Origin of the sequence: Streptococcus sp. NLN76 (genome assembly GCF_015686645.1) — a bacterium.
Lineage (GTDB): Bacteria > Bacillota > Bacilli > Lactobacillales > Streptococcaceae > Streptococcus.
In genome coordinates this window covers 1-57,671 of record NZ_JADPMS010000003.1, presented here as the reverse complement: position 1 = coordinate 57,671, position 57,671 = coordinate 1, and the positions used below count along the sequence as shown (strand labels likewise).

The window sequence follows — 57,671 nt, the reverse complement described above, 5'->3', positions numbered from 1 at the left end:
GCTGACTTTCTGCAACCGAGGCTAAACTTTGGAGAACATCGATACTGGCCAGGGCTCCAGCCAGACTTTGCAGCCGGGGCATATACTTGGCCACCTCTTCCCGAATCCGCATAAAGAGGTCATACTCTAACTGAGACGACTGATCTCGAGCCTCTAGGAGCTGGCCTTCAATTTGGGCCAATTCCTGACTTCCAAAACGCTCCGAGTTTTTCAAGGTTGCCTTGCGGTAAAAATGGTCAGGCACATGGCTAAGTTGGGACTGAGTGACATGGAAATAATAGCCATCCTTCCGATTGTAATCAATCTTGAGATTATTGATGCCCGTCGCCTGACGTTCCCGGCTTTCCAAATCCGCCAACCAAGAAGTTCCTTCCCGCAAGGCCTTGCGGTACTGATCCAAAACTGGATCAAATCCTGTCTTAATAAGGCCTCCATCCATGAGTTGATTTGGGGCCTGCGGATCGATAGCCGCATCAATCAAGGCATACAATTCCTCCAAGGGATCCAAACCTTGAATCAGAGGCTCTAAGGCTGACTGCTGCAAACTGGTCAGCAGGTGCCGAATCTGTGGCACCTGCCCCAAGGTCGCAGATAGCTGCAAGAGATCCTTGGGCAAGACCTTACCGAAGGAAACCCGGCTAACCAAGCGTTCAATATCGTAGACCCCTTTCAGACTCTCTACCAAGTCCTGGCGCTCAAAAAAGGCCTCTAACAAAATCGTCACCTGATTTTGCCGCTGCTCAATCTGCTTTCGATCCAGGAGTGGCTGTTGGATCCATCGGCGTAAGAGCCGCAAGCCCATGGCCGTCCGTGTTTGATCCAAGACCCCTAATAAGGAGCCCTGCTTCTTGCCACTCCGAGCATTCTCGGTTAGATCTAAGCTTTGTTTGGTCGCAAAATCCATCCGGAGAGAATCCGCAATTTGATAGACTTCAACCGGCTTCAAATGGTCCAGATCCCGCATCTGGGTCTGGTAAATATAAGCCAGCAAGCTCGCAGCAGCCGTAAATTCCAGCTCCTTTAAGCTAATCGGTAAGAGAGGACTGGCATCCAAGGGCTTGTCTACCCAGGAGACTAGGAGTTGCAGCTGCTGATTTAGAACCGCCTCTTGTTCCTCTGACACCTGGCCTGCCAGAACCACTTCTTTAGCCTGGAGATTTCGGATCTCACTCAAAACCAACTCCCAGCGATCCAACTGGGTCACCGCAAATTCCCCCGTAGCCAAATCCAAGTGGGCCAAGCCATAGGCCTGCCCCCGGGTATAAAGGCCAACCAAGAAATTGTTCTGGCCATCACGACTAGGGCCGTCCAAGCTAGTTCCTGGAGTCACTACTTGAACGACCTCACGTTTCACCACGCCCTTGGCCTGTTTGGGATCCTCCATTTGCTCAGCTATGGCTACCTTGTAGCCCTGTTCTATCAAAGTGTCAATGTACTGCTGGGCTGAGTGATAGGGAACCCCCGCCATGGGAATGGGGTCCTCCGCATTTTTATTTCGCGACGTAATGGAAATCTCAAGAATCTGCGCCGCTCTGGTCGCATCTTCATAAAAGAGCTCATAAAAATCCCCCATGCGGAAGAACAGAAAGGCATCGGGGTAATCTTTTTTCATATCGACATACTGCTGCATGCCAGGTGATAATTTAGCTTGACTCATAAGGCCTCCTCGACATAAGAGCGAATATCTTCTTCTAAACTGGCACCATCTTGACTGGAACGTGTCACCACCAAAAGGGTGTCAGCCCCTGCAATCGTGCCCAAAATTCGGCAATCGCCACTGGCATCTAGGCTATTGGCCAAAACGGAAGCCTCCCCCAATCCAGTATGCAAAACCAGGCTGAACTCAACCCGGTCCACTCTCTTCACATAGAGGGCAACATCTCCCAAACTCGTCTCAGGTCCCGTCCGCGGCAGGCGGTAAAAAGACGGACCTTGAGCTGGCATGTGGCGCTCCACCCCCAGCTCCTTCATATCCCTGGACAAGGTTGCCTGGGTCACCTCAATACCAGCTTCCTTGAGAGCAGCTTGTAGCTCCTGCTGCCGATGAAACCGCCGCTCGCTCAAAAGTTGTCCAATCAAATCCTGTCTATCTGCTTTTTTCATAGCTTTTCCTCATGCATTCTGTTTCAATTATAACAAATTTTTTATCAGCCTGTCCTTGTTGGATTTAAGTCCAGCCTTATGATAAAATAAAGAGAAAAAAGGAGAAATTATGAACCAAAAATCATTAGTGGCCCAACGGCTAGCGGCTCAAATTGAAAGCCTTGATGAAGCAGCCATTCTGGACCTTTTAGAAACCCCAAAATCTTCTGATTTGGGAGATATCGCCTTCCCTGCCTTCAGCTTGGCCAAGGTTCTTCGCAAGGCACCTGCTGTGATTGCCCAAGAAATCGCTGACGCCATTGACGCAACTGGTTTTGAAAAAGTGGTCGCAACTGGACCTTATGTCAACTTTTTCCTAGACAAGGTCAGCATGGGAGACCAAATTCTCCGTTCTGTCATTGAAGAAAAAGACACTTATGGATCTCAAACGATCGGTCAGGGACAAAATATCACCATTGACATGTCTAGTCCCAACATCGCAAAACCCTTTTCAGTCGGACACTTACGTTCAACCGTTATCGGAGATTCTCTAGCGAACCTCTTTTCTAAATTAGGCTACAAAGCTATCCGGATTAACCACCTTGGAGACTGGGGAAAACAATTCGGGCTTTTGATTGTGGCTTACAAACTTTGGGGGGATAAGGCAGCTGTTGAAGCCAACCCGATTGACGAGTTGCTTAAACTCTATGTCCGCATCAACGAGGAAATGGAAACCAAACCAGAATTGGACGAACAAGGACGGGAATGGTTCCTCAAATTGGAACAGGGCGACCAGGAAGCATGGGAACTCTGGGAATGGTTCCGTTCTGAAAGCTTGGTTGAATTCAACCGCATTTATGAACTTCTCAATGTCTCCTTTGATAGCTACAACGGTGAAGCTTTCTACAATGACAAAATGGATGAAGTCATTGAAATTTTGGAAGAAAAAGGCCTCCTTCAGGAATCACAAGGAGCTTCTATTGTTGATTTGGAGGAATTCAACCTCAACCCAGCTTTGATTAAAAAGTCTGACGGGGCTACCCTCTACATCACTCGTGACCTAGCAACTGCCCTCTACCGGAAACGGACTTACGATTTCGCCAAAAACATCTACATTACTGGGCACGAACAATCTGGCCACTTTGCTCAACTCAATGCCGTTTTGGAGAAAATGGGCTATGACTGGGTCCAAGACATGTCCCATATTCCTTTTGGCTTGGTAACGAAAAATAAGAAAAAATTGTCCACTCGGAAGGGCAACATTATCTTGCTCGAGCCAACCATCGTTGAAGCGATTGCACGGGCAGAAAAGCAAATTGCTGAGAAAAATCCAGATCTTCCAAACAAGGAGCAAGTGGCCCGTCAAGTTGGCGTAGGAGCCATCAAGTTCTACGATTTGAAAACCGATCGTATGAACGGTTATGACTTCGATTTGGAAGCCATGTTATCCTTCGAAGGTGAAACTGGTCCTTATGTGCAGTACGCCTATGCACGTATTCAGTCTATTCTACGTAAGGCAGACTATCAACCAGATCCAGCTGCTCACTATCACTTAGAAGACAGCGAAAGCTGGGAAATCTTGAAAATTCTTCAAGACTTCAGCCGCGTTATCGAACGGGCAGCTAACCAGTTCGAACCATCGATCATCGCAAAATATGCCATCAACCTGGCACAACACTTCAACAAATACTATGCCCACACCCGCATCCTGGAAGACAGCCCCGAACGTGAAAGCCGCCTAGCCCTCAGCTACGCAACCGGTATCGTTCTTAAAGAAGCCCTTCGTTTATTGGGAGTGGAAGCACCTGAACAAATGTAAAATCTGTAAAAGATGATTAAAAAGCACTTGAACTTTGAAAAATTCAAGTGCTTTTTTAGACTCCTTCTCAAGAGTGGATAATCAGCGGAATTAGTACCGCTAAGAGAGCTATGGTGGTCCCTATAGACCACAAGATGAACTCTCGTTTGATCTTGCGTTCACGCTCTAATTCATCAATTCGCGCAAGAGACTGTTCTTCTCTAAAGTTGGAAAACATGAGTTGGGTTTTGGTAGCCATATCATCGATCCGATCATTGACTCTTTCAAATCGTTCATTGATTTTTTCAAAGCCCAAATGGGTGAGTTCACGATTGTAGCGCAACTCATTTTGAATCGCATCAAATTTTAAGTCGATTTCAGCCTTGGTGTAGTAGTTGTTCTCCATATTCTTGCCCCCTTCTCTATCAAGAGCGGATAATCAGCGGAATTAGTACCGCTAAGAGAGCTATGGTGGTCCCTATAGACCACAAGATGAACTCTCGTTTGATCTTGCGTTCACGCTCTAATTCATCAACCCTTGCAAGAGACTGTTCTTCTCTAAAGTTGGAGAACATGAGTTGGGTTTTGGTCAATAGATCATCCATTCGGTCATTAACTCTTTCAAAACGATCATTTATTCTTTCGAATCGTTCATCAACTCTTTCAAATCGTTCATTGATTTTCTCAAAACCCAGCTGAGTCAGTTCGCGATTGTAGCGCAACTCATTTTGAATCGCATCAAATTTTAAGTCGATTTCAGTCTTGGTGTAGTAGTTGTTCTCCATGTTCTTCCCCCCTTCTCTATCAAGAACGGATAATCAGCGGAATTAGTACCGCTAAGAGAGCTATGGTGGTCCCTATAGACCACAAGATGAACTCTCGTTTGATCTTGCGTTCACGCTCTAATTCATCAATCCTTGCAAGAGACTGTTCTTCTCTAAAGTTGGAGAACATGAGTTGGGTTTTGGTAGCCATATCATCGATCCGATCATTGACTCTTTCAAATCGTTCATTGATTTTTTCAAAGCCCAATTGGGTGAGTTCACGATTGTAGCGCAACTCATTTTGAATCGCATCAAATTTTAAGTCGATTTCAGTCTTGGTGTAGTAGTTGTTCTCCATACTTTATCCTCCTCAAAAAACAAATTCATCCACTGATGACGGTCGACAAGGACTCTGACTACGATTTTCCTCCCCATAGGTAGGGAGTCTAAACTTCCTAGTTTTGTAGGTGGAACAGCATTTGGATTAGCTTTCAGAATGAGTCCGGTGACACCTTAATTGATTCAAGCTATTCCCGACAATTCGTACCCCCAGTATAATCCTCCATGTGACAAGAGTCAAGTATTAAGAGAGCATCTCTTACAATTCAAAAATCCAAATTCCAACTAAGGCTAACATCAATTGAACCAGTCCAATGACCAGAATATAGGAGCCATAGATTGGAGCATTTTTCATAAAAGTTCGCAAATCTAGTCGGAGACCAATGGCTGCCAGAGCCAACCATTCCAACCAAGTCATCAAACTTTGAAGGTTAGACGTTAAGGCCTCTGGTAACTCCAATAAGGTGTTTAGCAGACTCGCCAAGATAAACCCGTAGAGGTAATAAGGAACTTTTTTCAAGAGACAAGCCTTCTTGACTGCTCCCGCTTCTTTTTCTTTTTTCCAAAATTCAAGGAAAAAAAGGACAGGAACCAGATAAAGAATGCGGGTCAGTTTAAAGAGCATAGCCAAGGGAAGCACGGCCGGGGAAAGAAGGGTGGCCGCTGCAGCAACTTGCCCAACAGATTGCAGGGTACCGCCAATGAGAGCAGCTTGCTGTAGTTCTTGAAAATGGAGCAGAACAGCGGCTAGAGGGAAGAGAAACATGAGCAAGGTTCCCAAGAGATTCACTAGAACAATGGCTGTCCCCTTCTCCTGCTCGGAAACCTTGGTCATAGGTGCTAAAGCCCCAATCGCTGATGATCCACAGATGGCCGTTCCACCAGCCAACAATATCGACGCATCCTGCGAGAAACCTAGCCTCTGAGCCAGTTTATAACTAACTCCTAAAGATAGGATAAACACGAAGCTCACAAAAGCCACAGAGGGAATCCCCGTCTGGCTAAAATTTTTGGTATCCATGGTAAAGGCTAGAAGAATAATGGCATATTCCAAGAATCGACGTTCCGCCAATTTCGTTCCCAAGTTTAATTGGGGAGACCGAAGGAGCGTATTCCCCAGGATCATCCCCAGTACAAGGGTCAAGGGAGCAACTCCAACCAAGGGAATAAACTGAGCCAAAATAACGGCTAAGATTGTTACAAAAAGAGCGGCCACAAGGCCAGGCAGGTGATGGCGTGTCATACAATCCTTTCTAAAAACTCCCTCACCCCTAGCTTCCAGAGGAGGGAGAAAATAGTGCAACAGGTCTGGGAGACCTGTTGAATTTTATCCATTAAGCATGCAAGGCATGCAATCAATAAGTTTATCAAAGAGGCTTGACAAAGTCAGATTTTGAAATCCAATGAGTATAATAGACTATGAACTTACAAAAACTTGTTCATCACCACTCTCATCATTCACAAAATGGGGAAACGAACAAGTTTTGGAATTCCTTAATCCTGAAATCCATTGGGGTTCAAGCGCTGCCACTTCCAGGCATGACGACACATCTCTTCCAGTCCGAGTTGGGTCTCCCAGCCCAACTCTTCTCGAGCCTTAGTGGGGTCTGCGTAACAGGCAGCGATATCGCCGGGTCTCCGAGAATAAATCTGATAAGGTATTTCCTGACCAGCTGTTTGGCTAAGACCTCTAATCATTTCCAAAACGGAATAGCCTTGACCAGTCCCTAAATTGTAAACAGATAGGCCTGATCCTGTTGCCCATCGTTTCATTGCTGCCACGTGCCCCCGGCTAAGGTCTTGGATATGGATATAATCCCTCACACCTGTTCCATCAGGAGTGGCATAATTATCCCCAAAGACCCGAACATGGTCACGTAATCCACAGGCAACCTGAGTGATGTAGGGAACTAGGTTATTGGGAATTCCTTGGGGATGCTCTCCTAAACGTCCACTAGGATGGGCACCAATGGGATTAAAGTAACGGAGAATGACCAGATTCCAGCTTCCATCAGCAGCAAATAGATCTCGAAGAATCTCTTCACCCATAAGCTTGGTTCGGCCATAGGGATTGGTAACAGATAGAGGGGCTGTTTCTGTCAAGGGCAGTTCTTGGGGATCCCCGTAAACGGTGGCAGAGGAGGAAAAAATGAGGTTTCGGCAGCCAACACTTTGCATGACTTCCAGCAAATGAAGCAGGCCTACAAGATTATTGTCATAGTAAGCCAGGGGTATCTGTGAAGATTCCCCAACTGCCTTAAAGCCAGCAAAGTGAATAACCCCTGTCACCTCTTCTTTTTGGAATATCTGCTCTAGCAGACCCTTATCCCGCACATCTCCTACATAAACAGGGAAAGCCTGGCCGGTCAATTCCTTGACCACTTCCAGGCTTTTGGGATGCGAATTGCTGAAGTTGTCTAAGACCACCACTCGATGGCTGGTCTCCAACAACTCTAAAACGGTATGAGAACCGATATAACCGGCCCCACCTGTCACCAAGATTGTTTCTGCCATCCGCTCTTCCCCTTCCCTTATTTCTTCTTATCGCGGTTTCGACGTGAATTGCTTCGTTTTTCTTTATTTCTCTTGGATTTTTTCTTTTCTTTTTGAGTTTTTTTTCCGTAATTTCCGTAATCACCGTAGGAACCGTAAGCACCATAGCGCTCCATATTGGTGTCCACCTTGTTGAGGATCACACCAAGGAAAGGTGTTCCGGTTTGCTCCAATTGCTCCACCGCTTTTTCAACAGCACGGCGTTTATTAGAACCCGACTCCACCACCAAGATAGTCGCGTCTCCTTGTTGAGTGATGATCGCCGCATCAATAACCATCCCAATCGGTGGAGTATCAATGATGATATAGTCATAGTACTTGCGTAAAATACCAATCATCTTGTTAAAGTTCAGGCTTTGCAAGAGTCCAGTCGGGTTTGGAGAAACCGGACCAGATTGAATGACATAGAGATTCTCAATGTCTGTATCACAGAGCCCTTCCGATAAATCGGTTTTTCCTGTCAGATAGTCTGTCAAACCTGTGATTTTATCCCGCGTTGAAAACACACCAGACATCACACTGTTCCGAATATCCGCATCCACCAGAAGAGTTTGGTAACCAGACCGAGCAAAAGCAATGGCCAAGTTCACGGAGGTCGTTGACTTCCCCTCTCCAGGCTGTACGGAACTAATGGAGATGACATCGATGCTGTCACCACTCAACTGAATATTGGTTCGTAGGGCGTTATAGTATTCTTCGGTTTTTTCCGCATCCTCTCGACGCGTCCGATTTAGTTTTAATGTTGGCATACAGCTAGCTCCCTTACTTTAGTTTGGCAAAATCTGGCACTACACCCAAAAGGGTCAAGCCCATCATCTCTTCCACATCTTCTGGCTTCTTCACGCGGTCATCCACGATTTCTGCAACCAAAATAATCACAACCATCAAGGCTCCTCCGGCTACAAAACCAAGGAGAACATTGCGGCGAATGTTTGGTGAAACGGGCTGGCTGTTAACTTGTCCTTCTTCCAAGGTCGTTACATCAGACACGCGAGTAACTTCAATGATCTTATCCGCCGCTGCTTGACGGACGCCATTAACAATCCGCGCGGCTTCTTCAGCTGATTCATCTTGTACACTGATCGATACAATCCGCGTATCTGCCGGCACCGTTACGTTGATTTTAGAGGCCAACTGAGAGGTTCCCATGTCCAAACCGAGTTCAGATACAACCCGGCTCATCACATCTTGGGAGAGAATGATTTCTTTGTAGTCCTTAACCAGGTAACTACCGGCCTGAAGGTCTTGGTTGGTCAAACCCGGATTGTCTTGTTGCTGGCGGTTCACCACGTAAATCCGAGTTGTACTTTGGTACATGGGAGTGGCTACATAGAGGCTATAACCCAAGGCCATAATCGCCACGAGCAAGGAGAAGAAGAGGACCAAAAACTTGCGTTTCCAGACGGTACGTATCAAACTAAGCACGTCCACTTCCACTTGGTTATTTTGCTTTTTCATGAGTTCTCCTATATAATTTCATCTTCTAGTAACAATTCTTGATTGGTGATAAAGAGCCGATGCGCTCGCTCCAAGCCATAATTTTTCCGAATCAGTTTATAAGCCTGATCCATGTATGGAGGCCGTTTATCCAAATTGTGCATATCGCTTGCGACAAAATGGACCAAATCTTGGTCCAAAAAGAAACGAGCCCTTTTCTTCATGAATTTGTACTTATCCCCAAAGAGCTTGGGAGGAAGTACGGACGAGGAATTAATCTGCATGTAGCAGCCCATATTAATGAGTTCCTTGACCTTGTCAGCATCCATATCCAAGGCATGGTAGCGTTCAATGTGGGCCACCACAGGAGTAATCCCTAATTGCAGAATAGCTGAAAGGGCCTTATGAATGTCCCGGTAGGGCGTGTCCATGCTAAATTCGATTAGGGCATATCCAGTCCCACCTAGAGTAGGAATGGTCCGCTCTTCTAATTTTTTCAAAGCATCTGAATTGAAATAAATCTCGGCACCATAAAGAATGGTGAATCCAGGGCCAATTTCAGATTCTAAGGCTTTGATCTGCTGAAAATTTGTCTCAAACTTATCTTCCGGGGTATCAAAGAGAGCCCTACGACGATGCGAGGTCGCAATGACGGTTCGAACACCTTGGCGATAGGATTCTTCCAAAAGATCCCTGGTATCTTCGAGTGTCTGAGCCCCATCATCCACATCAAAAATAATGTGTGAGTGAATATCAATCATCTTATTGTCCCTCCAAAACTGCTTGGATTTTGGATTTGGCATTTGCTAGGCTATCGGGGTTAATCTCCATGACATAGAGCTGGGAACCTGGCATGGCATAAGATGGTTTGTCCATGGTTCCGGTTCCTTCAATTGCCTGTGACTCAATCTGGTATTGACCACCTGATTCCAGCTGGCTGTTCATCAAGGTCATCATGGTTTCCAAACTCATGTCGGTTTGGATAGAATCCTGCAGACCTTGAATGATTTGTGGGTAGTTTCGTAAAGCCTCGGTGGACATCAGTTTGCGCAAGACAGCTGCAATAACCTTTTCTTGGTTCTTACCACGATCGTTGTCTCCACCATCAAGGCCATAGCGCTCCCGCACAAAAGCCAGAGCTTTATCTGAATCCAGATGAACAGTGCCAACTGGAAATTCATAGTTCCCATGAAGACTGGTAAAGGCTTGATCGTTCTCCACATCGACCCCTCCAACCAAGTCAATCAATTTGAGGAAGGATGTGAAATTGAGGCGGACATAGTAATTGATTGGTATCTCATAAAGATTTTCCAGCGTGTGGATAGAGGCATCCACACCGTAAATACCTGCATGGGTTAATTTATCTGGCTGGTTGTTTCCCCCATCTGCAATGGGAACATAGGAGTCCCGAGGAGTAGTCGTCAAGAGAATCTTCTGGGTCTCACGGTTAACGGTCATCAAAATATTGACATCTGAGCGAGATACAGAAGTGATGGGCCCATAAGTATCAATCCCACTGACATAGATGGTGAAGGCTTGAGCATTCGGGTCTTGACGACCTGTCTCCAACTTCCGTCTTACCTTCATGGTGTAAAGAGGAGTCAAATTGTCCTGGAAGTTTGGATACTCACTTTCGATGGTATCGGCAAAAATACTATTGACGACAATGGCCTGTGCTTGACCTTCTTGCAATTGCTTATAAGCATCTACGTAAGAGGATGAGGTATCGAAATTTGGAGTCACCTGCTTTTTCGCACTTAAGTCTTCCTGCAATTTCGTCACGTTATCCCGGTCGGTATCCATTGGTGCTAAAATTTTCTCCACCTGACTAATGTCCTTACGGTCACTGTCTTTAGGAACATAGACGGTCAATTCATACTCTGTGTAGTTGGCCTGATGATTGAGGCGCGTGGAAAGACCTACCAACTGTTGGACCCCAATCGAAGCCAATCCAGTTGACACCAATCCGACTACCAAAACTAGCGTTACCCAAACACGCCCAGGGAAACGCAAAAGCACCCAGAATAGAATTCCTAGAACTACTATGGCCAGGAAGGACAACATCAAATTAACATGGTAGACCGCTAAAATGTTATAGCGAATCACACTGTAAATCAGATAAGCGGATAGCAGAAAGACCAAGCCCCATAGGAACCAGTTGACGATTTGCAAAACAGGGTTGGACCTAACCCGATTTCTTCTACTTCTTGACATCTTTTCCTTTCGGAAACCCAATGGGCTCCATCCTTACTTTTTTCAAAATTCTTACACTCCCGCCCAGATTTCATACCCGGTAGCGGTCGTAACCAATCCAAAAATGGATTCCGTTCGAAGGTGGTCACTCCCATCCTCACTTATCTTGCAAGAAAATCTGACCACTCTTCAATCTCTCCTATTATACCACAAATCCTGATTTGTCAAGCTTTCTAAACCAAAAAAGAGGCCAGCGGCCTCTCACAGTTATCCCTCTTTTTGCTGGGACTGCAATTTTTTCATTTTTTCAAGCAAGGCTGCCTTTGAAGTTGGTTTTGCTTCCTGTTTTCGTGCTTGTTTTTCATGGAAGCGACGAACCTGAGCCTTGCCCTTATCATCTAATTGATATTTACCCATCGATATCACTTTCTTTCGTAAAGTTTGAATTGATTCAAATCTGTCTCAATCTCAGAGTAGTTGGTCGACAGCTCTCGCTCCACCTCATCCAAGAGCGGTTGAGACTGATTAACCACCACGTAGCGCGGCCGGCCGCCTTCCAAATCATTAGTCAGGCGGATTTGATTTTCCGGTAAAGCCAAATAATAATCCGGACTCAAAAGTGAGGACGCCGACCACATCTCCACCTCCTGGTACCAATTAGCCCGGCTATCCCAAGCATAGAGAGTATCAGAGCGATCCGCCTCCGCTTGGATATAGGATCGCAATTCTTGACGTTCCTCTTGCACCTCGGCTTCTCCAATAGTTCGAATGCCTAAAGGAAGAAGAACTAAAACAGTTCCCAAGAGTAGGGGAAGGTAGAAAAGGGTGGCGACATACTTCCGGAATAGGGGACGTTCTGTCTGAGCTTTTTGGTGCCGTCCATGTTGGACACCTGCCTGCAAGCGATCAAAGAGAAAAATTTGGATCAGCCAGAAATAGACTAAACCTGGCAATAACTGGTGGAAACCAAATTCAGCCTGACTGCTGGCCACAAGCCAGGTAGCCAAAGACCCCAGGACACCAAGAGGGAGGAAAAAGAGCCCTTCTCGGGTCCGGGGCGCCTGCCGCAGACCCCACAAACCAATTGGAAGACCTAAGCCCAATAAAACCAAGAAATAGAAAAGAGCTGGTTGCCAGAAACTAGCCATATGGAAATTCATGGTCTGCCAGATATAAGAACCTTGATTCAAAGCCAACCCAAAGGTTCCATTAAAAACTGTCACATAGCCTAAAGGATAAAAGACCAGCGAAAAACCAATCAAGCCGGATAGGAGCTGGGAAACGCCCACACCAATCTGACGCTGTCGAAGATTGTGATAGGTTAGGTAGAGGAAGTTGATTCCAAAAAAGAAAGTCCCTACAAACGGATCTATCATCACTACAATAGACGCCAAAGCACCATATCTAAGAAAAATCTTATTCCCTACTTCTCCTTGGGAAATCTGCAGTAAAGTCTCTAGTGCTACCAATAAGAGTGGAAGGGTAAAAAGAGGAGCATAGAGACCGCCAAATCCCAAAATCAATGTCAAGAAATAAAAGAAATGGGTGGAGGCCCCAGCAACGTGTTGATTCCCTGTTAGGTTATAAGCGAACCGATAAGCCTTACGTCCACTGATATAAAAGAATACAAACTGAAAGAGACTTAGGAGAGCTGCTCCCTGGTAAAAGGAACCTAGCCATATCAAGAGGTAAAATAAAATACCTGCAGTTCCATAAAAGTTCTCATAGACCATCTGCCCTTGCTGAAGGGCCCAGCCCCCATACAGGATTTGCTCTTGCAAATTCGTCGCTAGTTGAGTCAGGAAAGGATTGGCCACACTAAAAAAGGCCAGAAGGAAGCTCCAAATTAAGGGAGTTACAAAAGGAAGTTGAACATTCTCTTTTGATTCCCGGTTGGATCGCTGATAAGACCGCCGGTCTCCTCTAGATTCCATGATTTGTTCCGTCATCGTATTCTCCTTTTTCATTCCTCTCTAGTATACCAAAAAAGAAGGGAGGCGGGCACCTTCAACTGAAAATCCCTCCCTTCTTTATCACTTTTTTTACAACATAGGAGCAAAAATCTGCACTATTTCCTTGATCAAACGTTGGTACCAAACCGGCTTGATAGTATGATCCGTAACTTCAATAGATTCATCAAAAATACTTTGAAAATCCTGACGCATAGCCTCTAGACTATTGGTCTGGTACATGAGCACCGCATTTTCATAATGATGTACTAGGCTACGGTAGTCAAAGTTAATGGTTCCCACTACTCCTAGATGACCGTCCACTAAGACATTTTTCGAATGAACAAATCCAGGTTCATACTCAAAAATCCGGACTCCCGCACTCCGCAAGTCAGGATAAGCTCCCCTCGTTACGAGTTGAATAACCTTTTTATCTGGAATATATGGTGTCACGATGCGGACATCTACACCCCTGAGGGCTGCATTTTTGATATCCTCAGTCAAGTCGTAGTCCATAATCAGATAGGGAGTGGTGATGTAGACATAGTCCTGGGCCTGGGTAATTAAGTTTTGGTAAACTTTTTTTCCTACCTGCTCCTTATACATAGGCTTTGGTCCAGAACCATACGGAATGTAATAGCCCTGCCCCTCTTCTTTTTCTTCTAGGAAATGATAGCGATCAATGTCTTCCAGCTCACCTCGGTTAATGTACCAGTTCGTGAGGAAGAGGCGAACCATAGCTTGAACTGCGTCACCTTGAAGTCGAATTCCGCCATCCTTCCAATGGCCAAAGCGAAGGCGCTCATTGATATACTCATCCGCTAGGTTGACTCCGCCGGTATAGGCAATGTGGCCATCAATGACCAGAATTTTACGATGGTCTCGATTGTTGTAGGCCACGGTCATGCGGGGAATGACCTTATTAAACTGGTAAGCCTCAATACCTTGATCACGCAACTGGCGGGCATAGTTACCTGGAAGGGTAGCCATACAGCCAATGTCATCATAGAGGAACTTGATCTCCACCCCCTGGGCTGCCTTTCGCTTGAGAATATCCAAAATCTGGTCCCACATAATCCCTGGTTCCACGATGTAGTACTCCAAGAAAATAAACTTCTCTGCAGCTTCCAAATCCTGTAAGAGGGCCTGAAAATAGTCCTCACCTAATGCAAAGTAATCAGACTGAGTCCCTTTGTAAATGGCCGAGCTAGGGTCAATCTTCAAAAGGGCTTGCATAATCCCCGCCACTGATTGATTTTGCTCTCGCACCTCATCCAGGCTTTCCTGTGATGCGGGTACAAAGAAATCATACTGTCCAATCGTTTCTAATTGCTGAATCTCCTTGCGAGACAGACGGCGCTCCCCGAACATGATATAGAGCAGGGGACCAAGTACTGGCAAAAGGGCTACTAAGAGCCAAGTAGCTTTGCTATCAGGGGCCATATTACGGTTAAAAATGGAAATAATCGTGGCTATTGTGATTAAGAAAATCAAACCCAGCCAAATATAGGGAAACATACGGCCGAAATAAAAGAAGGCGGCTAAAACCAAGGTTAATTCCGCCAACATGATTGCAACACTAAAACCATATTTCCACATGATTAATCGTAATTTACGCACACTTCTTCCTCTTTATCACTTATCCTGTTCGCTTAAAGACCTTCTCAGCCTCCAGCTCCCCATCATAATCATATTCAATATCTTGGATGTAAAGTTGATGGTTCTCCACACGATAGAGCATGTACTCTTCGTCCACCATCATGCCTTCAGGATCAACCACCTGGACCTGACGTACAATTTTATTCCCAGCACCATCGTCCGAGATCAAGGTCCCTTGACCATCTTTCATGGTCAAATGGTAGTTTTCATCTTCCGTTGAAGCTGCATAGGTTCCATCCAGGTTTTCCGGAATTGCCAATACCGTCTCTTCTTCAACCGGTTGCTCTTGACTGGATCGTGCCGAGCAGGCTGTCAATCCTAGGGCAACCAACAACGTCAACCCTACGGTCAGCCATTTCTTGGACATTCTGCTACTCCTAATCTATTTTCTCCCATCTAGTATACACCATTTTTACCAAAATGTTAGCTAATTTACTCACTTATCCAACCTTTACGCACCTGACCGACAAAATGTAAAGAACCTGTAATAAAGATTGGCCGCCTTTCCTCTTCCCGGATAAAGGTCGCTATCCCTTTTTCAAGCCGGTCCAGCCCTAGGAAAGATCCATCCTCTAACCCTCCATCAAAAGGAACAAGATAGTAGCTTGCATGTGGTAAGTGCTGCCGTAAATAAGCGACCATCTCCTGGTAATTTTTTCTTGGTAAAAAACCTAAAAGGAAGATCGGCGTGTCCCAGGCCTGGGCCTTTATAAACTCGACCAGGCGCTCCAAGGCTGGCACATTGTGGGCCCCATCAAGGTAAACTCCCGATGCCAACAGTTCCAAACGGCCCGGCCACTGCACACGCTCCAGCGACCGTCGCATCTGAGCCAGGTCAAGGTCTTGTCCCCTGATTCGAGCCCAGCGAAGGGCAGCCATCAAGGCTAGGGCTGCATTCTCTCTCTGATAAGCCCCCGGCAGACTCAACTTGAGTTCTTCCAAGGTCAACCCACTCGTCCAGAAAGTCTGGTCCTGCCACACAAAATCCTGACCAAAGCGGAAAATAGGATTCCCAAAACGAGCCACTTCTTCTTCAAAAACTAGCAGCAAGTCTGCGGACAGCGGGCCCAAGAGCAACTCCTGCTCTGCATTCACAATCCCTGCTTTCTCACACGCAATCGCAGTCAAGCTAGACCCCAGGAGTTCCTGATGATCCAAGCCAATAGAAGTGATGAGAGCCAATTCACTTTCCACCACATTAGTCGCGTCATGGCGACCGCCAATCCCAACCTCTAAAAGTGCCACATCCACGGCCTCCTCCGCAAAATAGAGAAAGGCCACACAAGTCCACAGCTCAAAATAGGACAGAGGCCCCAACTGCATCTGAGCCTCCACCTCCTGCAGACGCAGGGCCAACTGAGACAAACGCTCCAACGGAAGTACGTGTCCATTCAAGCGCACCCGTTCCCGCATATCTTCTAAGTGCGGAGAGGTAAAAGCGCCCACCTTATAACCCTGGTCCAGCAACAGTTGACCTAAAATCGCCTGGGTTGACCCCTTGCCATTTGTCCCCGCAATCTGGATACTCGCAAACTGTCGCTCAGGATGGTCCAGAAGTTCTAAAGCTTCCAACAACCGCTCCTGACCCTTATGAAAATTCAGTCCAATCCGACTATCAAACCAAGACTCTAACGCCTCCAGATTCATGATTAGAACCCCCTTTTCTAAAACACTCCTGAAACAAATTAGCTGATCGGTCCATCAATATACAAACCCGCTGGCCGAAACTGGAATAGCTACTCCCTCCAGCATCCATCCGATCCTCGTTATTCGAATACAGAAAAAGCCGAGGCAAGTACCTGCCTCGACCCCTACAAATCGTTTTTCTCTTCAGTTTAATTGCTTTACCTAGCTTCTTTCAAGCTGGCTGGTATACTCTTTTAGTTTATCTTTTATTACTGTGTTAGCTCGTCTTGCCGTACTTTAGTACTGCCTGCGACTCGCTGCCTTGTACTAAAAGCAAACTAAAAGACTATAAAAAGAGATTGGGGTGAGTCTCAATTTCATGTCAACCCCTGAAAATGTCCGCAGGACCTGAGCCAAGCCTTCATTTCCGGTCGGCTGGTGAAACAGTCACTTCAATGACTGTTTCACTCCTCTGTCATGAAGCTGTTGAAGACTTCTTCAATCATGTCCCATTCGGCGTTGGAATCTTCAGGGATCGGTTGGAGGTCGCCTTCGGTGCCGTCTTCGTTTTCTGTGTAGGAATAGGCTTGAATTTCGATTTGGCCATCTTCGTCTTCTTCAGCGCTGACGGGCATCAGGAGAACATAGTTCTTACCAAATTCTTCTCGCCCATCGATGGTTAAGATGATTTCAAATAAGCTTTCATTCCCGGCCTCATCTACCAGAGTGATAACATCGCGTTCGTGTTCTTCGTGTGAATGTGACATGGTTTCCTCCTAAAAATGGCGGTCTAAATAATTTTGTAAAATCAATTGAGCCGCTAATTTATCAATCACTTTTTTGCGTTTAGAACGACTGATATCCGCTTGTTCAATCAGCATTCTCTCAGCGGCCACAGTGGTCAAGCGCTCGTCTTGGTAGGATACTGGCTTGCCAAACTCCTTGGTCAGTAATTCTCCATAGGCCTGACTAGCTTCAACCCGAGGACCGCTGGTATTGTTCATATTCTTAGGCAGACCAATTACGAATTGATCTACTGTGTATTCTTGGACAAGTTGAGAAAGGCGATCCAAGCCAAATTCACCCTTCTCTTCATCAATGGGAATAATCTCCAAGCCTTGGGCAGTAAATCCCAAGGGATCGGAGATTGCGACTCCAACTGTTTTAGAGCCCACATCCAACCCCATAATTCTCATTAAAAATCGACTCCTTGTCCTTTCAAGTAATAGCGGACCAGTTCTTCAACAATCTCATCGCGTTCGTATTTACGGATTTGATTCCGAGCATCGTTGTAACGAGGCACGTAAGCTGGATCCCCGCTCAAAACATACCCGACAATCTGGTTGATTGGGTTATAACCTTTTTCGCTTAGGGACGTGTAAACATGGGTCAAAGTCTCGCTGATTTCCTTTTTATTGGAATCATCAAGATTAAAACGAACTGTTTCATCTGTAAAACTCACTATTACACCTTCTTTCTCATATAGTATTTCCCCATTATACCACACTCCAGAGGGGAAAACAATTGGGGGTTACGGAGCATCAGTCACAACGGCACCGTTCGTCTGCCGAACTTCCAAGAATTTACTTGGAGTAACTTCGCTCATCTCTACAATACCACTGCCTTGGAAGTAGGCGATTGATCGGATGGCATCTAAATCCAAGTCTTGAAAGTTGTAAGTCGAAACATTTTTAAGCCGCTGATCCTCTAAGACCTCGACATTATTGGTAAAACCTCGAACGGCTGTCGCTGCCTTATAGTTCTCATCCTCTTCAAGGCCAGCTCGTAAACGGTTGTTGGTTTCCGCTACTCCTACTTCATCAACGGATTGTTTCAATTCATCGGTCAAAGGACTAATGAGCTCTATTTCAAACGTCAGATAGTTGTCTCCTTGATAAGTCAGAGTTTGAACAGTGGTCGTTCCATCTGCAGCTGTTGGAAACTCCAGGCGTTTTTTCTGCACAGCATTTTCATCGACCTTTTCCGTCAAAATTGGAAGAGTCGAAGTAATTTCAATCTCCTTTTGAGCTTCCTTGTTTTCTTTTCTAGCTTGACCACACCCTGCTAGCACAAGGAGGCTTAGCGTGGCTGTTATGAGTATTTTTTTCATGATTCGAGTCTCCTCTCAGCCTCTATTTTATCATACTGTCTTTCTACTGACAAAAAAGCTGGCGCAAATAAGGCCAGCTTTTTTGGAGTTAGAGAGCCGCGCGTAAGCGAGCCTCTGCATTTTCAACATTGCGAACAGATCGTGGGAGAAAGGCTCGAATATCATCTTCTTTGTAACCTACTTGTAGACGTTTCTCATCTACCATAATCGGGCTCTTAAGGATTCGTGGGTTCTCAAGGATAATATCCACTACCTCACTAAGCGGTAGATCTTCTAAATCAATCCCTAGGCTCTTGGCATAGCGATTTTTAGAAGAAACAATGCTAGCAACGCCATTATCGGTCTTAGAGAGGATTGCCATTAGTTCTTCTCTTGTAATACCATCTTTTCCAATGTTTTTTTCTTTATAACTTAATTGATGCTGAGTTAACCAGGTTTTTGCTTTTTTACAGCTTGTGCAACTTGAAACTGTGTAAATTTTGATCATACAAAATCCTCCTTTCGCTACACTACTGTTAGTTTAGCGGATTTTGAAAAAAAGGCCATCGGTCCCCAGACCGACTTTTGCATTTATTCTTCGATTTCAATCTCTTCCAAATCCAAAGGAAGATCTTGGACCATGTCCGCAGCTTCTTCCAAAACCTTCTCATCGACTTGAGGCTGTTCCGAGCTATCTGCAGCCTCACCTTCTGGAAGATCAGCTACTGGTAAGCCAAAATGTTGACGGACCTTGCGATCAATTTCTTCAAAAATAACTGGATTTTCCTTAAGGAACTTCTTAGCATTCTCAGAACCTTGACCAATCTTATCGTCTCCGTAAGAATACCAAGCTCCCGATTTTTTAATGATTTCCAAATCACTAGCAATCTTGACCAGTTCCCCGGCCGCAGAAATTCCCTCACCGTAGATAATCTCAACGACTGCTTCTTTAAATGGCGGCGCAACCTTGTTTTTGACAACCTTAATCTTGGTTTCTTTACCAATATTCTCATCCTTCTGGTCTCCAGTTCCCTTAATTTGAGAATTGCCACGAACGTCTAAGCGGACAGAAGCATAGAATTTAAGGGCACGGCCACCCGGTGTGGTTTCAGGGTTTCCGAACATAACTCCAACTTTTTCCCGAAGCTGGTTGATAAAGATCGCAACGGTCTTGGTTTTATTGATGGAAGACCCTAATTTTCGCATCGCCTGGCTCATCATCCGGGCCTGCAACCCAACGTGACTGTCTCCGATGTCTCCATCGATTTCAGCTCGCGGAACCAAGGCTGCTACCGAGTCGATCACCACTAAGTCAATCGCTCCAGAATCAATCAGCTTTCCAGCAATTTCTAAACCTTGCTCCCCAGAGTCTGGTTGAGAGAGCAGAAGCTCATCAATATTCACTCCAAGAGCCTGGGCATAAGCTGGATCCAATGCATGCTCAGCATCAATAAAAGCAGCAATGCCCCCTTCCTTCTGCGCTTGGGCTACCGCATGTAGGGCAACCGTCGTCTTACCAGAACTTTCTGGTCCATAAATCTCGATAATCCGACCTTTAGGATAACCACCGGCACCCAGAGCAATGTCCAAAGCCAGGCTTCCTGAACTCATGACCTGAACCTTCTGATCCATCCGTTCACCTAGACGCATGATCGACCCTTTACCGAAATCCTTTTCGATGACTTTCATCGCATCTTCAAGGGCTTTTTTCCGTTCATCACCAAATTTTTTGGTAATTTCAGGTAATTTTTTTTGTTTTTTTGCCATTTTTTCTCCTTATTTCAAATACAAGACACTTCTTCCATTATAGCAAACTCTCTTACTTGATTAAAGTTTTCCGTATTAAATTAAAAGCCTCTAGAACAGCCATCTGGCGAATGGTGTTGCGGTCTCGACCTCCTAAATAAAGACGGTGGCTGCTGGTCCCTTGGGGACCAGCCAAACCTAGCCAGACCGTCCCCACTTCTTGTCCCTCCAACTGATCAGGGCCCGCAACCCCTGTCAGGCTAAGGGCTAGGTCCGCTCCCGTGCGGGCTCGGGCACCTGCAGCCATCTGTTCAGCAGTCCAGGCGGAGACGACACCAGCCGACTGCAATTTCTCTAGAGGAATCCCTAGCATCTGGCTTTTCTGCTCTAGACTGTAGGTCACAAAACCACCAGGAAAGACTGCAGAAGCCCCTGGTAATTGGGCTAATTCAGCCTGTAACAATCCAGCCGTTAAACTTTCCGCTGCTGTCAAGGTCAACTCCTTCTCCTTCAGCAAATCGAGGACTGTCTGAGCTAAACTCTGATGATCACCATAGGCATAGAGATAATCTTGCAAATCCCCTTCTTGCAGAATGGCCGTTTCCAATTGGTCTAACAAAGACTCTCCTTCCTCTGGGCTGGCGGCCTGAGCGGTCAATCGTAGAGTCACTTCGCCTACCTTAGCATATGGAGCTAGAGTAGGGTTGGTTTGATTGGCAATTAGGTCAGCGAGGCGAGTCACCAACTGACTTTCACCAATCCCAAAGAAACGAAGCACGCGCGAATAGAGAGCTTGCTCTTGTTTCAAAAGTGGAGCCACCTGTTCTAAAAACATGGGCTTGAGTTCACTTGGTGGACCAGGAAGAAGGACATAGGTAACCCCCTGATTCTCAATAAGACTCCCCACGGCTAAACCTGTTCGATTGGGGAGGGCACGCGCCCCTTCGATAGTATCTGCCTGACGGTCATTATTTGCCGTCCGGATTCGCTTAGGATTGCTGGCAAAAAAGGCATCGATCTTGGCCATGGCTTCTGGGTCTGGCACCAAGTCCCGACCTAAAAAAGTAGCCAAGGTTTGTTTGGTCAAATCATCTTCTGTCGGACCTAGACCCCCGGATAAAATCACCCAATCCGCTCGTTCTTTTGCCAGACTTAGCACCTCTGTCAGCCGTTCGACATTATCCCCAACAACCGTGTGGTAATAAACCCCAATCCCCAAACCTGCCAATTCTTGAGACAGGAATTGAGCATTGGTATTGGCAATTTGCCCCATCAAAAGCTCCGTCCCTACTGCAATGATCTCTGCCTTCATGGCCGTCTCCTTTATTTCACCAACATTTTCAAGGCTGATTTCATATAATTTTCAGCCGTATCCGAAGTTCCATCAAAGAACTTCCGAATTTTCTTCAATTCCGTAGCTTTGTAACCCAAAGCTTGCAAGGCTTCCATAGCTTCATCCAAAGCCTGATTATCGGCTGTCACAGCAGTCTTAAGCGGCTGAACCTCACCCGCCTGTAGTTTGCCTTCCAAATCTAAAATCATTTGTTGGGCAGTTTTTTTCCCAATTTTAGGGAATTTGGTTAAATAGGTACTATTTTTCTCGCTAATGGCTTGAACCAAACCTTCATGATCATCCGCAGCAATAATGGCTAAGGCTGAAGTAGGCCCAATCCCAGATACTGAAATTAGGTGTAAAAAGAGCTCCTTCTCTGCCTCATCTCGGAAACCATAAAGGGTCTGGGCATCTTCCCGTACCGCTTGATAGAGGTAAACCGTCAATTCTTGGTTGACATGACCGCTGTAGGCGTAAGGGTTGGCCACATGGATTAAGTAGCCAATCCCCCCAACCTCCAAAACAAGGGCATTGGTGCGAATCTTGGTCAGCTGACCTTTCATATATTCAAACATGACTTTCTTACTTTCTATTCGTATTTACCAAATTCTCGAAGACTCTTATGATTCTCCTGGATGCGCCGGAACATCTTCTCCATATCTCTATTCGTAAAATGAACTAAAACTGGCCGCCCATGAGGACAATTATAAGGATTTTGACAGAGTCTTAATTGATAGAGAAGATGGCGAGCGGAATGTTCATCCAAGGCATGGTTGGCCTTAATTGATCGTTTACAGCTCATCATAATCGCTAATTCAGCTCGATACTTATGGATAGAGACTTCCTTGGTCATCAAGAGCATATCACACATCTCATAAACACCGGCTTCAATTTCCTCTTCCTTGAACCAAATCGGGTGCTCCCGCAAAATAAACTGATTGTTTCCGTAATCAGATAAATGAACACCAACTTCCGCGAGGACCGGTAGCTGCTCCTTAATACGAAGGGCATCTCCCGCTGAAAATTCAAAAATATAAGGTACCAGCAATTGTTGTTGATCACCAGAAACCTCTCCGATGGATTGGCGATATTCTTCGTATTTAACCCTTTCCTGGGCTGCGTGTTGGTCCACAATATAGAGACCTTCTTTCCCCTGGGCAAACAAATAAGTCCCATGCATTTGGCCAAAGTATTCTAGTTGGGGAAAGGTTGCTGTCTCCTCCCCTTCTAGTTTCCCATATGCCTTTTCTAGACTGGCTAAATCCAATTCAGGGTGGTCTAAATCACCATAATCAGCTTCCTGTCTTCGGGCAAAGTGAACAGAGTTAGATGTCGAAGGTGCTTCCTCCACTACTACTTCAGGGGTTGAACCTTGAGCCTCTTCTTGGGAAGGAACTTGGAAATAGATTGGATTTTCTTCCAAAACCAGGCTGGTTTGTACCGGTTTATCTACTTTCTGAACCGCTGATTTGGCTAAATTTTCCAAGGCATCGGGAATCAGATCCTGCTCTTTTAGGGCCTCTTGAATAGCCTGGCGAATCAAATCCATCACTTCTTTTTCTTTTGACAAACGCAATTCTTGCTTGGTCGGATGGACATTCACATCGGCAAGGAAGGGATCCAATTCAATATCCAAAACAACGAGAGGGAAACGGCCAACCATGAGCTTACTGCCGTAACCTTCAAGTATAGCCCGATTCAGCAGGAAGTTCTTGATATAACGGCCATTAACGAGCAGGGTGATGTAAGAACGGTTGGCACGGGTCAATTCCGGTAAACTCACATAACCATGAACGGAAATATCCAAGTCGTAAGCCTCCACTTCAACCATCTTCCGTGCAGTTGTCAAGCCATAAATAGCTGCTAAAACCTGACGCAAATCTCCTTGTCCACTTGTTTGAAGCAGCTGCTTATCTTCGTGAATGAGCGTAAATGAGATGCTTGGATGGGCTAGACTTAGACGGTTGACCACATCCACAACATGAGAAAGCTCCGACTGGGGACTGCGCATATACTTGAGACGAGCTGGGGTGTTGTAAAACAGATCCGCCACTCGAACGGTCGTCCCTTGAGCACGGCTAATGGTCTCTTCTTCCAAAATCTCACCAGCCTGTGTCACCAATCGTTGCCCCTTATGAGCACCAGCCTCCTGGCTTTCCAGGGTCAAGCGACTGACGGAAGCGATAGAAGGTAGAGCCTCCCCACGGAAACCTAAAGTCCGAATCCGAAATAAATCAGCCTGACGTTTAATTTTACTGGTTGCATGACGTTTAAGGGCCAAAGATAATTCTCCGAAAGCAATTCCTCGACCATCATCACGAATCTCAATGAGTTTAAGTCCAGCCTCCTGTAAGCGGATTTCAATAGACTGGCTGCCAGCATCAATGGCATTTTCTAAGAGTTCCTTGACCACACTGCTGGGGCGCTCAACCACTTCTCCGGCAGCAATTTGGTTAGCCAGGACTTCTGGTAATTCAAGAATTTCTGTCACAATAAATCCTCTTTCTAGATAGCAAGAAAGAGGCGGGATTGTGGGATCCAGCCTCTTTAACCATAGGAAAAATTAGTGTGCTCGCGTAAAGGCATGCTTGGCTGCCTCCGCGCTTGTTCCAATAACCAGACTGTCGACAGTAGCGACTTGGTCATGAAAGGGCAGTTTTTGCCCTGCTGGAACAATGGTGAGGGCAGAGGAGGCCCCACCAATCTTATAGTGGTCAGATACCAGGGTACCCTCGTTCTCCTCTAGTCCATTAAAAATAGAGGCATCGAAGCGATCGCTACTGCCATCCGGCTCGATACGAAGAGCCTCCCCCTTATCATTGACCCAAGTACCGACTAATGTGGAATAGTCCCCAGCTAAAATCCCCTGAGTATCAATTGTGGACTCTTGGATTTGAGTTGAGCTGGTTGTTTCGCTTGAAGAGGAAGCCTTCGAACTACTGGAGACCTCTTGTTTTACACTGGTAGAAGAACTCTCTTTCGACTCCGATGCAGGCTTGGTCCCACAAGCGGCTAAAATAATAGTGAAACTGGTAAACAGTAGAAACAATCGTGTTCGCATGTGGGACCTCCTGGTAGACTTTCTATTACTATTTTAACCCTTGCCCTGCTATTTGTAAAGGCAGAGTCCTGTTTTGAAAAAGGTTTGAAAACGTAGTTTCAAACCTTTTGCTTTTTCAGTTATTTAGTTGGCTCCAAATGCCATACTTGCTCATTGTATTGAGCGATAGTACGGTCAGATGAGAAGAATCCTGCCATGGCAATGTTAACTAAGACTTTATCCAACCAGCTATCACGGTCTTCGTAAGCTGCCAAGGTTGCTTCCTTCACTTGGATGTATTCTTCCAAATCAAGAAGGGTCATGAACCAGTCTTTGTTCATCAACTCATTATGGAGGCGTTCCAAGCGTTCTGGATGTCCAGTTGCACGCATTTGATCGCTAACAATGAAGTCTACCAATGGGCGGATAGCTTCTTTTTCGTAGTAGTGGTAAGAATCGTAGCCGTGTGTTTCGTATAGATTGATAACAGTTTGGCTATCTTGTCCAAAGATGAAGATGTTGTCGTCGCCAACCAATTCATGGATTTCCACATTCGCTCCGTCTGATGTTCCCAAGGTAAGGGCACCGTTCAACATGAATTTCATGTTACCAGTTCCGGATGCCTCTTTCGAAGCAAGGGAGATTTGTTCTGAGATATCAGTCGCAGGAATCAAATAACTTGCTTCTGTAACGTTGTAGTTCTCAACCATAACCACTTGCAAGTGTGGTGCCACTTCTGGATCATTTTTAATAATTTCAGAAAGGGTCATGATCATATGAATGATGTCTTGGGCAATCGTATAGGCAGGAGCTGCTTTACCACCGAAGAGCATCGTTACTGGGCGAGCAGGAATATTTCCAGCCTTAATGTCCAAGTACTTGTACACGACATAAAGAGCATTCATTTGTTGACGTTTGTACTCATGAAGGCGTTTAATTTGGGTATCAAAGATGGCGTTGGTATTCAATTCAACCCCTTGTTTTTCCCTCAAGTGTTTTGCCAATTTCTCTTTGTTTTCACGTTTGATCACTTCCAAACGTTCTTTAACGGCAGCACGGTTTTCAACATCCAAAAGACCTTGCAAGAGCTCTGCATTATGGTGCCAGTCACGACCAATTTCTTGGTCAATCAATTTAGTCAATTCTGGGTTAACGTGCATCAACCAACGACGGAAAGTAATACCGTTTGTTTTGTTGTTGAATTTTTCTGGGTACAACTTGTAGAAGTTATTCAACTCAGTATCTTTCAAGATATTTGTATGAAGAGCTGCTACCCCGTTAACAGAGTATCCGTAATGGATGTCCATATGAGCCATGTGCACACGATTATTTTCATCAATGATGGCTACAGATGCATCTTTGTAGTTCGCTTTTACATCTGCATCCAATTGTTTGATGATTGGAACAAGGTGTGGAACTACTTCTTCAAGGAACTCCAACGGCCATTTTTCCAAAGCTTCTGCAAGAATCGTGTGGTTTGTATAAGCAGTCATGCGTTTCACAATGGCTACAGCATCTGTGAAGCTAAGTCCACGTTCTTGCAAAAGGCGAATCATTTCTGGGATTACCAAGGATGGGTGAGTATCATTGATTTGAATCACAGCATAGTCTGGAAGATCATACAAGTTGCTTCCTTTTTCAACCGCTTCATCCAAAATCAACTGAGCTGCATTGCTAACCATGAAGTATTGTTGGAAAATACGGAGTAATTCACCTTGGCGGTTCGAATCATCTGGATACAAGAAGAGGGTCAAGTTTTTCAAGATATCCGTCTTATCAAACTGGATGCCATCATGAATGATAGCGCCGTCAACTGTATCTAAATCGAAGAGACGCAAACGGTTTTTCTTACCAGTTTTATATCCTGGCACATCGATATCGTACAGCGTTGAACGAAGACTGAAGTGAGCAAATGGCACATCATAGGTACGTTCTGAACGGATTAACCAGTTTTGCTCTTCCAACCAGTGGTTTGGAATCGTTGTTTGCTCATTGTTTTTCAAGACTTGTTGGAAAAGACCGTAATGGTAGTTCAAACCAACACCGTCTCCGTTCAAGTTAAGAGTAGCAATTGAATCTAGGAAGCAGGCTGCCAAACGTCCTAATCCTCCGTTACCCAAAGATGGCTCCAATTCAACATCTTCCACCTCTGCTAAACTCTTACCTACAGCAGCTAAGTCTTCCTTCACTGACTCATACAAGCCAAGGTTGATCAAGTTATTGGACAAGAGTTTTCCGATAAGGAATTCTGCAGAGATGTAATAGAGTTTTTTCTTTGCATCGTTATAGGGCAACTCAGCACTGTATTCTTTGGTATAGTTCAACAAGGCTACATAAATCTCTTCATTTGAACAATCCGCCAAGTTTTTCTGCTGAACTTGACTCATATAGTCTCTAAAATTAAGCATGATGATTTCTATCTCCTAAAAAATATAATTTCTATTTATGAATGTAAAATATTTTCTTCACTTTCCCGGTCAAAGAAATGGGCCCGGTTCATATCAAAGGCCAAGGTCATTTCTTGCCCCATGTGCACATCTTGTCGACTGTGAACAATAGCCTTGAGAGTAGTCTCACCCAGATGTGTGTGGACAATGTACTCCGCTCCCAAAAGCTCCGCAAAATCAACCTCTGCCTTGTATTGGGATTGAGGATAAGTTTCCAACACCAGTGGGTCATTGGAAATATTTTCCGGACGAATTCCCAAAGTTACTTCTTTTCCGTCATACCCTTTGGTTCTCAACTGTGCATACTGCCCTTGCGCCAATTTGAAATCAGTCCCATCCTCGGAAATAAAATGGTCTCCCTGAATCCGCCCCTGGATGAAGTTCATGGTCGGAGCTCCAACGAAACCAGCCACGAACAAGTTGCGTGGATTTTCATAAATTTCTTTTGGAGTTCCAATTTGTTGAACCTCACCAATGTTCATCACGACAATCCGATCTGCCATGGTCATGGCTTCGGTTTGGTCGTGCGTTACGTAGATGGTTGTCGCACCTAAGCGTTGTGTGATGCGGATAATTTCTGCTCGCATGTCTCCGCGCAATTTGGCATCCAAGTTAGACAAGGGCTCATCCATCAAGAAGACTTTGGGAGCGCGGACGATAGCCCGTCCCAAAGCAACCCGTTGCCGTTGCCCACCAGACAAAGCTTTAGGTAAACGGTCTAGCAGATGACTGAGTCCTAAAATTTCCGCAGCCTCTTCCACCTTTTTCTTGATTTCCTCTTTTGATTCTTTGCGCAAATTCAAAGCAAAGGCCATATTTTCAAAAACAGTCATGTGTGGATAAAGGGCATAGGATTGGAAAACCATAGCGATATCACGATCTTTAGGTTCCACATCGTTTACCAGTTCTTGATCGATGTAAAATTCACCTTGGGTAATATCTTCTAGACCTGCAATCATCCGCAAGGTCGTTGATTTTCCACACCCAGATGGACCAACTAGAGCGATAAACTCTTTGTCAGCCACCTCCAGGTTAAAATCCTTCACGGCTTCATATCCATTATCATAACGTTTGTAAATGTTTTTAAGGGATAAAGTTGCCATAGGAATTGTCCCTACCTTTCTTACTTAGACAGGTTCTCGTTAGAACGACGATAAGTCACAGTGAGGTAGGTCAACAAATCTTCTACCTCTTGGTTTAGTTGTTCTTCTGTCATCCGCCATACCCAGTTTCCACCAAGTGTGGATGGGGTATTCATTCGGGCATCGCTACCTAAGCCAAGAAGATCTTGCATAGTCGCAATAGCCATAAAGCTGACAGATGCATAGACGGTCCGCAACATCGCTGCCGGTACAGACTCATCAGGACGTTTATTGGTGTAGAGTTCCATAAAACGACGAGTGGCTTCGTCCGCCTCATTTTCATACCAGCCAAGAACTGTCTCATTGTCATGGGTACCTGTATACATAACAGAGTTATTCTTAGCATGGTGCGGCATATCTTGGCTATCACCGTCTGGATCAAAGGCAAATTCCAAAATCTTCATTCCTGGGAAGCCAGTTTTCTCGCGGAAGTCATAGACTTCTTGGGTCATATAGCCAAGATCTTCGGCGATGATATTTAAATCACCCAATTCTTCTTTGACTGTCTTGAAGAGGTCATAGTCTGGACCTTTGACCCAACGACCACCGATAGCATTTTCTGCACCAGCAGGCACTTCCCAGTAGGACTCAAATCCACGGAAATGGTCAATCCGGACAACGTCATAGACCTTAAAGCTTTCTTCCAAACGTTTGATCCACCATGCATAGTTATCAGCTTTCATAGCATCCCAATCATAGATTGGATTACCCCAGAGCTGACCTTCAGCCGTAAAGGCATCAGGTGGAACTCCGGCAACCCATGATGGACGGCCTTCTTCATCTGTTTTGAAGTAATGAGGTTGAGACCACATTTCAGAAGAGTCAGCTGCCACATAAATTGGCATATCTCCAACAATCTCAACGTGATTCTCATTGGCATAGCCTTTAAGAGCTAACCATTGTTTAAAGAAGAAGTATTGAGTGACACGGTGGTAATTCAAAGCAGGAGCAAGTTTTTCCCGATACTCTGCAATTGCACGTGGTTCGCGACTTTTAGCAGCTTCATCTGGCCAATCCAACCATGATTTTTGCTGGAAGTGTTCTTTAATAGCCATGTATTCCGCAAACGTATCCAACCAACTAGCGGAGTCCACTAAGAAATGTTGATACTCTGGGTTATAACCCCGGGCCATAAAGTTCGCCACTGCCTTCTCTAGCAATGGCCGACGGTTATAGAATAATTTCTCGTAATCCACTGTAGAAGGATCATCACCGAAGTCCACTCCCTCCAAGTCGGCTTCCATCAGCAAACCTTCCTTGATGAGGATATCAAAATCAATAAAATGAGTATTTCCAGCGAATGCTGAAAATGATTGGTAAGGAGAATCTCCGTAACTAGTTGTTCCTAATGGAAGAATCTGCCAGTAGCGCTGTTTTGTACGGACCAAGAAGTCCACAAAGTCATAAGCTGCTTGGCCAAAGGATCCAATCCCGTACTTCCCTGGAAGGGAAGAAATGTGCATCAAGACACCACTTTGACGTTGCTTCATAAGTATACCTCGCCTGTTTTTTTCAATCACGTTACGCAAGCACTTTGCGAAAACGTTTGCATCGCCATTATATCCCTTTTGACTCACAAAAGCAAGATGAATTTGGATAATTTTTCCACTTTCATTTTTTCTTGAAAATTTCTTGAAAAAATCACTTGGGTTTTGCTCGGAAATCCCTTTATATAAAGAAGATTTCCCTTGTTTTATTTTATCATAAAAATTTTTTCTACACCGCTTGCAACCGCTTGCAATTTTTGATATAATTTTTTTGTCAAGAGAAAACGTTTGCTCTAATGAGCTAGATAAAGGAGACACTCATCATGAAGAAGAGAATTCTTAAAACGACCGCCCTTCTTTCAACGATTGCTTTTGCAGGGGTTTTGGTAGCCTGCAGTAATGGTTCACAAAATTCTGACTCCGGTAGTAAAGAACTAACGGTTTATGTTGAAGAACAATACAAACCTTACATCGAAGAAGCTGCTCAGGCTTTTGAAAAAGAAAGCGGAACAAAAATCAACATCAAGACTGGAGATCAATTGACTGGCTTGGATAATCTTTCCTTGGATAACCAATCTGGTGATGTTGTGGATGTTATGATGGCGCCATACGACCGTGTCGGAAGCCTTGGTAACGATGGCCAACTAGCAGAAGTTGAATTGGCTGAAGAAAGCATGACTGACGACACAACCAAAAAATTGGTAACAGCTGCCGATGGTCATGTTTATGGAGCTCCTGCTGTTATCGAAACGTTGGTCCTCTACTATAACAAGGATTTAATCCAAGAAGCTCCTAAGACTTTCGAAGAAGTTGAAAAATTAGCCGAAGATCCAGCCTACAACTTTGAAGGAGAAGAAGGTAAAAACACGGCCTTCCTTGCTGACTGGGTAAACTTCTACTATGCATACGGACTTCTAGGTGGTAACGGTGGTTATGTCTTTGGTAAGGATGGTACAGATGCCAAAGATATCGGTCTTGCTAACGACGGTTCTATCAAAGGTCTAGAATATGCGAAAACTTGGTATGAAAAATGGCCTAAAGGGATGCAAGACCAAAAAGGTGCTGCCAACTTGATTGAGTCTCAATTCCAAGAAAAGAAAACAGCTACTGTGATTGATGGGCCTTGGAAGGCTGCTGCTTATAAGGATGCAGGCATCAACTACGGTGTAGCAACAATCCCAACTCTTCCAGGTGGAGCCAACTACGAAGCATTTGCAGGCGGTAAAGCTTGGGTTATCCCTGTAGCTTCTAAGAACATCGATGGCGCTCAAGAATTCCTAAACTTCTTGACTTCAACCGATCAACAAAAAGCTTTCTATGACAAGAACCACGAAGTTCCTGCAAATACTGAAGCTCGTAAATATGCTGTAGATAGCAAAGATGAGTTGGCAAATGCCGTTGTGAAACAGTTCGACTCTGCTCAACCAATGCCAAGTATTTCTGAAATGTCTACTGTTTGGGATCCAGCAGCAACAATGCTTTTTGAAGCTGTAAGTGGTAAAAAAGCCCCTAAAGCTGCTGCTGACGATGCTGTAAAACTCATCAAAGATAGCATTGATCAAAAATTCGGAGAGTAGCCCATCTCTCTATACCGGGTGATAAGAGACAAATTTCTCAGAACCCTTAACTGTTAGTGAGAGCAGGCTGGGACTCTAAAGTCTTGGCCTCTCTATTATTTTAGAACTTACTTCTATAGGGTTCAGTCAAAGTATGTTCACGAACTAAAATAGGGAAAGTTGAGATATAGTCTTTTAGTTTGCTTTTAGTACAAGGCAGCGAGTCGCAGGCAGTACTAAAGTACGGCAAGACGAGCTAACACAGTAATAAAAGATAAACTAAAAGAGTATAACAATCCCAACACTACTCTTTATCCCCAGACAATCCTATCTCTACGAGGACTGATTTATGGAACAACAAAACGCAAAAAAAGCACTTCTTTTATCCCTTATTCCTGGACTGGGGCAGATTTACAATCGCCAGAAAGTTAAGGGAGGAATTTTCTTAGGGATAACACTCTTATTCTTAATTTATTTCTTTACAACAGCGCTATTCCAATTGCAAGGCTTGGTGACACTTGGATCCATGAGGGGCCGAGATAATTCCCTCTTCCTCTTAATTCAGGGAACCTTCCACTTGATTTTTGTCATTGCCTATCTGGTCTTTTATGGCTTTAATCTATGGGATGCTCACAAGACTGCCAATCGCTGGAATCAAGGACTACCTGTCGCTACAAGCTGGCAGGAAATGAGTCACTCCATTTATGAGAATGGATTCCCTTATTTACTAATTGTCCCTTCTTATGTGGCTATGATTTTCGCCATTGTTTTCCCGGTTTTGGTAACCATTTTGATTGCCTTTACCAATTATGATTTCAAGCATTTGCCTCCGGCTAAACTATTGGAATGGGTCGGCTTGACTAACTTCATGAACATTTGGCAACTGTCTACCTTCCGCTCAGCATTTGGTTCTGTTTTAAGCTGGACCATTATCTGGGCCTTGGCAGCTACTACCCTGCAAATCATCATTGGGATCTTTACTGCTATTATCTCTAATCAACCTTTTATCAAAGGGAAACGAATTTTTGGGGTTATTTTCCTCCTTCCTTGGGCAGTTCCAGCCTTCATTACAATCATGACCTTCTCCAACATGTTTAATGATTCCATTGGAGCAATCAATACCCAAGTTATCCCTGCCATTTCCAAGGTCATCCCCTTCTTAGACGGCGTCCTTATTCCTTGGAAGACGGATCCTTTCTGGAGCAAGGTAGCTCTCATTATGATGCAAGGTTGGCTAGGTTTCCCTTATATTTATGTCCTTACTCTAGGTATCCTACAATCCATTCCAAATGACTTATATGAGGCAGCCTACATTGATGGGGCGAATAGCTGGCAAAAATTCACCAAGATTACTTTCCCAATGATTTTGGCAGTTGCTGCTCCAACCTTGATTAGTCAATACACCTTCAACTTCAATAACTTCTCCATTATCTACCTCTTCAATGAAGGAGGTCCCGGAAGTGTTGGGGGAGGTGCTGGTTCTACTGACATCTTGATTTCCTGGATTTACCGACTTACCACTGGTACTGCTCCGCAATATTCCATGGCGGCGGCGGTGACCCTTATTATCTCCATCATCGTCATCGGTATCTCCATGATTGCCTTCAAGAAACTTCACGCTTTTGATATGGAGGATGTATAATGCAACGTTCCATCACCTTTAAAAGACGCCTCAATCAAGGGTTGACCTACCTTTACTTGGGCCTCCTATCATTGATTATTTTGTACCCTTTGGCTATCACCATCTCCTCAGCCTTCAAATCTGGGAACGTGGTTGCCTTTAAATTGGACAGCAACATTCAGCTTTCCTTAGATAACTTTAGCGGTCTCTTTACCGACACCCTCTTTGGAACTTGGTACACCAATACTTTAATCATTGCTGTCTTGACAATGTTGATTCAAACCTCTATTGTTGTATTAGCTGGTTATGCGTATAGCCGTTACAACTTTATTGCCCGTAAACAAAGTTTGGTCTTCTTCCTCATCATTCAAATGGTACCGACCATTGCAGCCCTCACAGCCTTCTTTGTTATGGCCTTGATGCTCAATGCTCTAAACCAAAGCTGGTTCCTCATCTTCCTCTATGTTGGTGGTGGCATCCCAATGAATGCTTGGTTGATGAAAGGCTACTTTGATACAGTCCCTATTTCTTTGGATGAGTCCGCCAAGATTGATGGTGCTGGACACTTCCGCCGTTTCTGGCAGATTGTCCTCCCCCTTGTTCGTCCTATGGTTGCAGTTCAAGCACTTTGGGCCTTTATGGGACCTTTTGGAGACTACATTCTCTCCAGTTTCCTTTTACGGGAAAAAGAATATTATACAGTGGCTGTTGGTCTCCGTACCTTCGTCAGCGATCCTAAGAATCTAAAAATCTCCTTCTTCGCTGCCGGGGCCGTGTTAACGGCGTTGCCAATCTGTATCCTCTTCTTCTTCCTACAAAAGAACTTTGTTTCTGGTTTAACTAGCGGTGGTGACAAGGGATAAGCTTGTCCCACCTTTTTCGCCACTTAGAAAGGACACAACCTTGCCCTACCCCTTTAGCTATTTCCAAAATCTCTTCCCTTTTCGCCGAGCCTTTGAGCAACGGAGACTCCTCAGCTGGCCTCAGCTGCTCTTTACCTGGATCTTCCTATTAGCTCTTACCTGTATTCCTGTCTGTTGGACAAGTTTGCAACGGACTTCCTATCCCTTGGAGCAGCTGGTCCCTCAAGCCTATCGTGTCTTTGACCAAGAACAGGTGGAGAAAATAGCTGCTACTGGAATCACGTTTAACCAGGGACGAGCTCAAATTTCTCAGAAAACCTCCTGGCAGGTTGGAGAAGATTGGATTGTCATTGGGGAAGAGGCTCCACAGAGTCCAGATTTTGTCTGGGAATTCCGGGAAGACGATGTACGATTGTTCCAATCCAATCAGGAGATTGCTCGCCTTTCTTATGATAAACTAGAAACCAAAGATTTAAGCAGCCCGAATACTTGGACACAGGCCCTAAATCAATCTTGGTTTGAGAGCAATCGCTTGGTCATCAGTCTTTTTGTCCTAGCACTTTCTTGGGGACTGCTTAGTCTAAACTTCTTACTGCTAACCTTAGGGAGTGCTGCACTCCTATACTTGGTCAGCAAATCGCGTTTTAACTCGCTTCAGGGCTTTAAAGAAGCCTTTCACATCATTCTCTATTCCCTAGGAATTCCAACGCTGGTGACCTGCTTACTAGGCTTACTTGGCCTAGATCTGGCCACCTCCGTTTTGGTTCAAAACAGTCTCTTCTTACTTACCCTCGCTTTGGTTTTTTACCAAACACAATTCCGTGATCATCAAGGAGAATAATTATGCGCGTCACCATTAAAGATGTTGCGGAACGGGCTGGGGTTTCCCCTTCAACCGTCACGCGCGTCATTCAGGATAAAACAACAATCAGTCAGGCGACCAAGGAACGGGTGCGCCGAATCATGAAAGAATTGGACTACCATCCCAACCTCAATGCTCGGAGCTTGGTTAGTAGTGAAACCAAGGTACTTGGCTTAGTCCTACCGGACGATTCAGATGCTTTCTACCAAAACTCCTTTTTCCCAACTGTACTGCGGGGAATTAGCCAAATTAGTTCCGAATACCAATATGCCATCTTATTGTCTACAGGCAGAACGGAAACCGAGCGCCTAGAATCCATTTCCCAAATGGTTCGAGGGCGACGAGTTGATGGGTTGATCTTTCTGTATGCGAAGCCTCAAGATCCCTTGGTTCAATTCGTTCGCGAACAGCATTTTCCCTTCCTCATTTTAGGAAAATCGACAGATCCCTTTACTTCCCTGGTGGACAATGACAACCGACAAGCAGGGGCTGATGCCACTCACTTCCTTCTGAGCAAAGGCTACAAACGCATTGCCTTTTTAGCGGGAAGTATGGATTATTTTGTTAACCAAGATCGCTTTCAAGGTTATCAAGATGCTTTGGAAGAAAAGGGGGTGGAGATGGATAAGAAGCTCCTCTACTTCGCCAAAGATCTCCTCTTTCACGAGGGCTACCAGGTGATGGAAGATATGCTGGAAAAACAAATTCCCTTAGACGCCATCATTGTGACCGATAGCCTCTTGGCAGAAGGGGTGGCCAGCTATCTACAAGACCATCAGCTCCACCTTCCTTGCCTCAGCTTCACTTCTCTAGCTCCTACCTACGATGTGACAGCCTATATCGATATCCAAGCCTTGGAACTAGGTCAAGAGTGTGTGGAAACCCTGCTCCAAATTATTCAAGACCATAAAAAAGACCAACAAACAGCCTATCAAAAAATTGTTGACCACAACCTACTCGAAAAATAAGGTCAAACCAAAAATTTTTCACAAAGAAAATAGCATAGAATCACATAACAGAAACGTTGATTCTATGCTATTTTTATGTATTCTAATTGTAATACTCATTGGATTTCAAAATCTGACTTTGTCAAGCCTCTTTGATGAACTTTACTTCATCAGCTTTCCTCATCATTTTTTTGAAATCCCGCTAGTATTCCGATTTTGAAATTAGTTAAGTATAAGTAGTTGACTTGTCTCCCAGTCCCTGAACTTTACTCCTGCTTGTCAGGTCTGTAAATCAAATACCCGACAAGAATAGAGAGTCCCAAGGTCATGCTGAGGAAGGCTACTTGACTTCCAATTTGACCAGTCATCGAAATCGTCTCTCGAAGGGCAGAGACGGAGTAAGACATAGGTAACCAAGGATGAAGGGTCTCAAAAAAGGAATTAGAGAGTTGAATTGGGTAGGTTCCTGCGCTGGCTCCCAATTGTAGCAGTAATAGAATCAGGGCCAAGAAGGCTCCAACCTTATTGTCCAAGGTCACCAATGTCGTAACTAAGGCCATAAAGGCTGCACTGGTGAGTAAGATAACACCTAGCGTTGCCATTTCATGATTAGCCGTTAGGCCAATTAAGTGAATTCCGGCATAAACCAGCAGCCCCGCTACTAGAGCAATAATTCCATTCACTTCCAAGCGAGCTTTCAACCAAGACCAACGAGTGGAAGGTTGTCTACCAGAAGGGAGTGTTTGGAAAATGGTGTTGGTCGCAATAGCTGCAACGAAGAGAGCGACAGAAACCATGTAAGGGGCCATCCCAACTCCGTTTACCTCCACTTGATCCTGTTCCGTTTTCTCCAAAGCAATTGGTTCAGATAAGGTATTCGCATTGCTTTCTTCTACATTAGCCTTTTGTAGTTGTTGATTGGCATTGTCCAAGCCAATTTGAAGACTAACCAAGCCATCAACTAGAGATGTCATCCCTGTTCCAAGTTGACCGCCCCCTTGAGCAAGTGCTTGAGAGCCATCTTGTAATTGACTAGCTCCTGAAGCCAACTGTCCGGCACCATCTAGGAGAGCTCCAGAATTAGCATCCAATTGACTAGCGCCATCTTGCAATTGGGCAACACCTGACTGCAATTGACCGGAATTTTCATTCAAGGTACGAGCTCCTTGGGCCAATTCTGAAACACCGGAGGTATAGGCGGAAACTCCACCGACCAGACCATCCGCTCCCGTTTCAAGCTGTCCTTGTAGTTGGCCCAAACCGGCTGCTACAGCGGAAGAACCCTGTGCCAAGGTCTGTGTTGCAGCTTGTAATTGACCGAATTGGCCAATACCTGTCTGAAGTGTTTGAAGGTCTGTCAAGGCTTGATCAACTAATGGAGCTAGGTCTTGCCCCAGAGCTGCACCATTTTGATCAAGTACAGCGGAGAGAGCTTGCACAGCTCCCAATAAAGCCTGTAATTGGCTCGTATCTGTTATTGAAGTTGATCCACCAGCTGGCAAAGCGGCTAGAATTTCAGCCTGATCTGCCGCATCTAATTTTTGGAAGGCTGCTGTTGCCGACACAGCACCCGCAGCATCGATACTCGTTGACGTTCCAGACCCTCCTGCCGCAATCAAGGCCGACAGATCCGCTTCTAGTTGACTCAACCCTGCTTTAAGCCCAGCCGTCGGATCTTGTCCTTGACCTAATTTACTTTGAAGGTTGGTTAAAAGAGAAACAGCTTGGTTGATGGTCTCGGTCTGTTCTGGAGAAATGGTAATCCCAGCCAATTGGTCAGCTAATTGCCCCATTCCAGTGGCTACCTGGTTTGACCCGTCAACCAGAGCAGTCAGATCACCACCACGCGCCGCATCCTGAAGGGCCTGCACACCAGCTTGCAATTCCGCAGAGGCCGCATCCAATTGGTCAGCTCCAGCAGAAAGCTGAGCGACACCACCTGTATACTGATTCACACCCGTTGCTAGCTGACCAACACCACCAGCTAATTGACTGACCCCAGTTGTATATTGTCCCAAACCTGCGGCCAACTGATTAGCGCCATCTGAAAAAAGAAGGGTAGAGCTTGCCAAGCGTTGCAAACCAGCATTGAGTTGGTCTGTTCCGGCCTGGAGTTGTTTTCCTCCATCTGCCAACTGACCACTTCCAGCACTAGCCGTTCCCATTCCTGATTGGAGTTCTTTCATACTACTGAAGAGGGTAGAAGTATAGTTATTAATAATATTTTTTTGAACCGATTGCTTGAGCACACTCATTGCTGAATCACTCATTTTTCCTGCAACAAATCCATGTCCACTAGAGGTTTTATACTGGATTTTCATTTGCTGAGGGTCTGTAGTCATGATGGAAGCAGCCTTTTGGGAAAGATCCTCTGGCAGTTCCACGACCATGTAATAATCCCCATTTTCCAAGCCCTTATCAGCTACTTGTTGATCGACGACATGGAAATCTAGAGCTTTCCCCTTCTCCATATTTTCAACCATCTGATCCCCAATAGCTAAGGTTTTACCGTTCAGAACCGTTGATTGATCCTTATTGACAACCGCCACCGGCAGATCAGACAATTTTCCATAAGGATCCCACATGGAACTAAGAAAGATGACATTATATAAGAAAGGAATCAGAGAGACTCCTAACATCACAACAATAAATTTAGGTCGTTTAAAAATGGCTTTCCATTCTTTAAACATGACTCAACCTCCATTTTTGCACACAGTGTCTATTTTTGATATACTAGATTATACCACTTCAAATTTTAAATGCAAGGAAAGAAATCCATGGAAAGCAATAAAAGACAAAAAACAAAAAAGGTCCTAGAAAATGCGATGGTAAGGCTCCTTTCAGAACAACCTTTTGACCAAATTACGACGGTCAAACTGACCCAGGAAGCGGACATTAGCCGGTCTAGTTTCTATACCCACTATAAAGACAAATTCGATATGATTGACCATTATCAAGATCGTCTCTTCCATACCTTAGACTATATTTTTGATAAACACGTTGGGCATCTGGAGGCTACCATTACAGAAATATTTGATTTTCTTAAAAGAGAACCCCTTCTCGCTGCCCTTCTCTCAGAGAATGGAACACAAGAAATTCAACAATTCATCCGGAAACGTCTCCAAGTACTCTTAGAAAATGAATGGCAGGGCCGCTACAGTCGCAAACTTTTTCAGGATAAGGAAAAGAAATATGCAGCCATCTACCTTTCTAACGCCTTCCTAGGTGTTTACCAGCTTTGGATCGCCCAAGGGAAGAAGGAAAGCCCTCAAACCATGGCACGATTTTTAATGAAAATGTTGAAATTCAGTGGAATCGAGGAATAAGATCTCTATAAAAGGACTAGTAGCTACAACTACTAGTCCTTTTATAGTCTTCTACTCAAGAATGCCCATGTTTACGGGAATACTCGTCTGCTGCTCCTGCGATAGCCCCAAACACAAAGGGAATCGTAATCAGAGCTGCACCCACTACTAAGGGATTTACAACTCCACCTTCCAAGGCCTGTAAGTCGGTTTGATTTAGTTGTCTCTTCATGGGGACCTCCTATGGAATCATTGCATTAACAAGGCTACGACCAAAATCACGTCCCGTTTTGTAAATCATCGCCCATGTTTTGCCAATTGCACTACCTGCTTCACTAATATAACCAGCTCCCCCAGTAATGGATTGCAAATCCACTACATCAATGACCTGACCACCAGCACAAGTCGGAACTGGTCCCAAAGGTCCGCTTGGGTATGGGTAAGGAAAACCTGGAACCAGAACCTTACCTGGACACCAGCTTTGACTACCTCCCTGGATAGTCGTTGTCTCTACCTGTTGAATCGTTGCCATCTTTTTATCCTCACTTTCTTTCTTTTTTGGGGCCCTCATCTTTTAATTCGAAAGAAAGAAAAAAAATTAACGATTCCGATACATACGATGGCTCAATTCTAAAAGGTCGGCAATCAACTCATCATGGTCTTGAATAAGATTGTAAAGACGATCTTGACTCAGAACACCGCATTTATAGTCAGCAGGCAATTCTTCCTGAAGCTGCCACCAGTCTTCGCTAGCATAATACTCTCGGAGTAGGATGTAGTCTTGATAGACCTTCTGAAAAGCCTCTAACTCCTCGTTAAAGGCTTCAAAACGAGGAAGAAGACGTTCATAACGTTCCTCCATTTCCTGCAGCTGTGTGAGCTTTAAATCTTCCATAGACGACCTTTCTTATGTGAACTTTGTCTTGTAGTAGAGTTAGATCTGAAGAGAGACTTTTCTAAATTTAAAACAGGGTTAGTTTGTCACCTCTCACTTCATTATACCACCTCGCTGGCTTTTGATAGGTATAAAAAAGATAAGCGTCCGCACACCTATGGGTGACTCGAAGGCTTATCGTCTTCATTCAGTATATCCGATTCTAGCAGAACACACAAACACTTAATGCTAACCTAAAAACACCCCATCACCTCCAGAGAAAACCTGCTTCATGGGCGTTAGTCCGCTTCCGCTTTCAGCATATATAATTTATCAGAGTAATCAAACTCCTAAAAACAGGAAATCTGTGGAACAAGTTCTCAAAAGAGGCAATACATTCCCTTCATTCTATTTTTAATAAAAGAAAAAGCCCGTAAAATCGGACTTTCTCCATAGTAAGCTTAAAATTAAAGCATTTTGTTGTACTGACCTTATTTTTTTAGTTTAAGAACTCTATACAAAACCTACTAGGTACGGCATTTCTAACAATCTCCTTTTAAGTACAGATATAGAATTGCGAACCTGTGGGGTAGTAAAAGGGGTAGTAAATTTTTACGAGTTCAGTAGGCAAGAATGGCGTGGCGATCAGCTACGCTTTTTTATTGCCTAAATCAAGTATAACACAATCATTTTAGGGTCAAAACTGACAAAATCCAACCTGTTTTTGAGTCTTTTCGGCTAAGTGAGTCCCAGCAATCCAATTCAACCAAATCCCAGCAAACACGCGCCCGACTGTGTTTATAGAAACACGGTCATTTTAAAATACTGTGGAAAATCCATAGGGGGGGAGGGTTGTGCGCGTGGGATTCAGATATTTCCGTAATCGACCCCACCACCGGTGGCGAAACAAAATTTCAACTCAATTTTTTTTCAGGGTGGGGGTATTCTGTTACCTACTGCGTTCTACTGTGACCGTAATGTACTAGCTTGGTTCGTCAAGTTATCGGTGAGTCCGTATTTCACGGAGTCATCTTCATAAATATGTCTGATTGACCTGCCGTAACAATTTGTGACGTCAGCTTATCATAATTTAGATACTCTAACGGCGTGCTTACTTAGTTCACCCACCTTCTACAATCCCCCTTATTCGTCCTGTGTGGCGTTCTAGTGTTCTTCGGGATAATCTTACCAGCTAAGCTCTAACGCTTTAAAATGGCATGGTCTCGTTCGTCTAGTGCGATTCTGTGACGCGTGAGTTGGCAACGCGATACCATTGTTCACCATATCCTAACAAGCGTACTTGAAACTACTCTTGTCAGTTCTATAAACTCACCCACCCAGCAACTCCGCCAACTCCTCAATGGCTCTAGTCCTAGACCTCTGTAACGTGGCTTTGCTGACCCGTAAAGACTTCGCTACTTCGTCCCAGCTATGGCCGTTGATGTAGAACAATCTCATAACCATATTATCCAGCGGATCAGTCAGCAACTCAAAAGCTTCCCTCAATTCCCAAGATTCATCCAAGCACGCGCCATACTCGTTTCTTAATTCGTCCAGCCTGTCAATGGTATTGATGGTTCTATCCTCGGCGGTGTTCCTGTTGCTTTTGCCTTTGGGTTGATTCTCAAACTGCTGGGAAGCTATGGGGTTACTCTCCAAGTATTCAATCTCCCTTTTGATTTCTAGCAACCGTTCAGGCATTTTTTTGAGTCTGTTCAATCTAGCTTTGATGTCAGTCATAGGATTCCTCTCTTTACACTATTCTACCACTGTCATCGTCCAAGTCCTCCAAGCCATAATGCCATGCCTTTATTCATGTACTTATGGAACTTTCTCCAGCGATTCAGATAGTCGGGCCATCTCATCCACTTGGGGCGTTTTGGAAAATCGTCATAATCAACGTATCCTTTTGGCGGTTTAAAATTCGGCTCTAGCTTTCTGATTTCCTTTAGTGCCATATCCCACCAATATTGGCAATCTGTTTTAGTTCTGTTCCGTGTCTGTCTATAGATCCCTCGGCATTCACCGCAAGCCATTGATCCTACAACCCCATACAGTACCCGTCTACGCGTATCACAATCGGGACAAACAAAATACCATCGCTTACCACCATAGTTTGCTGGTCTTGACTCCAGCGGTATGTACTGACTACCCAAAAACAAGGATCCAGCTTCTAAATCGATTTCAAACAGTTCACCATCAACATAGCCTTGGGCGCGTGGATTCTCCATCATATTGGTAAATTGTTCTATGGTTAGCTTCATCATCACTATATACCTCCAAATGCCCAACTATGTAGGCAAAAAGGTAACCCATTTTTTGGCTACCCTGCTTTGCTATTGGTTAGGCCTCACCGTCTGCGTACTGATGTAAGCCATCATATTCCTGCTCTGTATCAACGGACAACAATGTCAGCAATGCCCCTTCCTCCATGTTTGATAGTGAGTTGTAGGCTGTATCATGATCCAATGGGATTGGGTTATCTGATAAGAGTCGGTCAATATAATCTAGTAAATCAATTTCATATAAGGCGACCAATTCCATCAGGTCATCTTTTTCTAACTGATACAGTTGGCCAATCCGTTCTTTTACGAAACGGGCTTCAATATCACCCAAGGCGTTGTTATTTCTAAATGTTGTTAGTGTCATGTTGTTACTCTCCTTTATCTTGCATGTTTAAACTTTTCTTCTGGCTTGGTCTTTGACGACCATTTGACTAGGGTAGTTCCATAGGGGTTTTCATCCTCTGGGGAAACCACGCTATAACCTACCACTTCATGAAACCATTCTGGATTTCCGTAGATGTCGTTGTTTAAATCGTTTGTGCGTTTGTATTCTTTGTAAAAAATCATGTTCTATTTTCTCCTTTGCTGATTTTAGAACACTTCGGAACATTTTAGAACACTTAAAAAATCAAGTGTTCCATTTTTGTTCCTTGCCCTATCTATCTTTAGAACACTTATACCACTTAGAACAGTAAATATATAAAGTAAACAGAAAGAATATAGAAAAGAACGAAAAGACAAGAAAATCAAAAGATAAAAATTTTAAATGTAAATTTTTTAAAAAAAGTGTTCTTTTCGTTCTAAGCGTTCTAAACCCTTGATATATCAACGTTCCTAAGAATACCGCAAGTGTACCCTAGTGTTCTAAGTGTTCTATTTTTTATTTTTCGGGATATGATACCCTCTTATTTTTGCGCCTTTTTCCCTCTGTTCAGGTCTATCTCTTTGAGAGTTGTAAGTTTTTTTGGCAAAAAATGGCCTATCTTCTCTAGGGGAAAATCCTTTTGGCAATTGGTGTCCTGCTGGAATGTTCATCACCCCAACCCTCACCCCTTCAGGTAGGTTCTGTTTTAATTTCTTATGAAAGCCCATTTCTGTACTATATTCATTGATTTCGTTGTACTCCAGATACTCTTTGAAACAGTAATACACAAAATCATTGGGGAGAAAATAGCTGACCAATCCATCCGTAAAGAACACACTTGAAAAACCAATCACTGGGTTTATTTCCTTATGGTGTTCTGACAGAATTTCTTGGGATTTCGCTGGGTTGATGTCCTCGGTCGGTGTTTCTAGTGCCAACTTGGCTAGATACTCCAAAACTTCGGGTCTGTTGATGTAATCATCCTTGATAGCTTTGTTTGGGTTGTCTTTAAAAACCTTGGTAAAGGCCAAAATCCTAAACCGTCTATCAATAGCAGAACGATCTCCCTTCATAATCGGCAAACCATTTGACGACTGTACTACGGTCACATTAAGGCGTAAGCTATAAGGTTTCAATCCTTTTTCCTCAATGGTCATGATGTCGCCCGTAACCAAGCTAAACATTTCGGAAGTATCTTTGATAGTTGCGTCCTGCTGGATGTCATCACCGATAACCAAGGACTTACCCAATAGAATTGATTTGGCAAAACGGCTATCCTCCAGCCCTGTGATTTTCAAACTCGCAACGTTATCCATCCCGACTAAGTTCATAAGTAACTGTTGGAAAGTCCCTTTACCTGTACCACCTTCACCATATAACCAAAAGATTTTCCGCAAGGATTGACCTGTAAGAGTTGCCCGAATGATTTGGATAGCAAGCCTGTACAATTCTTGATCACCGTCAAACAGTTCCAAAAGCCAAGCTGTGGGCTTCCAACCGTTGATAGTTGGTTCTTGTGCTTCTCGGTTGTAACGTGTGTCAATTCTACGGGTGACTGCGATTTTGTGGGTTGGTTGGGAAAATGCTCCTGTCACACTGTCAAAAAGCTGGTCGCCAATAACCGTGTAATCGTGAGCAATCGGCTTCATGGGTGACTGCCTAGCGATTTTGTAAAGTACGTCCTTGGCCTGTGCTTCGGTTAGTTTTGGCGTAATGATGGCCATGATGTCCTGTAAAAACTCATTATCTTCCTCCCAAACTCCCCTATCAGGGTGATAGTAATACAAGGGAGACCGTTGCCCTTTGGCTTCGGGCTTGACCCGCATAAATCGAATATACTTGCGTAACATGATGGCAATCCCCAGCGGTTGCGTTGGTAAGGCTTCTTTCCCTGCTTTCTCTCCAGCTATCTCCGCTTTTGCTTCAATTTCCTTACGCCTTAATTCTTCGTGTGGATCTTGTTTAGTCTCTCCTGCTAAAAATGCTTTGATGTCATCCTCTAGTTCCGACAACTTCAATTTGACTTCAGGGGATTCCATGTACTCCTTATAGGCTTCATCATAAGCCTGTTCACGGATTTCCTGACAAATATCAAACATAACCCCACGGATATTTTTAAACGTTTCAAAAAATAGCGGTTCTTCATTCTCACGCGCTTCAATGATTTCGTTTTCTAGTTCTTTCAAGTCCAACCCTGTGTACTCTTCGGGTTCAGTACCTGCGGTCTGTTCAGTTGATTCAGTCCCTGCGGTCGGCTCTGTTTCTCTCTCTTGGGCTGTGTTTTTGATTTCTTCAAGTTCAAATTTCATTTCTTCAGCGATATTGGCCACCTCTCTTTCTGTATTCTTTCTTTGCGATACTTTCAAAAGTACGGTCTAACTCTTTTAGGGGTAAAGGGTCATCAGTCACATTGTTAGCAATCTTGGCCAACTCATAGGCTTCTTCAAGGGTTGCATCCACACCTCTACTAAATAGCAAACCTACAAATCTTGTCAGTGCTATATTTCGCCCACCTTCACCACCATAGCCATTGAAAAGCGTGTAGACTAACTTCATAGCTGCCGTTCTTTGTCCTGTTGCTCTCGGTCTGTAATCGGTTCTAAAATCTTGACCCGTTGCGCGTGATCCGTTTCCTGCTGGCGTGACTGGATAATCAAGTCCCCTTTCCACAATTCTAGGAAAATCCTTGGGGTGACCTCTCACCACTGGGAGACCTTGCAACTGTGACCATACTAAACTAGCTGGGTCATACGGGAGACCAATCTTTTCAGCGATTTCACCCACGGCCTTTTTATAACTGGCTTCATCCATATTGTGTGACGGCTTCACTACAAGCCTGTACCTTGGTTTTTCAGGGGTATGGCTGATAGTTGGGTAAATGATATAGCTATAACCAAATAGCGCCTTTCTCGCCAATTCTGGGAAGTCTGTGCCTGCTTCTAGGTCGTCATAGTCTAAGAAAATCAAATCCCTATAGATAAGATTGTCATTATTTCGCTTATAGCTTCCGTTTTTCTCCGCTTTGACCGTACCACTGATACAGTAAGGCGCTTTGGTTCGTTTCCACTCCTCAAGGTCTACGCCATCAGGGACTTGGATAATGGGAAAGTTTGCGATATATTCAAACACTCCCAATTCTTCGGATTTCTTTGACGGGTATAGTAAAGGGGAATATCCCCTTGCTTCGTAAATAGTCATATCCCACCTCACTTCACCGCCAAAAAGTTATATACGTCCGATTTTCGGTAGTAGATTTTCTTACTAGATTCAAATGGGGGCTGGTATTGCTTTAGCCCCTTTTTCTCCCATTCCAACATGGTTACTGGTGATATATTCAGTTTTTCCATCAGAACTTTTCTAGGGATCAAATCCCAATTGTCTAACTCCTGCCGTTCCAACTCAAGGCGCTTGTCAAGGTAGTTCTCAATAGTCTGTAATATGTCGCGTTCTAGTTCTTCGCTAAATACTTTCATTTCCGTACTCCTCCAGCAATTCATCACGGCGATTCAGGTCAGCCATGATAAGTGTATCTAGGCGTTTGCCTTCCGCTTGGTGTTGCGCCTGTAACTCTCTGATACCTTCCAGCCGTTCTAAGTTGTCCCGTGGAATGTAATAACCGCTATTGATTCCACGTTTTGCGACAATCGGGACACCGTACTTGGTAATTAAACGGCTGACCATATCCCTGACACCTCTTTCGGTCATTTCTAAGATTCTAGTTACTTCCTGCGTACTGATAGGCCTGTCACTTCCTACGGGGATCAATCGCAACAATCTGATTTCGATGTCTGTCATTCAGTACCTCCCTTTGACAAATCCGCCAACTCTTTTGGTAAGACTTGGAACAGTCGCATAATCAAGGCAAGATTTCCCTGTGCTTCTTCCAACAAGAATTTTAGTTTTTCACTTTCTGCTTTGCCATCAAATTCAACCCAACCGATATGTCCATTTGGTAAACTGAAAGCCTCTTGTGTCCCCTCTGCTTCACCAACAACGGCGATACTTTCATCAAGTTGCTTATAAATCTTTTGTAATAACTCTTCAAGGGTATACCGTTCGTTTTCATTTGTTTCTTGATTTGAGTAATTGATTTCGATACCTTTAATAGTTCCGAATGTGATTTTTTCATCTTCAAAATTTTTCATCATTTTTAAACTCCTATAAATCTTCTTTCTACCATTCCGCCCGTTGGATTCCTAGACGGATATAATGGCCATAATCGGGGTTTAAATCCATTGGGGTAGATTCTTCCACGGTTTCGGGTTTCGGCTCGTCTAGGCTGATTCTAGTCGGTCTGTGTTTGAGTACCAGCCATAGCAAAACCAGCAGAACCAAAATGGCTACCGCTTGCCCTGCTGGTGATAAGTTTAGTTCTGTGATCACGCGCCTACTCCTTTTCTTTTCTAGCTAGTTCCTTGGCTCTTTCGAATTCACCAAGCGCCAAATCCAAGTACCAAATGGGGTTATTGATGTCTACTTTATCGGTGTGACCCTGATTCAATAACATATACTTGGCTTTTTCAATCCGCCCTACTGTATTGTTAAGATTGATTTCAACCGCTGATAAGTCCCCAAGGTTCACCCTGATAATTTCTTCATGAAAATGCTCCATCATGATTCTTATAAGTCGGCTAAGGGAATGCCCTAACTCTTTATCTAGTCCGCTGACTTGGGTGATAATTGATTTTAATTCATCATGGATAGCGTTTTTTACTGGGGTATATTCCTTTTGATCATTCTCAAATTCAATTAGTGTTTTTCGGTTTTTTGCTTTCATAGCTTTCGCTCCTTTTAAGATGGCCGGAAAGGCCGATTTTTGTGCTATAATTAAATAAATCCAATAACCTAAGTCCCTTACAATAACCTTGCCTACGTTATTTGTGATTTTGGTTTTGATTTTACTTTTTGTGTTGACTCATTGGCTGATTCCCAATGGGTCTTTTTTATTTTGGGTTTTACTATACGATCAGATTTTTTTTACTTATTCCGCTCTAGTTAGTTTTGGCGATAGTTGCGGAATAGTATTCTTTGGTTATAATCTTGTGTTCGTCCAAGATAGCCCGTAAGGCATAAGCTGGGACGGCCACGGTTTGTGGTGACTTAAATTCATCAAACTGCTCTAAAACTTCCAAGACTTGACCAACGCTATTTATTAGCCCGTCATAGTCTGTCAGAATGTCATAGGGTTGGGGTGTTCTTTTGTCTGTCATTGCTTTCCTCCTCATAGCCCACTTACAAAATTATTCAAACGCCCAATCAGTTCCACCTTTTCGGCGCGTGTGCTGGATTCTTGGATAGCTTTGGCCAAGGTGTCAATGTAGTTGTTTTCTGCTTGTTCTAAGGTTGGGAGCGATTCAATAGATGGTTCTGCTCCAGCAGGTTCATTGATAGCTTGCTCCATAGCGTGGAAGTATTCGATATAGTGGGCGGTGAATTTGATTCCTTTTTGTCCTGTCATCTTGTTAGCGATCAACTCGCAACCCTTACGGCTGACCCAATACAATTTATAAGCTCGTCCGCCATCTTCTGCTTGGTATGTGTCTTCTCTAAAATACTCTTCAACCCGCATGGTTAAGCCATAACGCAATTTTGCGTTTTGCTCATCACTCTCTAAAGCACTGATATAGTTTTCAATATCTCGCAATAGATCCGCATGTCGTTTTTCCACCCACTCCGCTACCGAACGGCTAGAAAGGTAAACAGTTCCATCATCTAGGGTCATGCTCATGTCGGCTTTTGCGACTTGTTCAGTAAACAGATTTTCAAAAAGGTTTGTCTGAGTCTCGCGACCATTCAGGAAGTTCATAACGTGATAGGCATTCATGGCGGTTGGCTTGCTAAATCCTTGAAACCAACTTGATAAATTATGCTCATGGATTCCGATAATTTCCGCCATCTCTGGAATGGTGTAACCATGGTCATCTTTGGCTTGCCGTAACTGCTTAATCAAATCAATAGCCGTCTGATCGCTGATTCGTGCTGTCGGGGTTGTCATGTTGCGACTAGCTAAAAAGATCTTTAGGCGGTCGGTTGCTTCTTCCGTTGGTAAATAGGTTTTGTCAAACCATTTGTAAATAGTTGGTGTTGCTACTCCGATTTCGTTTGCGATTTCTTGCATTGTTTCCTTTGATGTCTCACGGTATCGTGATAACAGCTTAATCAATGCCCGTTTAGTGTCTTTGCTACTTGTCATGTTTCGATTCTCCTTTTTGTGTTTGTCCAATAGATCTAGGCTTTCATTTCAAATGCAACCTTCCCTAAGACCGTTTGTTCCTGTTGTAAATTGCCTTTGAAACGCTGATAGGTAGGCCATACCGTTCTTTGACCGTCATAAGTTCTACAGTATCATCAAGAATTTGCTCCCTGTCCTTCAACATGGCTTCACTCATAGCATTCTTTTTGACCATCTTCGGAAGTCCGTATAAGTTGGATACTGCCTTATTAGCAATGGTGTTCGCTTTGATAAGGTCAACCTGTTGCGCGTGTTCTAGGCCATCGCTCAAGCGCTTCATGGCTTGCTTTTGATGTTCCTTGTCCAACATTCGAAAGACTTCGAACCCTTCTAGTCCTGTCGCTTGACGTAAGTTCTTGATCACTTCAAAAACCCAAGACTTAAACGCTTTGGCTTCTTTCTTGCGACTTGAAAAAATCGTCTCATAGATACCAAACTCGTTTACTATTAGCATTTCTTGCATTCGATTCTTGCTATCTTTTATGGGGTGGTTTGAAACGACCTCATCATCTAAACGGCTTTTGACGTATTTTGTTTTTAGTTCTAAGGCGTTAGCAATATCAGCAAGCACCGCCCACCATTCGCCTTCACGGTCAACAAACCGAATGGGATAGCCGTTCCATTGTTCTGTTTTCATGGCGTTCCTCCTAACTAAAAAATAACTCGTCAATGGTGATATTAGGCTCAATAGCCCGAACCATGTCACGGATTTTCAGCTTTTCACGGTCATTAAACTGGGTCTTCCCCGTCTCTTTGCTACTGTAAGCCTGCTTGGTAATTCCGAGGATTTTACCCATGTCCGCCTGCGTATGCCCCAGCATAACCCTGTACCCTCTGAGTTTGCTCATTTGTCGGCCTCCTTCTTTTAAAAATTCCCTCCCCATAGGTTGAAAGGTGAAAGGTGTTGGGGAGAGCAGAGCACAACTTTATTGTGCTCGATAAGTATCGTACACAATAAAAATATGTTTGTCAATGATTTAAACACAAAAAACACAAAAAACTTGTACTTAATCTATTTTTTTGTGTATAATCTTCTATGAAAGGTGAAAAATATGAACAGGTTGAAAGAATTAAGAACAGAAAAAAAACTAACTCAAAAAGAGTTAGCGAAAAAAATAGGCGTACACTACAGGACGCTTCAAAATTGGGAAACCAATGAAACCCAAATCAAACCCGACAAGGCTCAGATACTTGCTGATTATTTCGGTGTTACCGCTGGATATTTATTAGGCTACAGCGATGATTTCTTCAACAACGAAACAAAAGAACTGGATAAACTTTTAAATAAAACAGTAACTCTTGAGGACGGAACTCCTGTAAATCGGGAAGACTTCCAAAATATTATGGTTGGCACAGAAGATGATGAAACTTTAGTAAAATTCGGTAAGCTAAAATTGATTAGTATAATGGGACAAGCTCCTTCTGAGATATGGGACAGTTTGAACGATGATGTCTTTAGAATGCTCGCAGTCGCACCCTCCGAATATATCCCTTTAGTTGCTTTGTGGTCTCTTTTATCGCCGAAACAAAAAACAGCTACACTCAATCTTATACAATCTTTTAATTTTGAGGAAGATAGTGATTAGCAGACTTCCCACCTTCCGAGGATACCCATATTAAAATCTTTTCCGTCATTGGCTCAGACCGTACCATCTAGCACGCGCCCAGCGGATCAATTCAATAGCTGTGGCTTTCCAACTCCTTCCCTTACAATCTACCACCCAAGACGCTAGACAGCCAAATAGGCATGTTCTCGCTTAAAATTTCATGATACCTAAGTCCTTTTCAATAACCTTGCCTACTGTAGAAAGGAATATCATGAAAATCAATCAAATCAAAAAGAAAGACGGATCTACCGTCTACCGTGCTAGCGTGTACTTGGGAATTGATTCCCAAACTGGAAGAAAAGCTCGTACCACTGTCACCGCAAAAACTCAAAAAGCGGTCAAGGTAAAGGCTAGGGAAGCCTTAAACGAGTTCGAAAGGAATGGCAACACAACCAAGAAACGGCAAACGGTCAAAACCTACGCAGACTTGGTGGCTCTTTGGTGGGATAGCTACAAGGATACAGTGAAACCGAACTCACGCCAATCCATGGAAGGGCTTGTTCGACTTCATCTACTCCCTGTATTCGGTTCTTACAAATTGGATAAACTGACAACGCCTGTCATTCAAAAACAAGTCAACGAATGGGCTAGAAAAGCCAATAATGGTGTGGCTGGGGCTTATGCCAACTATAGCTTTTTAAACAATATCAATAAGCGGATTCTCCAATTCGCCGTCACTTTACAATTGATTCCATTCAATCCGACAAGGGAAGTCATTATCCCTCGTAAGAACCAAAATAAGGAAAAGAAAATCAAGTTCTTTAGCAATTCAGAATTAAAATCCTTTCTGAAATACTTGGAAGGGCTAGACCTATCTAGTTTTGAAAACCTATTCGACTATACCCTGTACAGATTCCTGCTTGCTACGGGTTGCCGTATCGGGGAGGCTCTTTCTTTAGAATGGTCGGACGTTGACCTTAATTCTGCTTCAATCAATATCAACAAAACCCTAAATAGATACATGGAAACCAACCCGCCTAAATCAAAAGCTGGGCTACGGATCATTGATATAGATAGTGATACCGTGACCATGTTGAAAGAATACAAGAAACGCCAGCAAATGGAAGCGTGGAAACTAGGGCGGACTGAAACGGTTGTTTTCACACCATTCGTTAGAAAGTATTTTCATGCTTCCTTTATCAGGAAACGCCTGAAAACTCATTTTGATTCTGCTGGTGTTCCTGATATTAGCTTTCACGGATTCCGTCATACCCATGCAACCATCATGTTATATGCTGGGATAGAACCAAAAGACTTACAATACAGACTTGGGCATTCCAACATTTCAATAACCTTAAATACCTATGTTCATGCAACCAAGGAAGGCGCAAAAAAAGCCCCTTCAATCTTTGAAAGGGCAATCAATGATCTATAATTTTAGTAAAGGGTAGTAAAAAGGGTAGTAAAGTCAAAAAAATACGGTTTAGAAAGTCGCTCTAAACCGTATTCTAGTAGGCTTTTTAAGCCAAAATCACTATCGAAAATATTACAACATTTTGTTGTAGAATTCAACGACAAGAGCTTCGTTGATTTCTGGGTTGATTTCATCACGCTCTGGTAGACGAGTCAATGAACCTTCCAATTTTTCTGCATCGAAAGATACGAATGCTGGACGTCCAAGAGTTGATTCAACTGCTTCCAAGATTGCTGGAACTTTAGCTGATTTTTCACGAACTGAGATTACTTGACCAACTTCAACGCGGTAGCTTGGGATGTCAACACGTTTACCATCAACAAGGATGTGACCGTGGTTAACGAATTGACGAGCTTGACGACGAGTTGAAGCCAAACCTAGACGGTAAACAACGTTGTCCAAACGACGCTCCAGAAGAAGCATGAAGTTGAAACCAAGGATTCCGCCTTTGATTTTTGTAGCTTGTACGAACAAGTTACGGAATTGTTTTTCACCAACTCCGTACATGAAACGAAGTTTTTGTTTTTCAGCCAATTGCAAACCGTATTCTGAAAGTTTGCTGCGATTGTTTGGTCCGTGTTGTCCTGGTACGTAGTTACGACGTGCAAGCTCTTTACCAGTTCCTGATAGAGACAAACCAAGACGACGAGATTTTTTCCATGATGGCCCTGTATAACGTGACATATAAATGTCCTCCTCTAAAATAATGTTTGAGGAAATAGTCACTTGAAAAATCCTGATTCGTGCAGGAAACCTTCGCCCAAACAGCAAGGGTTACTTACTGGGACTTCCTGTTGACGAGCTTCATATTTTTCTGCTGCTATTTCACACGTCCTCTATTGTAGCATACCAAGGCTCCCCTGTAAAGTTTTTATTTTTTGAAAGAAAAGAAAAAGATAACTACAGCCACTAAGCTAAAACATATCCAGGTCAAAGCGCTACTATAGACCGCCAGCGTTGAGAAAAAAAATGTACCGATAGGAAGAGACAGAGTGAAAAGAAGTCCAATAAAGTGATCACTTTGCGCCAAAGTCTCAGAAGGAAGATGCTCCATCATCAAGGCATCTAATTTGGGAGTGAGCTTACCCATGAGATAGGCCGCCCCGAATAGGAAAGGGAAACCAAGCCATATCGCTAGCCCCAAAACATTCAATAATCCAATTACAATAAAAAGACTTGCATTAAATTGTAAAATAAAAGAAAACTCCTGTTTTGAAAAAAAGTCATGGGGTGTTAGACTCCCGATGATAGCCCCTAAAAGAAGAATGAACTCCATCACTAAAAGCGACTCTCCATAGGTTAAATTGAATAGAGTATGCTCCATGAAGTAAAAATGATAAATACTGCTAACAGAGCCACCTAGTGCGTTTAAAATCAATATAGACAGGAGTAGATAAGCAAAGTTACTTGTACTATGCTTTCTAAATATATCTTCCATTTGCTTATACATTTCCCCAAACTGTTGGAAAAGAGACTGCTTCTTACTATTAGAAATAACGGTTTGATGTGTTAGTTTTTCTTTATTTCTCCAAAGAAGAAGGGAAGAAAGGGCGAAACTCATAGCATTGATAAAGGCAACAAAGGTAAAATTATTATCAGAGAGTGTTAGTAAACAGATACCTAATCCTTGTCCAAGAATATTGGCCAGATAGGTCGAAAATTGAGCAAAGGAATATGCCTCAAATAAATCTTCTTTAGCAAGATTATATTGCATGATAGGCAAGCGAAGACCTGCAATGTAGTCGCTAATTAGATCACTCAAAAAATTGAGGATACAAACCACCGAAAAAACAAGAAAGGTTTTGTTCCCAATCATTACAGCAATCAAGGTAAAAAGACCCGCTTGAACCCAACCTAAATTAATCATCCATTTAGCTTTTTGTCGCGTCTCATCGGCCTTTACTCCAACCCAAAATGTAAAGATAGTCGGGACTATAGCAGTCATATTTGCGAGAAAGACAGCCCAATTGGCTTCAGGGAGTGTAGTTGCATAAATTACAAAAACCAAATTATACAAATACGAACCTATTGAGTTCAGTAGGCGTGATGCTGTAATCACACGGTAAAAGCTATGCCTAAAAACTAAATGCACGCGGTATCCTCCTTCCTAATTTCTGAATATTGATGAGCCACAAACAGATACTCTGACTGCAATTCCTCGTCACTTTTTGCCAAAATGCCACTACTAATAATCAATTCTCTAGCGGTATAAAGATAGGCGTCTTTCTTTGTGTAGGTATACAATTCTAGTAGCACTTGAGCTATGCCCAACATCCCATACAAAAAGCTTCCTGACTGAGCATATTCCATATTCAAAGTTTTTGACAATTGAATAATCTCATCATAATATTTCTCAAAATCAATATACATCAGACCTAAAATAATTCCAGCTGTTCCATTGAATAGATATGGTGATACGCTCACATCTGAGATCCTCACTCCTTTCAGATGATTATCCACGGTTACTAAATTATCCAACACCGACGTGATACACCTATCTATAACTACTTGATCGTAGTCTATTGATTTCAGATAAACGAGTAATCCCATAACACCATCCAAACCAAGTCTTTTTTCTTGAGTTAACACTGAGTAGAATCTTTTTTTATCCTGTAGGACTTCCTTGTAGTTTGAGAATCTTTCCTCCTGAAGTTGAACAAATTCTAAAAGGTCAAATCCTAGGTGAGATGTGTTGCATTCCGAAATATGAATCAGCTGTTTCGTATTTGAGCGTTTCAGGGCATAAATACGATTCTGAATTAAATACAAAGCTGTTTCTATATCTGGATTTTCACCTAGTAAATATTGAATCAATTCATCAATGTTCGTATGTATTTTTTTTTGTAATAATAAATTGTTTACTTCAGGTAGTCGATTTCTTTCGTCCGTCAACTGCAATCTTCCTAATAAATAAAGTAGGGTATTGCCAACCTTATAACAATCTGCTATCTTCCCATTAAGTCTGTTCCAATTCTTCAAAGACACATCTGAATAAATACCAGTATGAGGCTTTGTTCCATCAATATATGAATTTTCAAAATCAATAAAATGAACTTCCTTATGATTGTCTACAATGAAATTGCTTGGATGAATATCGTGTAGAATCACACCTTGTTTGTGAAAATGATAGACAGTTTGAATAATTTTGGTAAATATAGTGAGAAGTTGCTTAAAATGATTCAAATTTTTATCTACGTTAGACGAAAAATAAGAAAAGAGATTTAGATTATCACAGAATGTTACAAGATCCTCTCCGTCTATATATTCATAAATATAGTAATAGTTGAGCCACTCTTTCACTTTTTCAATTTTTCTAACTGAAGACCTAAAATTTTCAAGTATATTCCACTCATTCTCTCTCAACATTTTCTTCTGTATTTCTTCAAAAACATGGATGTAGGGTCTACTTTCCTTTATAACAACATTTTTTCCATTATCCATTCGTTTAGCTTTATATACGTTTCCACCATTACTCTGCTTTATTAAATTTTCTATTTCATAGGTATTACCTAAATAAGATGGTTTAAAAACTTGCTTTTCTTGTAAATCTTCAATCCAATTAGGTAATTCAAAATAGGTTCTTTGGAAATCCTGCCATATTTTTCCATCAGAACAGATTAAAGTCGGAAGACCATTTATGAGCTTGTCTTTATCAACCTTGATACAGCCGTACCGGTAAAACAAAATATTCGAATCATAATAATTCCGATCACTAAGTATATAAACACCTTCTATATTTGAAGGAAGGAGATCATAGAGTTCATTTAAAATCTCTATACAATGATTTCTGTTCTCAGGGTATATTGTAATTAATTTTCCAGATTCAGAAGGAGATTCCTCAGTCGATAAATTAAATAAAACATCTTCTTTATCTTTTATATATTTAAAGGAAATATCCCTATCTATTAAAAATGGAATAGTCCTTCTATAAATTTCCCTATAGTTTTCCCAAGTACCTGAAATATGGATTTTAAAGCCAAATTCTGGCAGAAGATACTTTGAACTATCGTAATAAGTAAACATTTTTATTCTCCATCCTCTAATACAAGAATATTCGGATATTTTTCTGGATGTTTTCGAATCTTCTCTACTTTTTTTTCAATAAAGCGTTCAAACCTCGCTTCAAATGATGTTGTTTTGGAGTATTCCTTTGAATTAAATTCACAATACTTGGTAAAAGTTGGCTTCCTCATATTATTCTCCCTAACAAAATATTTCTTCTAAATTTAAAATTAGAGTAAAATGAACACTTTTAATTCAATCAAAGTGTTCATCTCCTTCTCTATTATTCTAATCAACCAATCTTACATCTATATGTAAGAACTAGAATTTGTGATTGAGCTTGTAATTTATTTGCATCACGAACAAATTGTGTCATCTGTTTTACCTCCTTTATGTATTAAAAAGATTATAAATTTTTATTCCAATATTTATAAAAATTGGAATATTTTCTTATCCCTTACTTGAGAAAAATAAAAAAAGAGCTAACCTACCTCCATTCTTAACAGAGATGCCAACTCTTTTTATTAGTATCTAATAAAATATATTCAGACTCCTTAAACACGTCCTTGATCGCTAGCATATTCGTTTATCTAGAATGTTCGTGAGCACTCTCGGCCCTGTAAAACAATCCCCACTAGATTCCCTATTCATCCATAGGAACTATCGTGAATATCCCGAATTTAAATTAAATGAGTATAGCTTACCAAAATCAACGATTGTCATTTATTCAAATATCTCAAATGAAGTTTTCGAGAATTGAGGCATAATATTTTGCACTTTCACTACAATCTAAGATGTTTAAAATTTCAACAGCTTCTTCCATCTTCTTAAGACCTATAGCTTCATTTCCTTTTATCCTATCATGGGCCCCATCTGCAAATCTATATACAATTCGAAGATAAGTTTCATTTTCTTCAAAAAAATTTTTTCGAATCTGTTGATCAAAGTACGCTGCCTTAACTAATTGCTTAGAATCAATCGCTTTAAAAAGTCCATTTAAAAGTATGGTTTGGACATAGTTTCTATTTTTAGGCATAGCACCTAAGTAGTCCACTTTTTGCAACATCTCACGACAATATTGATAATACAGATCTAATGGTAGGAGAGGGGCTATGTCCGAAAATAAACGCAATTCAAACTCTCCCCAAATATCAATGAAAAACAAGTAATCATACAATACTTCAAGATCTAAATTGGTAACTTCAAATTCTGGATCTAATATAACAAAATGAGCTTTAATAACGAGAGCATTTAACAGGTATTTTTGATCTTCTTCCATTCGATAATTCAGAAGTTCTAATTCGTACAGAGTTTGCAATTGAGACATGTCTCTAGACTCTATTGCTTTCCATATTTTGTCTTGAAGTTCATTATAAGGGGTCTGTTTAAAGCCATTAACAAGAAAGGTAAATTCATCTAATTCTGTATGAATATTTTCAAGGGCAGTTAAAAGTTTCGATATAGTCAAATCAGATTCCCCTTTTTCAAATTTACTTAACATCGAATAGGAAAATTCCCCACCCGTAGCATCTTTTAAAGAAATCTTTCGACTTTGTCTTAGCTCCCTAAAAACTTCACCCATATAATTCATATTACATCTCCTTGATTGTTTCAGTAGGATCACATTATCACTATATATTTTTAAGTCAGAAATTGTCAAGAAGTATAATAGATTACGACTTAGGAGTCATGTATACTCTTTTATACTCATTGGATTTTGAAATCTGACTTTGTCAAGCCTCTTTGATGAACTTTAGTTCTATCTTCATCGGCTTTCCTCGTCATTTTTTTGAAATCCCGCTAGTATTCTGATTTTGAAATCAGTTAAGTATTAGTTTGTCTTTTATTACTGTGTTAGCTCGTCTTGCCGTACTTCATTGAAACTTTCTTCAAAAGTTTTATCAGTAATCTCAAAATCTCCCTCAAGATTTTTCTACCATTTGTCAACCATTTTTCTAAAAATAGGACAATTTATTTGGCAGATTGATGCCTGCTGAGCCTAGTTGTGAAGCAAAGAGAAGGGGATTTTGTGTCAAGGCCTTGAGCGTATGCGTG

Annotated in this window: 61 protein-coding genes (1 of these 61 running past the window's edge); 9 read left to right on the top strand and 52 right to left on the bottom strand. The window is 43.1% G+C overall.

Annotated features, from left to right (window positions below):
* A protein-coding gene (mutS, locus tag I1A59_RS01180) for a DNA mismatch repair protein MutS (protein WP_196090998.1) crosses the window boundary here: on the bottom strand, positions 1-1,657 show its 5' portion. The gene continues 869 nt to the left of window position 1, outside the view; the window shows 1,657 of its 2,526 coding nt (coding positions 1-1,657); it begins with the start codon at positions 1,655-1,657; its stop codon lies beyond the left edge, outside the window.
* Positions 1,654-2,103, bottom strand: coding sequence for an arginine repressor (locus tag I1A59_RS01175; protein WP_196090997.1), 450 nt, complete (start codon positions 2,101-2,103; stop codon positions 1,654-1,656). Before I1A59_RS01175 ends, mutS begins: the two co-directional genes overlap by 4 nt.
* A gap of 109 nt (positions 2,104-2,212) precedes the next feature.
* On the opposite strand from I1A59_RS01175, the gene argS reads away from it, so the two are divergent.
* Positions 2,213-3,901, top strand: a complete 1,689-nt coding sequence (gene argS, locus I1A59_RS01170; RefSeq protein WP_196090996.1) for an arginine--tRNA ligase — start codon at positions 2,213-2,215, stop codon at positions 3,899-3,901.
* A gap of 67 nt (positions 3,902-3,968) precedes the next feature.
* Here the strand turns inward: argS and I1A59_RS01165 are convergent, their stop codons facing one another.
* The 27 genes from I1A59_RS01165 to malQ form a co-directional block, all read right to left on the bottom strand.
* The gene (locus I1A59_RS01165) at positions 3,969-4,286 is read right to left on the bottom strand and encodes a hypothetical protein (protein WP_196090995.1); all 318 of its coding nucleotides are present in this window, start codon (positions 4,284-4,286) and stop codon (positions 3,969-3,971) included.
* 19 nt (positions 4,287-4,305) lie between these two features.
* Entirely contained in the window at positions 4,306-4,665 is a 360-nt protein-coding gene (locus I1A59_RS01160; protein WP_196090994.1) for a hypothetical protein, read from the bottom strand.
* A gap of 19 nt (positions 4,666-4,684) precedes the next feature.
* Complete coding sequence (locus I1A59_RS01155) at positions 4,685-5,002, bottom strand: hypothetical protein (protein WP_196090993.1); 318 nt, start codon at positions 5,000-5,002, stop codon at positions 4,685-4,687.
* Between the two features lie 240 nt (positions 5,003-5,242).
* Positions 5,243-6,226, bottom strand: coding sequence for a putative sulfate exporter family transporter (locus I1A59_RS01150; protein WP_196090992.1), 984 nt, complete (start codon positions 6,224-6,226; stop codon positions 5,243-5,245).
* Between the two features lie 251 nt (positions 6,227-6,477).
* Positions 6,478-7,497, bottom strand: coding sequence for a UDP-glucose 4-epimerase GalE (galE, locus tag I1A59_RS01145; RefSeq protein WP_196090991.1), 1,020 nt, complete (start codon positions 7,495-7,497; stop codon positions 6,478-6,480).
* Between the two features lie 17 nt (positions 7,498-7,514).
* Positions 7,515-8,285, bottom strand: coding sequence for a tyrosine-protein kinase (locus I1A59_RS01140; protein WP_196090990.1), 771 nt, complete (start codon positions 8,283-8,285; stop codon positions 7,515-7,517).
* Positions 8,286-8,298: 13 nt separating this feature from the next.
* Complete coding sequence (locus tag I1A59_RS01135) at positions 8,299-8,994, bottom strand: Wzz/FepE/Etk N-terminal domain-containing protein (protein ID WP_196090989.1); 696 nt, start codon at positions 8,992-8,994, stop codon at positions 8,299-8,301.
* 8 nt (positions 8,995-9,002) lie between these two features.
* Positions 9,003-9,734 (bottom strand): capsular polysaccharide biosynthesis protein Cps4B, encoded by a 732-nt coding sequence (gene cps4B, locus I1A59_RS01130; protein WP_196090988.1) that lies wholly within the window; start codon positions 9,732-9,734, stop codon positions 9,003-9,005.
* Position 9,735: 1 nt separating this feature from the next.
* Positions 9,736-11,187, bottom strand: a complete 1,452-nt coding sequence (locus I1A59_RS01125) for an LCP family protein (protein ID WP_196090987.1) — start codon at positions 11,185-11,187, stop codon at positions 9,736-9,738.
* A gap of 246 nt (positions 11,188-11,433) precedes the next feature.
* The gene (locus I1A59_RS01120; RefSeq protein WP_196090986.1) at positions 11,434-11,583 is read right to left on the bottom strand and encodes a hypothetical protein; all 150 of its coding nucleotides are present in this window, start codon (positions 11,581-11,583) and stop codon (positions 11,434-11,436) included.
* 5 nt (positions 11,584-11,588) lie between these two features.
* Complete coding sequence (locus I1A59_RS01115; RefSeq protein WP_196090985.1) at positions 11,589-13,115, bottom strand: hypothetical protein; 1,527 nt, start codon at positions 13,113-13,115, stop codon at positions 11,589-11,591.
* Between the two features lie 93 nt (positions 13,116-13,208).
* Positions 13,209-14,714 (bottom strand): cardiolipin synthase, encoded by a 1,506-nt coding sequence (gene cls / locus I1A59_RS01110; protein WP_196091009.1) that lies wholly within the window; start codon positions 14,712-14,714, stop codon positions 13,209-13,211.
* Between the two features lie 40 nt (positions 14,715-14,754).
* On the bottom strand, positions 14,755-15,141 hold the full coding sequence (locus tag I1A59_RS01105) for a hypothetical protein (RefSeq protein WP_196090984.1): 387 nt from the start codon (positions 15,139-15,141) through the stop codon (positions 14,755-14,757).
* Between the two features lie 65 nt (positions 15,142-15,206).
* The gene (locus I1A59_RS01100; RefSeq protein ID WP_196090983.1) at positions 15,207-16,421 is read right to left on the bottom strand and encodes a Mur ligase family protein; all 1,215 of its coding nucleotides are present in this window, start codon (positions 16,419-16,421) and stop codon (positions 15,207-15,209) included.
* Between the two features lie 443 nt (positions 16,422-16,864).
* Complete coding sequence (locus I1A59_RS01095; protein ID WP_196090982.1) at positions 16,865-17,167, bottom strand: DUF1292 domain-containing protein; 303 nt, start codon at positions 17,165-17,167, stop codon at positions 16,865-16,867.
* Positions 17,168-17,176: 9 nt separating this feature from the next.
* Entirely contained in the window at positions 17,177-17,596 is a 420-nt protein-coding gene (gene ruvX, locus I1A59_RS01090; protein ID WP_196090981.1) for a Holliday junction resolvase RuvX, read from the bottom strand.
* Complete coding sequence (locus tag I1A59_RS01085; RefSeq protein ID WP_196090980.1) at positions 17,596-17,862, bottom strand: IreB family regulatory phosphoprotein; 267 nt, start codon at positions 17,860-17,862, stop codon at positions 17,596-17,598. Before I1A59_RS01085 ends, ruvX begins: the two co-directional genes overlap by 1 nt.
* Before the next feature lie 69 nt (positions 17,863-17,931).
* Complete coding sequence (locus tag I1A59_RS01080; RefSeq protein ID WP_196090979.1) at positions 17,932-18,510, bottom strand: SP0191 family lipoprotein; 579 nt, start codon at positions 18,508-18,510, stop codon at positions 17,932-17,934.
* 88 nt (positions 18,511-18,598) lie between these two features.
* Positions 18,599-18,997, bottom strand: coding sequence for a transcriptional regulator Spx (gene spx, locus I1A59_RS01075; RefSeq protein ID WP_196090978.1), 399 nt, complete (start codon positions 18,995-18,997; stop codon positions 18,599-18,601).
* An 83-nt stretch (positions 18,998-19,080) separates the two neighbouring features.
* Positions 19,081-20,256: a recombinase RecA gene (recA, locus tag I1A59_RS01070; protein ID WP_196090977.1), complete on the bottom strand. Its 1,176-nt coding sequence runs from the start codon at positions 20,254-20,256 to the stop codon at positions 19,081-19,083.
* Between the two features lie 52 nt (positions 20,257-20,308).
* Complete coding sequence (locus I1A59_RS01065) at positions 20,309-21,547, bottom strand: competence/damage-inducible protein A (protein ID WP_196090976.1); 1,239 nt, start codon at positions 21,545-21,547, stop codon at positions 20,309-20,311.
* 11 nt (positions 21,548-21,558) lie between these two features.
* Positions 21,559-22,143 (bottom strand): Holliday junction branch migration protein RuvA, encoded by a 585-nt coding sequence (gene ruvA / locus I1A59_RS01060; RefSeq protein ID WP_196090975.1) that lies wholly within the window; start codon positions 22,141-22,143, stop codon positions 21,559-21,561.
* A 14-nt stretch (positions 22,144-22,157) separates the two neighbouring features.
* A complete protein-coding gene (gene mutL / locus I1A59_RS01055; RefSeq protein WP_196090974.1) occupies positions 22,158-24,059 on the bottom strand; it encodes a DNA mismatch repair endonuclease MutL in 1,902 nt (633 codons plus the stop codon).
* A 72-nt stretch (positions 24,060-24,131) separates the two neighbouring features.
* The gene (locus I1A59_RS01050) at positions 24,132-24,629 is read right to left on the bottom strand and encodes a DUF6287 domain-containing protein (RefSeq protein WP_196090973.1); all 498 of its coding nucleotides are present in this window, start codon (positions 24,627-24,629) and stop codon (positions 24,132-24,134) included.
* 119 nt (positions 24,630-24,748) lie between these two features.
* The gene (locus I1A59_RS01045; RefSeq protein WP_196090972.1) at positions 24,749-27,016 is read right to left on the bottom strand and encodes a glycogen/starch/alpha-glucan phosphorylase; all 2,268 of its coding nucleotides are present in this window, start codon (positions 27,014-27,016) and stop codon (positions 24,749-24,751) included.
* Positions 27,017-27,051: 35 nt separating this feature from the next.
* Entirely contained in the window at positions 27,052-28,158 is a 1,107-nt protein-coding gene (ugpC, locus tag I1A59_RS01040; protein ID WP_196090971.1) for a sn-glycerol-3-phosphate ABC transporter ATP-binding protein UgpC, read from the bottom strand.
* A gap of 20 nt (positions 28,159-28,178) precedes the next feature.
* Positions 28,179-29,687 carry a 4-alpha-glucanotransferase gene (gene malQ, locus I1A59_RS01035; protein ID WP_196090970.1) on the bottom strand — a complete coding sequence of 503 codons (1,509 nt, stop codon included), beginning with the start codon at positions 29,685-29,687 and terminating at the stop codon, positions 28,179-28,181.
* A gap of 320 nt (positions 29,688-30,007) precedes the next feature.
* Between malQ and I1A59_RS01030 the strand changes: the two genes are divergently transcribed.
* The 5 genes from I1A59_RS01030 (at position 30,008) to I1A59_RS01010 (ending at position 35,554) form a co-directional block, all read left to right on the top strand.
* The gene (locus I1A59_RS01030) at positions 30,008-31,261 is read left to right on the top strand and encodes an extracellular solute-binding protein (protein ID WP_196090969.1); all 1,254 of its coding nucleotides are present in this window, start codon (positions 30,008-30,010) and stop codon (positions 31,259-31,261) included.
* A 328-nt stretch (positions 31,262-31,589) separates the two neighbouring features.
* Positions 31,590-32,882 carry a sugar ABC transporter permease gene (locus I1A59_RS01025; RefSeq protein WP_196090968.1) on the top strand — a complete coding sequence of 431 codons (1,293 nt, stop codon included), beginning with the start codon at positions 31,590-31,592 and terminating at the stop codon, positions 32,880-32,882.
* The gene (locus I1A59_RS01020; protein WP_196090967.1) at positions 32,882-33,724 is read left to right on the top strand and encodes a sugar ABC transporter permease; all 843 of its coding nucleotides are present in this window, start codon (positions 32,882-32,884) and stop codon (positions 33,722-33,724) included. The genes I1A59_RS01025 and I1A59_RS01020 overlap by 1 nt, the downstream gene beginning before the upstream one ends.
* A gap of 40 nt (positions 33,725-33,764) precedes the next feature.
* Positions 33,765-34,565 carry a hypothetical protein gene (locus tag I1A59_RS01015; RefSeq protein ID WP_196090966.1) on the top strand — a complete coding sequence of 267 codons (801 nt, stop codon included), beginning with the start codon at positions 33,765-33,767 and terminating at the stop codon, positions 34,563-34,565.
* Positions 34,566-34,567: 2 nt separating this feature from the next.
* The gene (locus I1A59_RS01010; protein WP_196090965.1) at positions 34,568-35,554 is read left to right on the top strand and encodes a LacI family DNA-binding transcriptional regulator; all 987 of its coding nucleotides are present in this window, start codon (positions 34,568-34,570) and stop codon (positions 35,552-35,554) included.
* 245 nt (positions 35,555-35,799) lie between these two features.
* Here I1A59_RS01010 and I1A59_RS01005 read toward each other — a convergent pair whose 3' ends face one another.
* Positions 35,800-38,223 (bottom strand): YhgE/Pip domain-containing protein, encoded by a 2,424-nt coding sequence (locus I1A59_RS01005; protein WP_196090964.1) that lies wholly within the window; start codon positions 38,221-38,223, stop codon positions 35,800-35,802.
* 87 nt (positions 38,224-38,310) lie between these two features.
* Here I1A59_RS01005 and I1A59_RS01000 point away from each other — a divergent pair, with 87 nt between their 5' ends.
* The gene (locus I1A59_RS01000) at positions 38,311-38,859 is read left to right on the top strand and encodes a TetR-like C-terminal domain-containing protein (protein ID WP_196090963.1); all 549 of its coding nucleotides are present in this window, start codon (positions 38,311-38,313) and stop codon (positions 38,857-38,859) included.
* A 55-nt stretch (positions 38,860-38,914) separates the two neighbouring features.
* On the opposite strand, the gene I1A59_RS00995 is transcribed toward I1A59_RS01000, so the two are convergent.
* The 18 genes from I1A59_RS00995 to I1A59_RS00910 all read right to left on the bottom strand — a co-directional run bounded on the left by I1A59_RS00995 (position 38,915) and on the right by I1A59_RS00910 (position 49,441).
* Positions 38,915-39,070 (bottom strand): hypothetical protein, encoded by a 156-nt coding sequence (locus tag I1A59_RS00995; RefSeq protein ID WP_196090962.1) that lies wholly within the window; start codon positions 39,068-39,070, stop codon positions 38,915-38,917.
* A 9-nt stretch (positions 39,071-39,079) separates the two neighbouring features.
* Positions 39,080-39,370, bottom strand: coding sequence for a hypothetical protein (locus tag I1A59_RS00990; protein WP_196090961.1), 291 nt, complete (start codon positions 39,368-39,370; stop codon positions 39,080-39,082).
* A 66-nt stretch (positions 39,371-39,436) separates the two neighbouring features.
* Entirely contained in the window at positions 39,437-39,733 is a 297-nt protein-coding gene (locus I1A59_RS00985; RefSeq protein ID WP_196090960.1) for a DUF4298 domain-containing protein, read from the bottom strand.
* Between the two features lie 1,308 nt (positions 39,734-41,041).
* Positions 41,042-41,452 (bottom strand): DUF1492 domain-containing protein, encoded by a 411-nt coding sequence (locus tag I1A59_RS00980; protein ID WP_196090959.1) that lies wholly within the window; start codon positions 41,450-41,452, stop codon positions 41,042-41,044.
* Between the two features lie 32 nt (positions 41,453-41,484).
* Positions 41,485-41,979: a hypothetical protein gene (locus tag I1A59_RS00975; RefSeq protein ID WP_196090958.1), complete on the bottom strand. Its 495-nt coding sequence runs from the start codon at positions 41,977-41,979 to the stop codon at positions 41,485-41,487.
* A 76-nt stretch (positions 41,980-42,055) separates the two neighbouring features.
* A complete protein-coding gene (locus I1A59_RS00970; RefSeq protein WP_196090957.1) occupies positions 42,056-42,361 on the bottom strand; it encodes a hypothetical protein in 306 nt (101 codons plus the stop codon).
* 14 nt (positions 42,362-42,375) lie between these two features.
* A complete protein-coding gene (locus tag I1A59_RS00965; RefSeq protein ID WP_196090956.1) occupies positions 42,376-42,564 on the bottom strand; it encodes a hypothetical protein in 189 nt (62 codons plus the stop codon).
* Positions 42,565-42,870: 306 nt separating this feature from the next.
* On the bottom strand, positions 42,871-44,460 hold the full coding sequence (locus tag I1A59_RS00960) for a phage/plasmid primase, P4 family (protein ID WP_247644748.1): 1,590 nt from the start codon (positions 44,458-44,460) through the stop codon (positions 42,871-42,873).
* A gap of 214 nt (positions 44,461-44,674) precedes the next feature.
* Positions 44,675-45,559 carry a primase alpha helix C-terminal domain-containing protein gene (locus I1A59_RS00955; RefSeq protein WP_196090955.1) on the bottom strand — a complete coding sequence of 295 codons (885 nt, stop codon included), beginning with the start codon at positions 45,557-45,559 and terminating at the stop codon, positions 44,675-44,677.
* Between the two features lie 8 nt (positions 45,560-45,567).
* The gene (locus I1A59_RS00950) at positions 45,568-45,834 is read right to left on the bottom strand and encodes a DNA-binding protein (protein ID WP_196090954.1); all 267 of its coding nucleotides are present in this window, start codon (positions 45,832-45,834) and stop codon (positions 45,568-45,570) included.
* Entirely contained in the window at positions 45,821-46,042 is a 222-nt protein-coding gene (locus tag I1A59_RS00945; RefSeq protein ID WP_247644747.1) for a hypothetical protein, read from the bottom strand. The genes I1A59_RS00950 and I1A59_RS00945 overlap by 14 nt, the downstream gene beginning before the upstream one ends.
* A gap of 110 nt (positions 46,043-46,152) precedes the next feature.
* Positions 46,153-46,509: a hypothetical protein gene (locus I1A59_RS00940; RefSeq protein ID WP_196090952.1), complete on the bottom strand. Its 357-nt coding sequence runs from the start codon at positions 46,507-46,509 to the stop codon at positions 46,153-46,155.
* A 25-nt stretch (positions 46,510-46,534) separates the two neighbouring features.
* Positions 46,535-46,744 carry a hypothetical protein gene (locus tag I1A59_RS00935; RefSeq protein ID WP_210766416.1) on the bottom strand — a complete coding sequence of 70 codons (210 nt, stop codon included), beginning with the start codon at positions 46,742-46,744 and terminating at the stop codon, positions 46,535-46,537.
* Between the two features lie 4 nt (positions 46,745-46,748).
* Complete coding sequence (locus tag I1A59_RS00930) at positions 46,749-47,138, bottom strand: hypothetical protein (RefSeq protein WP_196090951.1); 390 nt, start codon at positions 47,136-47,138, stop codon at positions 46,749-46,751.
* Between the two features lie 214 nt (positions 47,139-47,352).
* The gene (locus I1A59_RS00925; protein WP_196090950.1) at positions 47,353-47,571 is read right to left on the bottom strand and encodes a hypothetical protein; all 219 of its coding nucleotides are present in this window, start codon (positions 47,569-47,571) and stop codon (positions 47,353-47,355) included.
* 11 nt (positions 47,572-47,582) lie between these two features.
* Positions 47,583-48,554, bottom strand: a complete 972-nt coding sequence (locus I1A59_RS00920; RefSeq protein WP_196090949.1) for a Rha family transcriptional regulator — start codon at positions 48,552-48,554, stop codon at positions 47,583-47,585.
* A gap of 64 nt (positions 48,555-48,618) precedes the next feature.
* Complete coding sequence (locus tag I1A59_RS00915) at positions 48,619-49,230, bottom strand: BRO family protein (RefSeq protein WP_196090948.1); 612 nt, start codon at positions 49,228-49,230, stop codon at positions 48,619-48,621.
* A gap of 10 nt (positions 49,231-49,240) precedes the next feature.
* Entirely contained in the window at positions 49,241-49,441 is a 201-nt protein-coding gene (locus tag I1A59_RS00910) for a transcriptional regulator (protein WP_196090947.1), read from the bottom strand.
* A 204-nt stretch (positions 49,442-49,645) separates the two neighbouring features.
* Between I1A59_RS00910 and I1A59_RS09565 the strand changes: the two genes are divergently transcribed.
* Positions 49,646-50,179, top strand: a complete 534-nt coding sequence (locus tag I1A59_RS09565) for a helix-turn-helix transcriptional regulator (RefSeq protein ID WP_247644746.1) — start codon at positions 49,646-49,648, stop codon at positions 50,177-50,179.
* 232 nt (positions 50,180-50,411) lie between these two features.
* Entirely contained in the window at positions 50,412-51,575 is a 1,164-nt protein-coding gene (locus I1A59_RS00900; RefSeq protein WP_196090946.1) for a site-specific integrase, read from the top strand.
* Between the two features lie 111 nt (positions 51,576-51,686).
* Here I1A59_RS00900 and rpsD read toward each other — a convergent pair whose 3' ends face one another.
* The 4 genes from rpsD to I1A59_RS00880 all read right to left on the bottom strand — a co-directional run bounded on the left by rpsD (position 51,687) and on the right by I1A59_RS00880 (position 57,207).
* The gene (gene rpsD, locus I1A59_RS00895) at positions 51,687-52,298 is read right to left on the bottom strand and encodes a 30S ribosomal protein S4 (protein WP_135035848.1); all 612 of its coding nucleotides are present in this window, start codon (positions 52,296-52,298) and stop codon (positions 51,687-51,689) included.
* Positions 52,299-52,485: 187 nt separating this feature from the next.
* Complete coding sequence (locus I1A59_RS00890) at positions 52,486-53,706, bottom strand: transporter (RefSeq protein ID WP_196090945.1); 1,221 nt, start codon at positions 53,704-53,706, stop codon at positions 52,486-52,488.
* Positions 53,697-55,637 (bottom strand): kinase, encoded by a 1,941-nt coding sequence (locus I1A59_RS00885; protein ID WP_196090944.1) that lies wholly within the window; start codon positions 55,635-55,637, stop codon positions 53,697-53,699. The genes I1A59_RS00890 and I1A59_RS00885 overlap by 10 nt, the downstream gene beginning before the upstream one ends.
* Before the next feature lie 715 nt (positions 55,638-56,352).
* Positions 56,353-57,207: an Rgg/GadR/MutR family transcriptional regulator gene (locus I1A59_RS00880; protein ID WP_196090943.1), complete on the bottom strand. Its 855-nt coding sequence runs from the start codon at positions 57,205-57,207 to the stop codon at positions 56,353-56,355.
* Positions 57,208-57,671 lie beyond the last annotated feature (464 nt).

Bases quoted from the DNA above. Each gene is read 5' to 3' on its own strand.
- I1A59_RS01120 (WP_196090986.1), bottom strand. From the start codon at position 11,583: ATGGGTAAATATCAATTAGATGATAAGGGCAAGGCTCAGGTTCGTCGC.
- ruvA (WP_196090975.1), bottom strand. From the start codon at position 22,143: ATGTTTGAATATATGAAAGGTCAGCTGACCAAGATTCGCACCAATGCC.
- I1A59_RS01155 (WP_196090993.1), bottom strand. From the start codon at position 5,002: ATGGAGAACAACTACTACACCAAGACTGAAATCGACTTAAAATTTGAT.
- I1A59_RS01020 (WP_196090967.1), top strand. From the start codon at position 32,882: ATGCAACGTTCCATCACCTTTAAAAGACGCCTCAATCAAGGGTTGACC.
- I1A59_RS00900 (WP_196090946.1), top strand. From the start codon at position 50,412: ATGAAAATCAATCAAATCAAAAAGAAAGACGGATCTACCGTCTACCGT.
- recA (WP_196090977.1), bottom strand. From the start codon at position 20,256: ATGGCAAAAAAACAAAAAAAATTACCTGAAATTACCAAAAAATTTGGT.
- I1A59_RS00910 (WP_196090947.1), bottom strand. From the start codon at position 49,441: ATGAGCAAACTCAGAGGGTACAGGGTTATGCTGGGGCATACGCAGGCG.
- I1A59_RS01050 (WP_196090973.1), bottom strand. From the start codon at position 24,629: ATGCGAACACGATTGTTTCTACTGTTTACCAGTTTCACTATTATTTTA.
- I1A59_RS00945 (WP_247644747.1), bottom strand. From the start codon at position 46,042: ATGGTCAGCCGTTTAATTACCAAGTACGGTGTCCCGATTGTCGCAAAA.
- I1A59_RS01140 (WP_196090990.1), bottom strand. From the start codon at position 8,285: ATGCCAACATTAAAACTAAATCGGACGCGTCGAGAGGATGCGGAAAAA.
- ugpC (WP_196090971.1), bottom strand. From the start codon at position 28,158: ATGGCAACTTTATCCCTTAAAAACATTTACAAACGTTATGATAATGGA.
- I1A59_RS00950 (WP_196090954.1), bottom strand. From the start codon at position 45,834: ATGAAAGTATTTAGCGAAGAACTAGAACGCGACATATTACAGACTATT.
- I1A59_RS01160 (WP_196090994.1), bottom strand. From the start codon at position 4,665: ATGGAGAACAACTACTACACCAAGACTGAAATCGACTTAAAATTTGAT.
- I1A59_RS01005 (WP_196090964.1), bottom strand. From the start codon at position 38,223: ATGTTTAAAGAATGGAAAGCCATTTTTAAACGACCTAAATTTATTGTT.
- I1A59_RS01010 (WP_196090965.1), top strand. From the start codon at position 34,568: ATGCGCGTCACCATTAAAGATGTTGCGGAACGGGCTGGGGTTTCCCCT.
- I1A59_RS00990 (WP_196090961.1), bottom strand. From the start codon at position 39,370: ATGGCAACGATTCAACAGGTAGAGACAACGACTATCCAGGGAGGTAGT.
- I1A59_RS00970 (WP_196090957.1), bottom strand. From the start codon at position 42,361: ATGACACTAACAACATTTAGAAATAACAACGCCTTGGGTGATATTGAA.
- I1A59_RS01135 (WP_196090989.1), bottom strand. From the start codon at position 8,994: ATGAAAAAGCAAAATAACCAAGTGGAAGTGGACGTGCTTAGTTTGATA.
- I1A59_RS01125 (WP_196090987.1), bottom strand. From the start codon at position 11,187: ATGTCAAGAAGTAGAAGAAATCGGGTTAGGTCCAACCCTGTTTTGCAA.
- I1A59_RS00940 (WP_196090952.1), bottom strand. From the start codon at position 46,509: ATGATGAAAAATTTTGAAGATGAAAAAATCACATTCGGAACTATTAAA.
- I1A59_RS00930 (WP_196090951.1), bottom strand. From the start codon at position 47,138: ATGAAAGCAAAAAACCGAAAAACACTAATTGAATTTGAGAATGATCAA.
- I1A59_RS00975 (WP_196090958.1), bottom strand. From the start codon at position 41,979: ATGATGAAGCTAACCATAGAACAATTTACCAATATGATGGAGAATCCA.
- I1A59_RS01000 (WP_196090963.1), top strand. From the start codon at position 38,311: ATGGAAAGCAATAAAAGACAAAAAACAAAAAAGGTCCTAGAAAATGCG.
- I1A59_RS00920 (WP_196090949.1), bottom strand. From the start codon at position 48,554: ATGACAAGTAGCAAAGACACTAAACGGGCATTGATTAAGCTGTTATCA.
- I1A59_RS01100 (WP_196090983.1), bottom strand. From the start codon at position 16,421: ATGAATCTGGAGGCGTTAGAGTCTTGGTTTGATAGTCGGATTGGACTG.
- I1A59_RS01165 (WP_196090995.1), bottom strand. From the start codon at position 4,286: ATGGAGAACAACTACTACACCAAGGCTGAAATCGACTTAAAATTTGAT.
- I1A59_RS00995 (WP_196090962.1), bottom strand. From the start codon at position 39,070: ATGAAGAGACAACTAAATCAAACCGACTTACAGGCCTTGGAAGGTGGA.
- I1A59_RS01065 (WP_196090976.1), bottom strand. From the start codon at position 21,547: ATGAAGGCAGAGATCATTGCAGTAGGGACGGAGCTTTTGATGGGGCAA.
- I1A59_RS01080 (WP_196090979.1), bottom strand. From the start codon at position 18,510: ATGAAAAAAATACTCATAACAGCCACGCTAAGCCTCCTTGTGCTAGCA.
- I1A59_RS00880 (WP_196090943.1), bottom strand. From the start codon at position 57,207: ATGAATTATATGGGTGAAGTTTTTAGGGAGCTAAGACAAAGTCGAAAG.
- I1A59_RS00955 (WP_196090955.1), bottom strand. From the start codon at position 45,559: ATGACTATTTACGAAGCAAGGGGATATTCCCCTTTACTATACCCGTCA.
- I1A59_RS01095 (WP_196090982.1), bottom strand. From the start codon at position 17,167: ATGTCACATTCACACGAAGAACACGAACGCGATGTTATCACTCTGGTA.
- I1A59_RS01025 (WP_196090968.1), top strand. From the start codon at position 31,590: ATGGAACAACAAAACGCAAAAAAAGCACTTCTTTTATCCCTTATTCCT.
- malQ (WP_196090970.1), bottom strand. From the start codon at position 29,687: ATGAAGCAACGTCAAAGTGGTGTCTTGATGCACATTTCTTCCCTTCCA.
- cps4B (WP_196090988.1), bottom strand. From the start codon at position 9,734: ATGATTGATATTCACTCACACATTATTTTTGATGTGGATGATGGGGCT.
- argS (WP_196090996.1), top strand. From the start codon at position 2,213: ATGAACCAAAAATCATTAGTGGCCCAACGGCTAGCGGCTCAAATTGAA.
- I1A59_RS01150 (WP_196090992.1), bottom strand. From the start codon at position 6,226: ATGACACGCCATCACCTGCCTGGCCTTGTGGCCGCTCTTTTTGTAACA.
- I1A59_RS00985 (WP_196090960.1), bottom strand. From the start codon at position 39,733: ATGGAAGATTTAAAGCTCACACAGCTGCAGGAAATGGAGGAACGTTAT.
- rpsD (WP_135035848.1), bottom strand. From the start codon at position 52,298: ATGTCACGTTATACAGGGCCATCATGGAAAAAATCTCGTCGTCTTGGT.
- I1A59_RS00925 (WP_196090950.1), bottom strand. From the start codon at position 47,571: ATGACAGACAAAAGAACACCCCAACCCTATGACATTCTGACAGACTAT.
- cls (WP_196091009.1), bottom strand. From the start codon at position 14,714: ATGTGGAAATATGGTTTTAGTGTTGCAATCATGTTGGCGGAATTAACC.
- I1A59_RS00885 (WP_196090944.1), bottom strand. From the start codon at position 55,637: ATGTTTACTTATTACGATAGTTCAAAGTATCTTCTGCCAGAATTTGGC.
- ruvX (WP_196090981.1), bottom strand. From the start codon at position 17,596: ATGAGAATTATGGGGTTGGATGTGGGCTCTAAAACAGTTGGAGTCGCA.
- I1A59_RS00960 (WP_247644748.1), bottom strand. From the start codon at position 44,460: ATGTTTGATATTTGTCAGGAAATCCGTGAACAGGCTTATGATGAAGCC.
- I1A59_RS09565 (WP_247644746.1), top strand. From the start codon at position 49,646: ATGAACAGGTTGAAAGAATTAAGAACAGAAAAAAAACTAACTCAAAAA.
- I1A59_RS00915 (WP_196090948.1), bottom strand. From the start codon at position 49,230: ATGAAAACAGAACAATGGAACGGCTATCCCATTCGGTTTGTTGACCGT.
- I1A59_RS01115 (WP_196090985.1), bottom strand. From the start codon at position 13,115: ATGACGGAACAAATCATGGAATCTAGAGGAGACCGGCGGTCTTATCAG.
- I1A59_RS00980 (WP_196090959.1), bottom strand. From the start codon at position 41,452: ATGACTGACATCAAAGCTAGATTGAACAGACTCAAAAAAATGCCTGAA.
- I1A59_RS01045 (WP_196090972.1), bottom strand. From the start codon at position 27,016: ATGCTTAATTTTAGAGACTATATGAGTCAAGTTCAGCAGAAAAACTTG.
- spx (WP_196090978.1), bottom strand. From the start codon at position 18,997: ATGATCAAAATTTACACAGTTTCAAGTTGCACAAGCTGTAAAAAAGCA.
- I1A59_RS01175 (WP_196090997.1), bottom strand. From the start codon at position 2,103: ATGAAAAAAGCAGATAGACAGGATTTGATTGGACAACTTTTGAGCGAG.
- I1A59_RS00965 (WP_196090956.1), bottom strand. From the start codon at position 42,564: ATGATTTTTTACAAAGAATACAAACGCACAAACGATTTAAACAACGAC.
- I1A59_RS01030 (WP_196090969.1), top strand. From the start codon at position 30,008: ATGAAGAAGAGAATTCTTAAAACGACCGCCCTTCTTTCAACGATTGCT.
- I1A59_RS01105 (WP_196090984.1), bottom strand. From the start codon at position 15,141: ATGTCCAAGAAATGGCTGACCGTAGGGTTGACGTTGTTGGTTGCCCTA.
- galE (WP_196090991.1), bottom strand. From the start codon at position 7,497: ATGGCAGAAACAATCTTGGTGACAGGTGGGGCCGGTTATATCGGTTCT.